Origin of the sequence: Bacillus sp. B1-b2, from assembly GCF_009183415.1 — a bacterium.
GTDB lineage: Bacteria > Bacillota > Bacilli > Bacillales > Cytobacillaceae > Niallia.
In genome coordinates, this window is sequence record NZ_WEHU01000017.1 from 1 (window position 1) to 57,671 (window position 57,671).

The 57,671-nt window shown below is 33.2% G+C and carries 63 protein-coding genes and 4 pseudogenes; 26 read left to right on the plus strand and 41 right to left on the minus strand.

Going from position 1 to position 57,671, the window contains the following annotated elements; genetic code table 11:
- Positions 1-186: 186 nt before the first annotated feature.
- On the plus strand, positions 187-594 hold the full coding sequence (locus F9279_RS15920; protein WP_264298256.1) for an MEDS domain-containing protein: 408 nt from the start codon (positions 187-189) through the stop codon (positions 592-594).
- A 163-nt stretch (positions 595-757) separates the two neighbouring features.
- On the opposite strand, the gene F9279_RS15925 is transcribed toward F9279_RS15920, so the two are convergent.
- From F9279_RS15925 to F9279_RS15970, 12 genes are all read right to left on the minus strand, one after another.
- Positions 758-1,321, minus strand: a complete 564-nt coding sequence (locus F9279_RS15925; protein ID WP_226793593.1) for a nucleotidyltransferase family protein — start codon at positions 1,319-1,321, stop codon at positions 758-760.
- 72 nt (positions 1,322-1,393) lie between these two features.
- Entirely contained in the window at positions 1,394-2,113 is a 720-nt protein-coding gene (locus F9279_RS15930; protein ID WP_152114809.1) for an alpha/beta hydrolase family protein, read from the minus strand.
- 90 nt (positions 2,114-2,203) lie between these two features.
- Entirely contained in the window at positions 2,204-3,055 is an 852-nt protein-coding gene (locus F9279_RS15935; RefSeq protein ID WP_193224599.1) for a DUF2785 domain-containing protein, read from the minus strand.
- Positions 3,056-3,086: 31 nt separating this feature from the next.
- On the minus strand, positions 3,087-3,236 hold the full coding sequence (locus tag F9279_RS25250) for a hypothetical protein (protein WP_193224600.1): 150 nt from the start codon (positions 3,234-3,236) through the stop codon (positions 3,087-3,089).
- Positions 3,233-3,778 carry a GNAT family N-acetyltransferase gene (locus F9279_RS15940; protein ID WP_226793596.1) on the minus strand — a complete coding sequence of 182 codons (546 nt, stop codon included), beginning with the start codon at positions 3,776-3,778 and terminating at the stop codon, positions 3,233-3,235. Before F9279_RS15940 ends, F9279_RS25250 begins: the two co-directional genes overlap by 4 nt.
- A 38-nt stretch (positions 3,779-3,816) precedes the next feature.
- A complete protein-coding gene (locus tag F9279_RS15945; RefSeq protein WP_413463216.1) occupies positions 3,817-4,545 on the minus strand; it encodes a GH25 family lysozyme in 729 nt (242 codons plus the stop codon).
- Positions 4,546-4,574: 29 nt separating this feature from the next.
- Positions 4,575-4,970 (minus strand): GNAT family N-acetyltransferase, encoded by a 396-nt coding sequence (locus F9279_RS15950; RefSeq protein ID WP_226793599.1) that lies wholly within the window; start codon positions 4,968-4,970, stop codon positions 4,575-4,577.
- Entirely contained in the window at positions 4,957-5,100 is a 144-nt protein-coding gene (locus F9279_RS25255) for a hypothetical protein (RefSeq protein ID WP_193224601.1), read from the minus strand. Before F9279_RS25255 ends, F9279_RS15950 begins: the two co-directional genes overlap by 14 nt.
- A 21-nt stretch (positions 5,101-5,121) precedes the next feature.
- A complete protein-coding gene (locus F9279_RS15955) occupies positions 5,122-5,517 on the minus strand; it encodes an NUDIX hydrolase (protein WP_152114817.1) in 396 nt (131 codons plus the stop codon).
- 43 nt (positions 5,518-5,560) lie between these two features.
- On the minus strand, positions 5,561-6,037 hold the full coding sequence (locus tag F9279_RS15960) for a GNAT family N-acetyltransferase (protein ID WP_152114819.1): 477 nt from the start codon (positions 6,035-6,037) through the stop codon (positions 5,561-5,563).
- 168 nt (positions 6,038-6,205) lie between these two features.
- Positions 6,206-7,207 (minus strand): Gfo/Idh/MocA family protein, encoded by a 1,002-nt coding sequence (locus tag F9279_RS15965; RefSeq protein WP_152114821.1) that lies wholly within the window; start codon positions 7,205-7,207, stop codon positions 6,206-6,208.
- Between the two features lies 1 nt (position 7,208).
- A complete protein-coding gene (locus F9279_RS15970) occupies positions 7,209-8,225 on the minus strand; it encodes an oxidoreductase (RefSeq protein WP_152114823.1) in 1,017 nt (338 codons plus the stop codon).
- 178 nt (positions 8,226-8,403) lie between these two features.
- On the opposite strand from F9279_RS15970, the gene F9279_RS15975 reads away from it, so the two are divergent.
- On the plus strand, positions 8,404-9,246 hold the full coding sequence (locus tag F9279_RS15975) for a MurR/RpiR family transcriptional regulator (protein WP_226793602.1): 843 nt from the start codon (positions 8,404-8,406) through the stop codon (positions 9,244-9,246).
- 92 nt (positions 9,247-9,338) lie between these two features.
- Here the strand turns inward: F9279_RS15975 and F9279_RS15980 are convergent, their stop codons facing one another.
- Together F9279_RS15980 and F9279_RS15985 are read right to left on the minus strand one after the other, a co-directional pair.
- Positions 9,339-10,019 carry a hypothetical protein gene (locus tag F9279_RS15980; protein ID WP_152114826.1) on the minus strand — a complete coding sequence of 227 codons (681 nt, stop codon included), beginning with the start codon at positions 10,017-10,019 and terminating at the stop codon, positions 9,339-9,341.
- Positions 9,991-10,530 (minus strand): RNA polymerase sigma factor, encoded by a 540-nt coding sequence (locus F9279_RS15985; protein WP_152114828.1) that lies wholly within the window; start codon positions 10,528-10,530, stop codon positions 9,991-9,993. Before F9279_RS15985 ends, F9279_RS15980 begins: the two co-directional genes overlap by 29 nt.
- A gap of 211 nt (positions 10,531-10,741) precedes the next feature.
- On the opposite strand from F9279_RS15985, the gene F9279_RS15990 reads away from it, so the two are divergent.
- A complete protein-coding gene (locus F9279_RS15990; RefSeq protein WP_152114830.1) occupies positions 10,742-11,275 on the plus strand; it encodes an RNA polymerase sigma factor in 534 nt (177 codons plus the stop codon).
- The gene (spoIIP, locus tag F9279_RS15995) at positions 11,265-12,173 is read left to right on the plus strand and encodes a stage II sporulation protein P (RefSeq protein ID WP_152114832.1); all 909 of its coding nucleotides are present in this window, start codon (positions 11,265-11,267) and stop codon (positions 12,171-12,173) included. The genes F9279_RS15990 and spoIIP overlap by 11 nt, the downstream gene beginning before the upstream one ends.
- Before the next feature lie 48 nt (positions 12,174-12,221).
- Here the strand turns inward: spoIIP and F9279_RS16000 are convergent, their stop codons facing one another.
- From F9279_RS16000 to F9279_RS16015, 4 genes are all read right to left on the minus strand, one after another.
- Positions 12,222-12,848, minus strand: coding sequence for a histidine phosphatase family protein (locus F9279_RS16000; RefSeq protein ID WP_152114834.1), 627 nt, complete (start codon positions 12,846-12,848; stop codon positions 12,222-12,224).
- 136 nt (positions 12,849-12,984) lie between these two features.
- Positions 12,985-13,491 carry a short-chain dehydrogenase gene (locus tag F9279_RS16005; RefSeq protein ID WP_152114836.1) on the minus strand — a complete coding sequence of 169 codons (507 nt, stop codon included), beginning with the start codon at positions 13,489-13,491 and terminating at the stop codon, positions 12,985-12,987.
- Between the two features lie 21 nt (positions 13,492-13,512).
- The gene (locus F9279_RS16010) at positions 13,513-13,998 is read right to left on the minus strand and encodes a GNAT family N-acetyltransferase (RefSeq protein ID WP_226793605.1); all 486 of its coding nucleotides are present in this window, start codon (positions 13,996-13,998) and stop codon (positions 13,513-13,515) included.
- Positions 13,999-14,079: 81 nt separating this feature from the next.
- Positions 14,080-15,102: a serine hydrolase domain-containing protein gene (locus F9279_RS16015; protein ID WP_226793607.1), complete on the minus strand. Its 1,023-nt coding sequence runs from the start codon at positions 15,100-15,102 to the stop codon at positions 14,080-14,082.
- Positions 15,103-15,241: 139 nt separating this feature from the next.
- On the opposite strand from F9279_RS16015, the gene F9279_RS16020 reads away from it, so the two are divergent.
- The 4 genes and pseudogenes from F9279_RS16020 (at position 15,242) to F9279_RS16035 (ending at position 18,498) form a co-directional block, all read left to right on the plus strand.
- The gene (locus tag F9279_RS16020; protein ID WP_152114842.1) at positions 15,242-15,991 is read left to right on the plus strand and encodes a YqcI/YcgG family protein; all 750 of its coding nucleotides are present in this window, start codon (positions 15,242-15,244) and stop codon (positions 15,989-15,991) included.
- A gap of 112 nt (positions 15,992-16,103) precedes the next feature.
- On the plus strand, positions 16,104-16,991 hold the full coding sequence (locus F9279_RS16025; RefSeq protein WP_152114844.1) for a ribokinase: 888 nt from the start codon (positions 16,104-16,106) through the stop codon (positions 16,989-16,991).
- Between the two features lie 184 nt (positions 16,992-17,175).
- Positions 17,176-17,343 (plus strand): annotated as a pseudogene (locus tag F9279_RS16030) (PspC domain-containing protein); the annotation flags it as partial.
- A 261-nt stretch (positions 17,344-17,604) separates the two neighbouring features.
- Positions 17,605-18,498: a glycine betaine ABC transporter substrate-binding protein gene (locus tag F9279_RS16035; protein ID WP_152114848.1), complete on the plus strand. Its 894-nt coding sequence runs from the start codon at positions 17,605-17,607 to the stop codon at positions 18,496-18,498.
- A gap of 125 nt (positions 18,499-18,623) precedes the next feature.
- Here the strand turns inward: F9279_RS16035 and F9279_RS16040 are convergent, their stop codons facing one another.
- The gene (locus tag F9279_RS16040) at positions 18,624-19,547 is read right to left on the minus strand and encodes an iron-hydroxamate ABC transporter substrate-binding protein (protein WP_152114850.1); all 924 of its coding nucleotides are present in this window, start codon (positions 19,545-19,547) and stop codon (positions 18,624-18,626) included.
- Positions 19,548-19,901: 354 nt separating this feature from the next.
- On the opposite strand from F9279_RS16040, the gene F9279_RS16045 reads away from it, so the two are divergent.
- Positions 19,902-20,318 carry a hypothetical protein gene (locus F9279_RS16045; RefSeq protein ID WP_152114852.1) on the plus strand — a complete coding sequence of 139 codons (417 nt, stop codon included), beginning with the start codon at positions 19,902-19,904 and terminating at the stop codon, positions 20,316-20,318.
- A 196-nt stretch (positions 20,319-20,514) separates the two neighbouring features.
- Here the strand turns inward: F9279_RS16045 and F9279_RS16050 are convergent, their stop codons facing one another.
- Together F9279_RS16050 and F9279_RS16055 are read right to left on the minus strand one after the other, a co-directional pair.
- Positions 20,515-20,760: a YqkE family protein gene (locus F9279_RS16050; RefSeq protein WP_152114854.1), complete on the minus strand. Its 246-nt coding sequence runs from the start codon at positions 20,758-20,760 to the stop codon at positions 20,515-20,517.
- A gap of 14 nt (positions 20,761-20,774) precedes the next feature.
- Positions 20,775-21,230, minus strand: a complete 456-nt coding sequence (locus F9279_RS16055; protein ID WP_152114856.1) for an OsmC family protein — start codon at positions 21,228-21,230, stop codon at positions 20,775-20,777.
- Positions 21,231-21,330: 100 nt separating this feature from the next.
- Between F9279_RS16055 and F9279_RS25980 the strand changes: the two genes are divergently transcribed.
- The gene (locus F9279_RS25980; RefSeq protein ID WP_264298257.1) at positions 21,331-21,462 is read left to right on the plus strand and encodes a hypothetical protein; all 132 of its coding nucleotides are present in this window, start codon (positions 21,331-21,333) and stop codon (positions 21,460-21,462) included.
- A gap of 202 nt (positions 21,463-21,664) precedes the next feature.
- Positions 21,665-22,576, plus strand: a complete 912-nt coding sequence (locus tag F9279_RS16060; RefSeq protein WP_152114859.1) for an alpha/beta hydrolase — start codon at positions 21,665-21,667, stop codon at positions 22,574-22,576.
- A gap of 65 nt (positions 22,577-22,641) precedes the next feature.
- Here the strand turns inward: F9279_RS16060 and F9279_RS26270 are convergent, their stop codons facing one another.
- The 5 genes and pseudogenes from F9279_RS26270 to F9279_RS16080 form a co-directional block, all read right to left on the minus strand.
- The gene (locus F9279_RS26270; protein ID WP_413463217.1) at positions 22,642-23,589 is read right to left on the minus strand and encodes a methyl-accepting chemotaxis protein; all 948 of its coding nucleotides are present in this window, start codon (positions 23,587-23,589) and stop codon (positions 22,642-22,644) included.
- Positions 23,590-24,354, minus strand: a pseudogene (locus F9279_RS26275) (MCP four helix bundle domain-containing protein); the annotation flags it as partial.
- A 143-nt stretch (positions 24,355-24,497) separates the two neighbouring features.
- Positions 24,498-25,010 carry a peptide-methionine (S)-S-oxide reductase MsrA gene (gene msrA / locus F9279_RS16070; RefSeq protein ID WP_152114862.1) on the minus strand — a complete coding sequence of 171 codons (513 nt, stop codon included), beginning with the start codon at positions 25,008-25,010 and terminating at the stop codon, positions 24,498-24,500.
- Positions 25,011-25,161: 151 nt separating this feature from the next.
- Positions 25,162-25,956 (minus strand): SDR family NAD(P)-dependent oxidoreductase, encoded by a 795-nt coding sequence (locus tag F9279_RS16075; RefSeq protein ID WP_152114864.1) that lies wholly within the window; start codon positions 25,954-25,956, stop codon positions 25,162-25,164.
- A 935-nt stretch (positions 25,957-26,891) separates the two neighbouring features.
- On the minus strand, positions 26,892-27,101 hold the full coding sequence (locus tag F9279_RS16080; protein WP_152114866.1) for a hypothetical protein: 210 nt from the start codon (positions 27,099-27,101) through the stop codon (positions 26,892-26,894).
- 230 nt (positions 27,102-27,331) lie between these two features.
- Between F9279_RS16080 and F9279_RS16085 the strand changes: the two genes are divergently transcribed.
- Genes F9279_RS16085 through mnhG form a run of 7 tightly spaced genes read left to right on the plus strand, consistent with a single transcriptional unit; the run spans position 27,332 to position 33,056 of the window.
- Positions 27,332-29,722: a Na+/H+ antiporter subunit A gene (locus F9279_RS16085; protein ID WP_152114868.1), complete on the plus strand. Its 2,391-nt coding sequence runs from the start codon at positions 27,332-27,334 to the stop codon at positions 29,720-29,722.
- Complete coding sequence (locus F9279_RS16090; RefSeq protein WP_152114870.1) at positions 29,709-30,134, plus strand: Na(+)/H(+) antiporter subunit B; 426 nt, start codon at positions 29,709-29,711, stop codon at positions 30,132-30,134. Before F9279_RS16085 ends, F9279_RS16090 begins: the two co-directional genes overlap by 14 nt.
- Positions 30,134-30,472 carry a Na(+)/H(+) antiporter subunit C gene (locus F9279_RS16095; RefSeq protein WP_152114873.1) on the plus strand — a complete coding sequence of 113 codons (339 nt, stop codon included), beginning with the start codon at positions 30,134-30,136 and terminating at the stop codon, positions 30,470-30,472. The genes F9279_RS16090 and F9279_RS16095 overlap by 1 nt, the downstream gene beginning before the upstream one ends.
- A complete protein-coding gene (locus F9279_RS16100; RefSeq protein WP_152114875.1) occupies positions 30,465-31,943 on the plus strand; it encodes a Na+/H+ antiporter subunit D in 1,479 nt (492 codons plus the stop codon). Before F9279_RS16095 ends, F9279_RS16100 begins: the two co-directional genes overlap by 8 nt.
- Before the next feature lie 6 nt (positions 31,944-31,949).
- On the plus strand, positions 31,950-32,426 hold the full coding sequence (locus F9279_RS16105; protein WP_152114877.1) for a Na+/H+ antiporter subunit E: 477 nt from the start codon (positions 31,950-31,952) through the stop codon (positions 32,424-32,426).
- Positions 32,426-32,713, plus strand: a complete 288-nt coding sequence (locus tag F9279_RS16110; protein WP_152114879.1) for a Na(+)/H(+) antiporter subunit F1 — start codon at positions 32,426-32,428, stop codon at positions 32,711-32,713. The genes F9279_RS16105 and F9279_RS16110 overlap by 1 nt, the downstream gene beginning before the upstream one ends.
- The gene (gene mnhG / locus F9279_RS16115; RefSeq protein WP_193224603.1) at positions 32,694-33,056 is read left to right on the plus strand and encodes a monovalent cation/H(+) antiporter subunit G; all 363 of its coding nucleotides are present in this window, start codon (positions 32,694-32,696) and stop codon (positions 33,054-33,056) included. The genes F9279_RS16110 and mnhG overlap by 20 nt, the downstream gene beginning before the upstream one ends.
- Positions 33,057-33,799: 743 nt before the next feature.
- Here the strand turns inward: mnhG and F9279_RS16120 are convergent.
- The 7 genes from F9279_RS16120 to F9279_RS16150 all read right to left on the minus strand — a co-directional run bounded on the left by F9279_RS16120 (position 33,800) and on the right by F9279_RS16150 (position 43,786).
- Positions 33,800-34,036, minus strand: coding sequence for a hypothetical protein (locus tag F9279_RS16120; protein WP_226793610.1), 237 nt, complete (start codon positions 34,034-34,036; stop codon positions 33,800-33,802).
- A 616-nt stretch (positions 34,037-34,652) separates the two neighbouring features.
- Entirely contained in the window at positions 34,653-36,203 is a 1,551-nt protein-coding gene (locus tag F9279_RS16125; RefSeq protein ID WP_152114883.1) for an ABC transporter ATP-binding protein, read from the minus strand.
- 17 nt (positions 36,204-36,220) lie between these two features.
- Positions 36,221-37,054: a nickel transporter permease gene (nikC, locus tag F9279_RS16130; RefSeq protein WP_152114885.1), complete on the minus strand. Its 834-nt coding sequence runs from the start codon at positions 37,052-37,054 to the stop codon at positions 36,221-36,223.
- Positions 37,051-37,989, minus strand: coding sequence for a nickel ABC transporter permease (gene nikB, locus F9279_RS16135; protein ID WP_152114887.1), 939 nt, complete (start codon positions 37,987-37,989; stop codon positions 37,051-37,053). The genes nikC and nikB overlap by 4 nt, the downstream gene beginning before the upstream one ends.
- On the minus strand, positions 37,986-39,509 hold the full coding sequence (gene nikA, locus F9279_RS16140; RefSeq protein ID WP_193224604.1) for a nickel ABC transporter substrate-binding protein: 1,524 nt from the start codon (positions 39,507-39,509) through the stop codon (positions 37,986-37,988). The genes nikB and nikA overlap by 4 nt, the downstream gene beginning before the upstream one ends.
- A gap of 63 nt (positions 39,510-39,572) precedes the next feature.
- Positions 39,573-41,192, minus strand: coding sequence for a hypothetical protein (locus F9279_RS16145; RefSeq protein WP_152114889.1), 1,620 nt, complete (start codon positions 41,190-41,192; stop codon positions 39,573-39,575).
- 11 nt (positions 41,193-41,203) lie between these two features.
- Entirely contained in the window at positions 41,204-43,786 is a 2,583-nt protein-coding gene (locus F9279_RS16150) for a heavy metal translocating P-type ATPase (RefSeq protein ID WP_152114891.1), read from the minus strand.
- Positions 43,787-44,486: 700 nt separating this feature from the next.
- On the opposite strand from F9279_RS16150, the gene F9279_RS16155 reads away from it, so the two are divergent.
- From F9279_RS16155 to F9279_RS16175, 5 genes are all read left to right on the plus strand, one after another.
- Complete coding sequence (locus F9279_RS16155; RefSeq protein ID WP_152114893.1) at positions 44,487-45,053, plus strand: DeoR family transcriptional regulator; 567 nt, start codon at positions 44,487-44,489, stop codon at positions 45,051-45,053.
- 759 nt (positions 45,054-45,812) lie between these two features.
- Positions 45,813-46,361: an MEDS domain-containing protein gene (locus F9279_RS16160; RefSeq protein WP_152114895.1), complete on the plus strand. Its 549-nt coding sequence runs from the start codon at positions 45,813-45,815 to the stop codon at positions 46,359-46,361.
- A gap of 330 nt (positions 46,362-46,691) precedes the next feature.
- Positions 46,692-47,723, plus strand: coding sequence for a fatty acid desaturase (locus tag F9279_RS16165; RefSeq protein WP_152114897.1), 1,032 nt, complete (start codon positions 46,692-46,694; stop codon positions 47,721-47,723).
- A 219-nt stretch (positions 47,724-47,942) separates the two neighbouring features.
- A complete protein-coding gene (locus F9279_RS16170; protein ID WP_152114899.1) occupies positions 47,943-49,076 on the plus strand; it encodes a sensor histidine kinase in 1,134 nt (377 codons plus the stop codon).
- On the plus strand, positions 49,073-49,672 hold the full coding sequence (locus tag F9279_RS16175; RefSeq protein WP_152114901.1) for a response regulator transcription factor: 600 nt from the start codon (positions 49,073-49,075) through the stop codon (positions 49,670-49,672). The genes F9279_RS16170 and F9279_RS16175 overlap by 4 nt, the downstream gene beginning before the upstream one ends.
- A 206-nt stretch (positions 49,673-49,878) precedes the next feature.
- Here the strand turns inward: F9279_RS16175 and F9279_RS16180 are convergent.
- Positions 49,879-50,037: pseudogene (locus F9279_RS16180) on the minus strand (winged helix-turn-helix transcriptional regulator); the annotation flags it as partial.
- Here F9279_RS16180 and F9279_RS16185 point away from each other — a divergent pair.
- Positions 50,034-50,499: pseudogene (locus F9279_RS16185) on the plus strand (hypothetical protein); the annotation flags it as partial. The pseudogenes F9279_RS16180 and F9279_RS16185 sit on opposite strands and share 4 nt — an antisense overlap.
- Before the next feature lie 282 nt (positions 50,500-50,781).
- Here the strand turns inward: F9279_RS16185 and F9279_RS16190 are convergent.
- The 5 genes from F9279_RS16190 to F9279_RS16210 all read right to left on the minus strand — a co-directional run bounded on the left by F9279_RS16190 (position 50,782) and on the right by F9279_RS16210 (position 53,994).
- On the minus strand, positions 50,782-51,144 hold the full coding sequence (locus F9279_RS16190; protein ID WP_152114903.1) for a hypothetical protein: 363 nt from the start codon (positions 51,142-51,144) through the stop codon (positions 50,782-50,784).
- Between the two features lie 476 nt (positions 51,145-51,620).
- On the minus strand, positions 51,621-52,343 hold the full coding sequence (locus F9279_RS16195; protein ID WP_152114905.1) for a DUF2812 domain-containing protein: 723 nt from the start codon (positions 52,341-52,343) through the stop codon (positions 51,621-51,623).
- Positions 52,343-52,657: a PadR family transcriptional regulator gene (locus F9279_RS16200; RefSeq protein WP_152114907.1), complete on the minus strand. Its 315-nt coding sequence runs from the start codon at positions 52,655-52,657 to the stop codon at positions 52,343-52,345. Before F9279_RS16200 ends, F9279_RS16195 begins: the two co-directional genes overlap by 1 nt.
- 327 nt (positions 52,658-52,984) lie before the next feature.
- A complete protein-coding gene (locus F9279_RS16205; RefSeq protein WP_152114909.1) occupies positions 52,985-53,347 on the minus strand; it encodes a VOC family protein in 363 nt (120 codons plus the stop codon).
- A 122-nt stretch (positions 53,348-53,469) separates the two neighbouring features.
- Entirely contained in the window at positions 53,470-53,994 is a 525-nt protein-coding gene (locus F9279_RS16210; RefSeq protein WP_152114911.1) for a ClbS/DfsB family four-helix bundle protein, read from the minus strand.
- Between the two features lie 231 nt (positions 53,995-54,225).
- Between F9279_RS16210 and F9279_RS25260 the strand changes: the two genes are divergently transcribed.
- Complete coding sequence (locus F9279_RS25260) at positions 54,226-54,366, plus strand: hypothetical protein (protein ID WP_193224605.1); 141 nt, start codon at positions 54,226-54,228, stop codon at positions 54,364-54,366.
- An 88-nt stretch (positions 54,367-54,454) separates the two neighbouring features.
- Here F9279_RS25260 and F9279_RS16215 read toward each other — a convergent pair whose 3' ends face one another.
- Positions 54,455-55,627, minus strand: a complete 1,173-nt coding sequence (locus F9279_RS16215; protein ID WP_152114913.1) for an MFS transporter — start codon at positions 55,625-55,627, stop codon at positions 54,455-54,457.
- A 154-nt stretch (positions 55,628-55,781) separates the two neighbouring features.
- Positions 55,782-56,045 carry an HPr family phosphocarrier protein gene (locus F9279_RS16220; protein ID WP_193224606.1) on the minus strand — a complete coding sequence of 88 codons (264 nt, stop codon included), beginning with the start codon at positions 56,043-56,045 and terminating at the stop codon, positions 55,782-55,784.
- Between the two features lie 324 nt (positions 56,046-56,369).
- Between F9279_RS16220 and F9279_RS16225 the strand changes: the two genes are divergently transcribed.
- On the plus strand, positions 56,370-57,272 hold the full coding sequence (locus tag F9279_RS16225) for a LysR family transcriptional regulator (protein WP_152114916.1): 903 nt from the start codon (positions 56,370-56,372) through the stop codon (positions 57,270-57,272).
- Positions 57,273-57,671 lie beyond the last annotated feature (399 nt).

Sequence of the window (57,671 nt, forward strand, 5' to 3'; positions counted from 1 at the left end):
AACTATACCAAACGGATAGGTGTTTTTTCATGTGTTTTTATTGTGTCAATGATCGTACTTGAATGACATCAGCAACTACTGCTTGTTGAACTTATCCCACATTTTTCGATGCGAAAGTTGAGTAAATTAATTAAAGACAAACGAAATATTCATCTATTATACTCTTATTTTAGCAGGGCAGATTACTTGACGCAGTTACTCTCCTACATTAAGGAAGGAATAGAAGCAGAAGAATATATTATCCTTGTTGAAAATGAAAAGAATTACGCTCTTATCAATCAAGAGTTGGAACATCTGTTTTCCGTTAAGCAAAGAGAGTACTTACATTTCGTTAATAGCCTTGATTTTTATTTCTCAAGTGGAAGCTATCACCCACCTGCCATAACAGAATATTTCAACAAAGTCTTCCAACCATACATAACGAAGCAATTAACGGTTCGTTCTTGGGCACATGTGGAATGGGCGACTTTTAGCAGTCCTTATTATTTGGTAGAGGATTTTGAGAATATAGTCGATAAAGCCGTAAATGAGCTCCAGTTCCCCTTAGTATGTGCCTATTCAGGTGATAAAATGCCTGGCACTTACAAAACATAATAGAAAGAACTCATCCTTATTTATTAAAAGGGAATGAGCTAGCATTTTCTAATAAGTATAAAGACTTTTAAACGAGTCTATTAGTTTACTAGCTGTTCCATTTTTATTGAACAGCTTCTTTGGTATTATTAAATCTTTTCAAGCATTACTTACCTATATGCAATCAATTAATATGAAATACTGTTAGTTTACTCCACGTTGATTTCCAATTCTTCTTTATAAGCCGTTCTTGGTATATTTTCATTCGTTCCTTATCCTCGATAAAAAAAGGAGTCGGTTTTACCTCTAATTGTATTAAATCCCTTATCCCACATGGAGCAGCTACTATTAAATTGTTCTGTTCATCTAATTTCACGCCTAAAGCTGTAGCGGTTTCAGGAAATTTTGATATAGCATCGACAGAAGAGGCAAAGGGAAACGTCTTGTTCTTCATATGCATTCTTGCTTGATTTTTTACAGACCATGGAATACTAGGCATTCTATATGCTAGCATTCTTTCGAATTTCTTTTCCTCCACTTCACTTAAATTTTCAGGATTAAAATAAATGACATCAATATCTGGTAACTTTGTTCTTTCGCTATAATAGTGTAAGGTGTCCCATACTTTAGAGCGAACGAATCCTGCACAAATCCACCAATCAGGTAAATTCAATGATTTTGCTGTTCTCAAGATATCCATCATCCACTGATCTTCTTTAATGAGAGAAATAATTTGATCTTTATTCATTATTACAACAGTCCTCTCTTTCACCATGATAGATTTGAAATAACTAGAATAACTAATAATTTTTCATTAAAATTACAAACAATTCGAGTTCAACCAAATCACCATTGCAATTATCATTTCTTCAGTAAAACGATGATTTACATTTTCAAAGATGCGAAATTCTATGTTAGTGCGCTTCTCTGTTTCTATTAGATAGTTATAATAATCAATTTGTCCTTCTATAGGCATGAAAGTATCGTTCTCTCCATGTAGGAGAAGGATTGGATTTTTATTAATATGGTTTTCTTTTGGATCATAGTTTCTTAATCTCTCTTCTTCCATTAAAGGTAGTTTTTCACGTTTATCACGTAACCGATATATTTCTTCAGTCACTACAAAGGACCCTGAACCATTGACATTAACCAGACCCTTAATTAGAGGTTCCTTAGCAAAAATACTGGTTGCTATAAGTCCACCCATGGAACTCCCTATTACAATGGTATCTTCTAACTTAATAGGCAGGACATTGAGAAAATCATGAAATTCATCCACTGTTATCATAATTGTTTGCCAAAAATATTCTTGAGATACTTGCTTTTCAAAATAATGAACAAATGGTTCTCTTGTGTCATGATATATAATTCCTGGTACAATAACTGTATACCCTTCATTTACTATTAATTGGGCTAAATCACTATATCCTTTGGCAGAACCTCCCCATCCATGGTAAATGATCACTATCTTTTCTCTAGAAATACCTATTTCTGGTTCTTGTATATAGTAACGATATTTGCCACTCTCTCTACTTTCCATTATTACACCTCTAAACACCCTTACTAACATCTCGATTGCAGAATAAACTAGACTTGTATCTCGGTAATTTTTTGTAAGTAAGTTTTTCACCTATTTTATCATTAACAAAACGTTATTAATCACTGGTTGAAGACTCTTAAAATTTGAATCACTCACAACAAAGTAAAAGGTCCTTAAGAAATTCTTACAGTTTGCTACTAAGTACCAATAGTTTTGTTCGGGTAGCTTCTTCTTCCTTTGAGACAGCTCATTAGTCATGCTTTCTAGTAATTCTAATATTATATTTACACTTAACCCTCTTTGTAACATCTCTAATATAGGAATTAGCATTCTCTCTTCTTCATCATGATGATAAACATCATCACTCACAAAAATTTTCGCCCAGATTACAGATACTATTTCCTTATAATATGTACTATCTAATTTTTTATTTTTAATAAGTTCATAAAATGTATCTGATACATGTGCAATACTATGTGCCCACCCTTTATGTGGGACAAATCCTCTTACATCCTTCTCTTGTCTTATATATTTTATTAAACTATCTTTTACTTCGTTGATTTTCCTTACTGAAAGAAAATCATTCTTATTATCCTGAAACAAGATAAGCGCAATTAATAAAGTTGTGAAAGCTCTAGTGAATACAGAATCTGTATCACTTTCCCCTATTCCGTTATATAGAAATTTATTACTTAAACATTCTTCTAGTAGTTCTTCTAAAACAGAAACACTAAGTTTATTTTCCAATATCAAGTTACTAAAAGTGCCATAAATAAGTGTGTCTCTTAATCCACTATCAGACGAACCTATATTTTTCATCATCGAATATAGTATTAGTTCTTGGTCAACTCGTTGCCAAGAAAGTTGTTTTGTATGTAATTTCATTAACTGTAATTTAAGTTCTTCTTCCTTTAGCCTAATGAAATCACCATTGTATGTCATATTATTCATCCTTTTGTTTATTCTTCTTGTCTTATTTCACAAATACAATTATTACTTCTTTACCATACTCCTTAGAAATAGCTTTTCTCGCTTCTTCAGAAGTTCGTGCTGTTACCGGAATTCTTTTCTTTTTTCCCTCTGTTTCTAGTTCCACTGTAAAGCATTTTGCTCCACATCTCATGTACGATAGCCTCCATGCCCATCTAATAGTAATGCCATATAGTAGCTATCTACGTATTTACCATCGATATAAATAGAATGTCGTTTTATCCCCTCTATCTCAAAGCCCATTCTTTTATATAAACCTACTGCGGATTCATTATCCACTCGTACCGTTAATTCTAATCTACTAATCCATTGTTCTTCCGCCCATTTTATTAATGCTTCAAACAGAGCTTTTCCTATTCCTCTCCCCTGACATGCTTCGATTATTCCAACCACTATATAGGCAATATGTTGTACTCTTCTTGGCTGATTTCCTATCGCTATTAAATAACCAACCAAATTCTCCTCTACTTCTGCTACTAAAATTTCCGATTTCTTATCCTTTTGAAAAGACTCTATCCTATTTTTCTGTTGCTCTAATGTGATAATGCGCTCTCCTGATTCCCAAAGCATATATTCTGATTCATGCTCTACTTGCTGTACTAATTTTGAAAAGCAATCTGCATCGTTTAACCTTATTTTTCTTATTGCTATATTGGAAATATCGATTGTAATCAACCTCTTTTGCTAATTTTAGAATAGATCTTATTTCGCTATTATCTCCCATAAAGAATAAATTCTTCTAAACTTCCATGAAACACATTGACATCAATGAATTCTTCTTCTCCATTGTATCCTTCTAACTTCTCTTTGTCGGTGTATTGCCAGAAAGTCCAATCTCTTTGGTCTGGTAAGGTAGGTTTTGTCCATACATCACGTATCCAAATATCAGTATCCTCAAATTCTTCCTTTATATATAAATCATATGCTTTATTAGTAGTGTAGAGGATTACTCGTTTTCCATAATGCTTTTCTAGAATATCAATCATATCTTGAAGTTCTTTTCTAACATCCTCTTTACTAGGTAGATTTTTTTCCTTATCACCATAAAACTCTACATCAATAACAGGTGGTAAGGTATCTGCCTCTTTCGGAACAGTATCAATAAAATTCTCTGCTTGTGTTGTACCTGCACTGTCATAACTAAAAAAATGATAAGCACCAATTCTTATTTTCGTTGTTTTCGCATTGTTCCAATTGCTAGTAAAATAGGAATCAACAAAGCTACTTCCCTCTGTTGCTTTTATAAAAGCAAATTGAATATTCTGCGTCTCTATCTGTTTCCAATTAATTTCTCCTTGATAAGAAGATACATCTACACCCTTTACTTCGTAATCTCTGGAAAAGAAAGAATTCGGTATAATCATTCCCTGCAAAATCAAAATTCCTATACTTGCGATGAATAGAAAGAAAAGAAAAAAGGAGATTAACCATTTTTTCTTTATAGGCTTTTTTCTACCCATTTGTTTTCCTCCTATTCATTCATCTTGTGCATGACAAACTGGGATTTCATTTTCTTAAAATCATTATGTTCATAAAATGGGATGTACTCTTCTTCACAAAATAAACTAATAATATCAATGTTCGAAAGCTCTTCTAGCAATTTAGCTACTAGGTTTTTACCAAATCCTTCTTTTTGGAAGGAACGATGGATAATGACATCCTCAATGTAAGCTCGAAATACTCCATCTGTCACAGCTCTTGCAAAACCTACCAATTCATCATTCTCCCATGCCCCAACATAGACTCCATGTTGTAATATTAAACTTATTTCTTCCTCTCTTCTTTCTTCCCACCAGCCTATACTCTTATAAATTCTCATTACGTCTATTGCAGCAATCACTCTTTCCGAATTGCTAAGTATTTTCAAATGTAATGTTTCCCCCAGGACCTCCATGAAGAATAATAAGTGGAAGAGTTCTTTGGATACTCCCTTCTATTTTAACCCAATGTTTAATACTGTTATGCTCAATCATATATTCACCATCTAAAAGCTTCATGGACACTCACTCCTTCTACTCCTATTCATTAAAATAATCCACTATTTTTAAGGCAACTTCTCTTGGTTTTACATCAAGCTCATTAAGTGATTCTACTTCTACCCACATTGGAATATACCTTCCTCTTTCTTTGCTTTTTCTGTATTCTTCTCCATCACCTGTACCAAAGACTCCCCCGATAATTACTGCCAAAAAGTAATACTGTGTACCACTATTTTGCAGTACTGTTAAACATTCTTTTATCCTAACCATTACTCCTAATTCTTCTAATGCTTCTCGCTTAGAACCATCTTCCGGTGTCTCTCCATTCTCTATTCCACCACCAGGGAAAACATAATAGATAGTGTTTTTTACTATTCTTTTTATTAATGCCACCTTATTGTTTTCTATAATCACTACTGAACCTCTGTCTCGCATCCTACTCCAACTCCTTCCTTCTAAAAAATGGAAAGATTACTAGTTAAATAGATTTACTCATTTTAATAAAAGTAACAGGATGTCCAAAAAAATCTCCTTCTGTTTCTCCTACTTTTACAAAGCCTTCCTTCTCATAAAAGCTAATACTTGAATTCTGTTTATAAACAGATAAAGAAAGTGTTTTTGGTCTTTCATAACAACTTAAACCATATTTGATAAGGGCTCTCCCAATGCCTTTTCTATGATGAGATGGATGAATATAGAGTGATTCTAAATACACCTCTTCTTTTGAACGGTCTCCAGAAAAGAAAGCATATCCTACAATTCTCTGTTCTATTTCTACAACTAGATTGAGATAATGTTGAAACCTATTATCCATTTCAGCATCTGAGTAGGCATCTGTTAACACCTTATCTTGTATATCTAGTGGAATAAAGTCGCTATATGTATGTCTCCATGTATCATGAGCAATAGATCTAATGGTATTTGTATCTGTTACTTGCATATGTCTTATTTGCATTATTATTGATCTCCTAACCTATATCATTTGTTACTATTTTACAGAATTCTGAAATAAATGATAATAAAACCCAATAAATTCTTTATAATTTTTTGAAAACTATTTATTTTAATCTATTTTTCCAAAAAAAAGCGTAGTCTACTCTGATAGTAAACTACGTGTCTCACCTTATATTTTGTTAAAACTATCATCTGCAGGGAACTTTATTCCAACACTTCTTCTAGCAATGGTCATAATGTCCATTACCTTGAGACTATGCTTAAGGTTATACCTCATCTTCTCTTGATTTTTTTCTCTAATTATTTGTTCAAATTCCAAAAATTCTTCATACATTCTGTGTTTGTGTGTGTTTATGTGAACTTCTTCTTCCATTTTAAGTCTATCTTTATAAGTAAATGATGAAATACTACTAACAGGACCATTAACATAGATTGTTCCATTTTCACCTTGAATGGTAGCAGAAGAAGGACCATTGCTATCTTTTGCACCAATACAAACTGCTTTAAACTGGCCATAATCAAGAATTAAAATACCCGATGTATCAATGCCATTTGTTAGATTCGGATAATAAGCTATATCATTCGGTTCTCCAAAGAGCCCAACAACAAAATGAATATTATAACTATTAATATCCATTAATGCCCCACCTGACATTTTTGGATCAAATGCGGGCAATATAGTTCCTTCTTTAAAAGCAGAATACCGAGAAGAATATTGAGAATAATTTGCTTCTATAATTTTTATTTCTCCCAGATTATCTAGTCTATTTTTTATTTGAAGGTAGTTTTCTCTATATTGATTCGTTATTGCTTCTAGTAAATAAAGCTCCTTACTTTGTGCAATATCAGCTAATATCTTTAATTCTTCAATGTTAGATGTAAAGGGTTTTTCACAAATTACATGCTTCCCCGCTTCTAAAGCTTGTTTAGCATAAGAAAAATGCAAATGATTTGGTAATGCTATATAAACGGTATCTAGTTTGGAACTAGCTAGCATTTCTTGATAATCTACATAAATATGCTTAATGTGATAGTTTACTTGAAGTTTTTCTAGGTGTTCTTTTTTATTCGTTCTTCCAAAAATGGCTACTAATTCTATTTCTGGCATACTGTTAAGAACAGGTAGAACATCCTGCACAATCATACCAGAACCAACTATGCCTAACTTCATGTTACTTACATCCCTTCATACCCTCTTCTAAAATTTCCATCTGTATCAAAGTCTCTTCATCTTTTATTAATTTTTCTTTTCCATTAATGATTGTTTCATAGATTGCGTCGTAAACTCTACCATAATCGCCTACTTCTGATACCACTTTTTCTTCATGATAATTGCCTGATTCATCTAAGTAAGTTAAGGTTCCATAATGTTCAGGAAGATCTATTCCAAATCCCTCTTTACCAGGCATATAAAACAGCTTTAGATGTTCTTCTTGACGATCCTTTGTATCTTTTACAAAAACACCTTTTTTTCCATAAAGTACAAAGCTTGGTCTTTCCTTTAAGCGAAAATAACTTGATTTGATTGAAACCTTCAATTGGTTATAATAAAAATCTAAATCAAAATAATCATTCATTCGCCCAGTCCCTAATAATTGGCGTACATCGTAATGTACCTGATCAGGTTTTCCGAAATAGGAAATTACTTGATCAACTGTATGTGTACCATGTCCATACAGATAGCTAAGATTAAAGGTATAGTTTTTAACCGATTCTGGTACTTCCGGTCTAAAGTAGTCATAATGCATTTCTACCTCTAATAACTCCCCTAGTTTTCCACTTTCTATTACTTTTTGTGCAGTAAGAAAATCTGAATCAAAACGACGATTTTGATAGCATTGTACTATCAAATTTCTTTCTTTTGCATATGCAAAGATTTCTTCTGCTTCCTGTTTCGTCATCATAAAAGGCTTCTCCACTAAGACGTTTTTTCCATGATCCAAAGCTAGCTTTGTTAAAGGAAAGTGAGATTCATGTGAAGTTGCAACGACAATTAATTGAATGTCTGCATCGTTAAGTATTTCTTCTATGTCCGTAGTATAATAGATATGGTCGTGTTTCTGCCATGTATCATGTGATGGATTTCTACGATATATGGTTTTTACGTTTATATTTTCTCTTTGTAGCACAAAAGGTAAATGATATCTGTTTGTACTTTTTCCATTCCCAATATAGCCAATTGTAAGCATGTAGATCACTCCTATAATGTTTAATAGCCTCATTATAAGTTGCATGTATAGAGAATGTCATGTAAGACCTTTCATTTCTGTCATTTAGGTTAAAAAGTTCAGCAGAGAACAGAAAAAGAATATACTTCTGAACTAAAAGTTCAATCGGAAGGAGAAGATGGATTTGTTATTAAAAAAGATGGCCAGTAGAACAGACTTCACTGCTTCTGAGAACACAATTGCTCAGTACATATTGAATAATACAAACAAAATGGAAAAAATGACGATACAAGAGCTTGCTCGAGAAACATTCACATCTAATGCTTCCATTATTCGTTTCGCGCAAAAAATGGGGATGGAGGGTTTTAAGGATTTTAAGATTAGGCTAGTTCAGTCCATTGAGCAAAGAAAGCTTGTTTTATCTGACATTAATCCAAATATACCATTTGAAGACGATGCATCTATTATGAAAATTGGACAAGACATGATGCATTTGGCGGAGCAAGCTATTAAAGAAAGCTATCAATTACTAAATGAAGCGTCATTATTTCAAATGACAAAGTATCTATATCAAGCGGAGCGAATTTTTTTGTATGCAGCTGGGGATTCTCAAATCCGTGCAGAGAGCTTTCAAAATAAACTCGGGAAAATAAATAAATATGCCATATTGGCTACTGCTCGAGATGAGTTTGCTACAAATACTGCTAATTTAACATCAATGGATTGTGCTTTGTTTATTACCTATGAAGCTAAATCAAAAAATGATTGGATCGCTGCAAACATATTAAAAGAAAAAAATGTACCGATTCTATTACTAACAGCATTTCCTGAAAGTGAGCTAGCTAAGTATTCTGATGTCATGTTAACAGTACCATTACTTGAAACACAGAAAATAGAAAAAATAGCTACTTTCTCCTCTCAAATCGCCCTTGACTATCTTTTAAATGTACTTTTTTCTACTTTGTATCAAATTGATTATACAGCTAACCGCAATCATCAGCTAAAAAACGCAGAATTACTTAAGCGTTTCCTAGACCAATAGCTAAATAATCCCTTAGATATACTTCATCAAGTCTAAGGGATTATTTAGTTTTCTGTCACTCTAATACAAGCTATCAATTAAATACTCCGTTATCACATAAATTTAATTTCATTCGCAAATTGTAGTAAAATTTCTCTTCCTTGCTCACCAGATATAATATACAAGAATTTCTCGCCTTCCATGATTATTTTTCTCTCTTCTCCACTCTTTAACATTACTGAATGAAAGGATGAAATAACCCATTCTTGTTCCACTGTTTCATTAAGAAAAGCTTTTTTTAGATCCACTTCAAGGTCGTTTATACGTGTTTCTATCTTAATCTGGCTTCCGTCTTGTAAAGTATAGATGGCACCACCTAGAAGAATATCTTTTTCTTTTGTTACAAATACCTCTGGTTCACCACTTGTATTAAGAGTATGTAGTTTTCGCGGAACAATAGCTTCCCTTGATAAGAAAACAGACTCCTTATTCTCTACTAACTGCTGATTTTCCACCGTTATGGCTGTTATTAAATCCGTTTCAGATAAGGTCTGTACAAATTCATTTTCTTTTTCCTGCAAAATGTCTCCATTGAGAAAAAGGACTAATCCTATTGTAAAGATACCTACGAAAGCAAAAAAAGGAAAAATGGAGAAATGTCTGTCTGTTGTATTCTTTGTTCTTATACTAACTAGCAGTCTCTCTTTTGTTACAGCTTTCTTTTTTGCTTCCCAAACTATATCACTATCTAATTGCAGCAACTCTTTATCTAGGTGATTTAAAGATTTCTCCATTCAATAATACCTCCTTTTTTAATTGCTTCTCCAAAGCAGCTAGAGCTCTAAAGAGAGTGGATTTCACTTTACTTTCTGTCCATCCTAATATCGCTGCAGTTTCTTGTATAGAAAACTCTTTTAACTTTCTTAGAATAATAACGACTCTATAATCGGTTTTTAAAGAACTTATTGCTTGATATAATTCATAGGAACTCTCCTTAATAAGTACATATTCCTCTGGTATCTCTTTGACTTCCTTTAAATGAAGGAGTATTTCTTTAAAAAGGATAATTGGTTTCCTCTTTCTGATATAGTCAATGGTTACATTATGTGCAATTCGAAATAACCATGTCTTCTCACTAGAAGCTCCTTTAAATGATGCTTGCTTCTCGTAAGCTTTCAAAAAAGTTTCATGCGTTAAGTCCTCTGCTTGCTGATAATCACGAACCATCAGTAAAATATACTTAAAAATGGATTCACTATATCTTTCATAACAAGTCAGAATAAAGTTATCATTGTCTTGGTTCACTTTGTCACCTCCATTTCGTTGAAAAGCTCTATATAGACGGTTGAACGAAAGAAAAGTTTTACATTTGTTTCATTTTTTTTCAAAAAAAAATAACAGTTTTTCATATTCGCATAGTCTATGGATGAGATTTTCATTTTAACTTATATTAGTTGTAACTTTTTAAAGAACTCAAACGATTAATAATGGAACAGAACATTAAGGGGGGAGATTATTGGCTAATCGTAAGCTTGAAGAGAGAGTAATAGAAATTTATCAAACGCACTATTCAGATGTCTACCGATTTTTAATTTGTTTTACTGGTAACTCTAATGATGCAGAAGATTTAACGCAAGAAGTGTTTATTCGTGTTTTAAATCACCTTTCTAAGCATACTTCTGGAAGCTTAAAAACGTGGATTTTTTCCATTGCGAAGCATACGGCTATTGATCATTATCGTAGGAAAAGGTTTACCTCTATTTTTAAAGAAAGCTTTTTTAAACAAATACCCTCTAATGAATTAGATCCCAATGCGGAAATAGAAATGGATGAGTTCAAGAAAGGTATTCATCAAGCTATCTCAAAACTTAAGCCAGATTTTCGTGCTGTAGTCATTTTACGAGGAATAAATGAATTTACGATAAAAGAAACAGCTGACATACTTCATTGGAGTGAGTCAAAAGTAAAGGTAGATTATCATAGAGCATTAAAAATCCTACGGAAAAAATTAAATATAGACACAGAGGAGGTAATCAGAAATGCGAATTGACCAAGATTTATTTCACCATATAAAAGAGTCCTCATTTATGAATCCACGAGATGAGTTTGTGAAAGAAACAGAAATTATGCTTAGAAAAGCAGCAAGAAAACAGAATCGCAGAAAAAAATTAAAGCTTGCCTCCATTGCTTCAAGTGGACTTCTTGTATGCATACTCACTTTGTTTTGGATTTTCTCTTTTAACGGTAAACAATTTATCTATAACACTGTCTCTTCTTACCACTCTAACCAATCACAGATTTTAACAACTACATTGGATCCACAAGTGTATATTTATCATTCGCATAATTATGAATCATTTCTATCAGAAACAAACTCCACTTCTCCGAGAAATGCATCACATCCTACGAAGAACATTACACTAGTTGGAGAAAGGCTGAAAGAGACATTAGCAAAAAAAGATATCCAAGCACAACATGAAACGAAAGATATTAATGCCATACTGCTCGAAAGAGGTTTGAGTTTTCAAGATTCTTATAGCGTTACTAAAGAATTACTTGAAAACAATTTAGAGAAGTATCCTAATATAAGGATGACCTTTGATATTCATAGAGATTCTGATACTAGATCTCATACTACTGTACAAATAGAAGATACTGACTATGCAAAAATTCACTTCGTTATATCAGAGTTAAACCCTAATTATCAGCAGAATTTAACATTCGCACAAACATTACATGAGAAACTGCAGAAAAAATATCCAGGCATATCAAAGGTAATTCTAACAAACAGTACAAATACTACTAAAAGTACTTATAATCAAGACGTATTTAACCAAGCTGTGTTAATCAATATTGGGGGATATGACAATACTTTGGAAGAAGAGTATAGATCGGTAGATGCACTAGCTGAGGTTATAGATGAAATATTGAAAGAAGAAATAAAATAACTATAGTAATAAGAAGAGTAAGCAGAAGAAGCTTACTCTTTTCCACGTTTAGTTTTGAAAAATGCCCTTATCCCGATGACTTAAATCTCCTTCTAACACAATTTCATACTGATTATTTTTTTTTGTAATAATAGTCAAACTAGTATCATGAATAAATGGAGGTTCCCACAACCTATCCATTGGAAGTTGTTTAAAGTAGGCTAGTATTGTTTTAATCGTTATAGAATGTGTAACAATAAGAACATTACCTGAATCATGATTCTTTATAATATCTTTCAAAGCTAATTCTACTCTTTTTCTTACATTAAAAAAATCTTCTCCCATTATTGGCTGATATAAATGAGGTGTGTTCCAAAAAGAGTAAATTTTTTCTGGAAAATTCTCTTCGATGTATGTAATAGTTTTCCCTTCCCAATCTCCCATATTAATTTCTCTTAAGTTTTCTTTAAGAGTAATAGGTACATCCCACTTTCCTCTTATTATTTCTGCGGTTTTCACGCTCCTATTACTTGTACTTGAATAGATGGCATCAAATTCAATATCTCTAAGGCTTTTTGCTAATAATGACGCATTATTAACACCAGTTAGCGTTAGCTCCGAGTCACTCCAACCCTGCATTCTTTTTTCTGTATTCCAAGAAGTTTCTCCGTGTCTTGTTATGTATAAAGTGAGCATGTTTCTCTCCTATCCTATACTCTACATTGGGTTGTGAGAATTCATTTAATTATATTTTATTAATATCGGTGATTACAGCTACTAATTACTTTATAAAGGCTTCTTATCGAGTGGTTCTACAACCCCGATTATTTTTTTATCTTTTTTTTTCGATAATAGCTTTTATTATTCCTTCTGATATTTCCGCCTCTGATAACCATCTAGAATGATTTCTATCTATTTTAAATCCCAGCTGGACTTGATGATAGGTACCATTAAAAAATCCTTCGATTGCTTTTTTTACTTTTTCTAATTTCGCGTTACTTCCTAGTATATGAAACAATTGGACATCTAAACTATATGCTGACAACTCCTCTAACAAAATCTTTATGGCCTGTTTAGCATAAGAGTGAATCCAAATTACTGCAGTATGTATTTCCCCATTTTTTTCAAGTGTCGACTTTAATGCCTCTCTGAAACTACTATTGTCTGTGTAATCTACTAATAGGGGAGTCAGACGACTATCCTGTTCCACAGCTTCTACTAGTTTATCCATTTGTAACGGTTTTCTCGCAACTACTGAAACACGAAAACCTTGTTCTACTAACCATTTTGATACTTCAAATAACATACCAGTTCCGCCAATAACTAAGGTATGCTTCATTCTAGATCCTCCCCAAGAAAATTACATTATTACTTCATTTATATCTTTATGATAAACAAATTGCTCCCCTTTTTTCCCCATTATTCTAATCCCTTTATCTACAAATCCGCATTTTTTATAAACATGCTGTGCGATGGTATTTTTATGGTTTACCGCTAACACAATTTCTTTTTTATCGGAATAGTGTTTTTTCACAAAAGCGGAAAGTTGATTCAAGGAAGATTGAGCAATGCCTTTCCCTTGATAATTTGTATCAACAGAGTATGCTCGAAGTAAGATAGCCTCTTCATTTTCACTAAAACCCTTTACTCCCCCCCCGCACTGAAGAATAAAAAACCCTGCTAACTCTTCTCTATATAAGATAACTATAGGTATCTTAGTTTCATCTTCTTCACATGCCTTCACAGCTTCTACTGGAGTGGATGTATACACACTTTGTTGGGGTGATAGATTGTAAGAAAAAATACTCTGCTTATATTCCTCTGTATATAATTTAAGTTGAACCATATCCTTGTCTGTAAACATATCCTATAACCGTACCTTTCTTTGTATATAGATGTTTTCTGCATTATTTGTAATGGGGAAGATTTAAAATGTTTTTTTATAATCTCTGTAAATCTCTCCAATTATCCCTTCCATTTGATGAACACCTAAATCAGAGTTTGTCATAATGACCAACCCTTTTTCTAAATAGGGAAAGATAACCATCATACATTGAAATCCTTTCCCCCATCCTAAAGAAGAAATTTCCATCTCTTTTTCTTCTCCATCTAAGAAGACACCAAGACCAGCCCAATGATAGATACCTTGTTGGTGGATTAAGTCTTTAGCATTTTTTGAAGAGATACCTAGTTTACTCTTACCTTTTATAGCAGTTATTAATTCTATTACCAACAATGAAAGATCAGAAGGTGTACTCCATAACCCACAAGCTGCTGAATAAGGATAAATAGTAGTATTTTTATCTACTACATTCCCTTTTTTATCATGACCACAAGTAATATTTTCATCTGGTAGTAAACCGAGATAATGACTATTTTTCATTTCTAAGGGGTCTAACACATACTGTCTCATTACTTTATCAAATGATTCGCCCATCGTATCTTCTATTAACTGCTGAATGATACAATATCCTGCATCACAATAATGAAATTGACTACCTGGTTCATAGGTAACTTCTATTTTATGAGAACAATATTCTGTTTTTCCATTTAATAAGTCCTTCATGGAAGGAATCCCCTTCTCTAAGGAGTATTCTGTAAAACTATGTAAAGGATCTTTTATACCTGACTGATGAGACAGAAGATTCCTTAGAGTTACTTCCTTTTGGGATATAAATTCATTTTTGGGTATCTTCCAATTTTTCAGTTTATTATTAACACTCTCGTCTAATTGAAGAAACTTCTTCTCTACTAATACAAGGATCAGCATAGCCGTAACAAACTTACTCATAGAGCATGAATTAAATATAGTTGTAGCTTCCACTTTCTTATGGGTATTTTTTTCAAGATATCCATAACAGGCAGTCTTCTGCAAATTATCACCTTGAACAAAGGCCATACTTAAACCAGCAACTCCACTCTTCCTCACTTTCTCTTCTAAGGTTACCATCATTATCCTCCTTTTTAATTATCTTACCAAATACAGAACGTATATTCTAGAAAAATATAGATGTTTGCCTATTTTTCCTTCATCTAATAACTAATAAGCTTGTACTAGAATACAATGCATTGAACTGAGAGGTGATTATATGCTTGGTTTATATAAAGATAGTTTAGATAATCGAAAGAATCTAAATGATCAGGAAAGATTGCTAATAGAAGAATTCGAAAAAAAAATGACAGATAACAAAAAACCTTTCCCTTGTATACCAGCTACAATTGGATTTTCTATGAATCATTTAAGATATGGATTTATTGGTGATCCAACAGAAGAGAAAACGACTTTAGAGCTTGTTGATATCTTAAAGGAATTTACTATATATTCAAGAGATTACGGAAAATATACTTCTTTGATTGTTTTTTATCAAATTCCGAATGAACTAATGAGTGTTTCTAAAGTGGAAGACTATGAGCAACTATTTTGGGAGCAACTAAGCAGACTATCTTCCGTAGATGAAATGGATTGGGTAGGTGACATTCCGACAGACCCAGAAGATCCATTATGGGAATTCTGCTTTCACAGGGAGAAGTATTTTATGTATTGTGCAACTCCTTCCCATCAAGCAAGAAAAAGTCGTCATTTCCAAACAATGATGCTTGCTATTACTCCAAGATGGGTATTAATTGAGTTTAATAAAAAAGAATCATTTGCCAAAAATATTAAAAAGCAGATACGAAAAAGAGTTTCTAATTACGACTCCATAGATATACATCCTGACCTTAACACATACGGAGCAGAAGAAAACTTTGAATGGAAACAATATTTCTTAAGAGATGATGATTCTACTATTTCTAAATGTCCTTACAATCGTTTTCTTCATTTGTTAAAAAGGAGCTAATCGTTTAAACCCTAAGACTATGTCTTTGGGTTTTTGTATATGCTGTGCTCTTAAATCTAGTAATAAATAAGGTATAATAAATTGTATATATACATAGAAGGAGCGACTTACAATGAAATTTCTTAACTTTGGCTCATTAAATATAGATAAAGTATATTCTGTCCCTCATTTTGTTTCTGGTGGCGAAACGCTATCATCAACTTCTCTAGAAGAATTTCCTGGTGGGAAGGGATTGAATCAATCCCTTGCATTTGCTAAAGCAGGAGCAAATGTTCACCATGCAGGAAAAATTGGAAAAGATGGGCTATTTCTAAAGGATTTAATGCAATCTCAAGGAGTTAACGTCAAACAAGTAACGGAAGATGGCTCCTCAACTGGGCATGCAATCATTCAAGTTTCAACTAGTGGTGAAAATTGTATTTTATTATATGGTGGAGCAAATCAAGAAATAACTAAAGAACAAATCGACTCTACATTAGCGGAATGTCAAACAGAAGATGTTATTGTCCTTCAAAATGAAATGAATCATTTAGAATATATGTTGGATACTGCAGCTAGAAAAGAGTTAACTATTGCACTTAATCCCTCACCAATTAATCCAGCAATACTAAAACTAGATTATCACAAAATTCATTACTTAATTCTAAATGAAATAGAAGCTAAAGCAATTAGCGGTGAAGAGAAACTAGAGAATATTTTCACTTCCCTACTAAACCTTAATCCACAATTAAAAATTGTACTAACTCTAGGAACTAAAGGAGTCATCTATAAGGACTCCACACAAGAAGTAAAACAAGATGCATTTCCGGTACATGCAGTTGATACTACTGCTGCTGGAGATACCTTTCTTGGATATTTCTTAAGCATAATAACGAAATATTCTGATGTAGAGAAGGCATTAAAGGTTGCATCCAAAGCATCTTCTATTGCTGTTACAAGAAAAGGAGCAGCTTCTTCTATTCCTTCTTTAGCGGAAGTTTTGACTGAGCTCGGAATATGACTATATAAGAATACTATCTCTTAGTTAAAAATATATTATCAATCGTAAGGACATAGATGCTTATTTAAACTATGATGAACGACTAAGAATTTAGATGAAAAAAATATCATAAAGGAGTTTCTATGAAAACCAATGATATGAAAAGAAAAATATTTAAGGAGGGGTTAATTGGAGAAAACTAACAAAATCGTCAAATGATAGATCCTTGAATGGAGTATGTGGAGGTATAGCTGATTTTTTTCATATATCACCTTTTGCAGTTATGTTAATATTTATCCTAACTGCTTCTGTTTCAATATGGATATATATCATTCTTACTTGGACATTAGATGAAGGACCTACTTTAATGTAGTGAACAAACTATTCAAACACCTAAATACAGGTGTTTTTTTAAAAAAAACCCTTCTCCCCACATTATATAGTAATTTTCTCCTATCTACCCTAAGCATTCTGGAGGAATACAGAGGAATATTAAATATTCTGTATAAATTGTATATATAGTTTTTTCTGTACAATATTTACGGATAATAATGATGGATTATGAGCTTTGTCATTCCCTGTATATATCGTTACACTTTATTTATCACTACTTTTGAAGGGGGAATTTTGCAAAGTGCTAAAAAAATTAATTGGTTTGACAACAGGATTAGCATTAACATTGGGTTTAGCAGCGTGTGGAAGTGAGGAAACAGGAGCAAGTGAATCTGTTGGAGATTCGGTAGATTATGAGATTATAGGTATTGATCCAGGTTCTGGTTTAATGAATGCTACTCTAAATAAAGTCTTACCTGGATATGGTCTTGATGACAAGTGGGATGTTATAGAAGGATCCGATACGGCGATGACTGCGGAATTATCTAAAGCTATTAAAGATGAAGAACCTATAATCGTAACTGGATGGGTTCCACATTGGATGTGGAATGAGTTTGACTTAAAGATGCTTAAAGACCCTAAGAAATTATATGGTGGAGAGGAACAAATACATACTCTTGTTCGAAAAGACTTTGAAGAGGAAATGCCAGAAGCATATAAGTTCTTTGATCAATTTGAGTGGTCACCAGACGACATGCAGGATGTGATGGTGAGAATTCAAGGTGGTACTTCTGAAGAAAAGGCTGCGGAAGAATGGGTGTCCGAAAACACGGAATTAGTAGACACTTGGCTAGAAGGGGTTTCTCCAGGCAATGGGGAAGAAATCAAAATACCTTATGTTGCATGGTCTGATGCAACAGCAAGTAGTAATGTTGTTAAATATGTATTAGAAAATGAATTAAACTATAAAGTGAACTTGATGCTAGTTGAACCAGGTGTTATGTGGGCAGCTATTGCGGAAGGAAGTGGAGATGCTATGGTTACTGCTGCTCTTCCAACTACTCATGAAGCATATTACAAACAATTTGAAGGAGACTTTGTTGACTTAGGACCAAACTTTACAGGTCTACAAAATGGTCTAGTAGTTCCAGCTTATATGGACATTGATTCTATTGAGGATTTAATGGAGGAATAGTATAGTTACTCTTCAGCTTATCAGTAATAATTTTTTTAAGTATTATGCTTAACTATCAAATACATTATAAACAAACAAGAACACCTTAAACATTGGGTGTTCTTGTTTCATAGAATAAAACATTCTTACTTCATAAAGTTTTCTTTAAAGAAATTCAATTGGAATTCCAATGATAGTGGATCATTGAATAAGAAACTATTACCATCTGCTTCAAAAACATGGTTATTCTTCACTGCTTCCATTGATTTAAAGGTATCTGTTTCTTGATATGAACTATCTTGATCACTATATTTACTGATAATTAAGTAATCACCTACAAACTCAGGTAATACTTCTTGTGAAAGCGTATAATATCCATCTTTAGCTGTCATTTCTTTCACTTTTTCTTGCATATTTAATCCCATAGCTTGATAAAGTACCTCTGTACCTCTTCCCCAGCTATCGCCCATTACGTACATACTTTTATCATAGCTTTCCATTACAGTAACAGTTGCATCTTCTCCAATTTTAGCTTTGATTTCGTCGCCAGTAGATTTAGCTTCTTCTTTAAAGTTATCAATCCAGCTTTGTGCTTCTTTTTCTTTATTTAATAGTTTACCAATCTCTAAATGCTGTGTTAAATAATCTAATGTTCCATAAGTATATGTAACAGTTGGAGCAATCTCTTTTAACTTGTCTACATTCTTCGTGCTTTCTGAACCAATAATCAAGTCTGGTTCTAACTCAATAATCTTTTCTAAATCTTCATCTGATACTACTTCCACGTCTTTTAATTTTTCTTCATATATCGGACTGCTTTTCGCCCAAGTATCTACTCCAACCACATTTACGCCTAATGCTAGCACATCGCCTGCATTACTAAGTGCTACTACTCTTTGTGGATCTGCTGGAACTTCAACTGGTCCGCTTTCTGATTCATATGTAATGGTTTCTTTCTTGTCTTCTTTCGTAGCTTCTTCTCCTGAACTACTATTTGATGATGCATTTCCGCAAGCACTAACAAGAGCTAGTACAAGTATAAGTAATACTGGCATAAATAATTTCTTCATGATGTATTCCCCTTATCTTTGATAATGATTATCAATTTCACTTCCAAATTTTAATCTGTAAGTAGAATTCTGTCAATAGCTAAATTTCACCCTATCATAATTAAACAAACAGATATAATCTAATAAACTATATAAAATACTATGAGAATATAGTGAGTCACAGTTTATCTTTTTGCTTCTTCCCCCTTTCAATTAGTGTCCCTACTGCATCCCTTTTTCTTTAAGTAATTGTTAAAGTATACCGTTGTTTTGCGATATATGTTTATCTGTTTTCAAAGGAATTAAAAGCATAAGAATAGAATATGTCAAAGGTAGAAGGAATGTCTTAATATCTCCTAAGGAGGTTATTGTATTATGTGGTTAATTAGAAGCAACTTAATGATCATATTAATAAATACCATTTTTATTTTCTTAATCCAATTTTTATTTCTTTCATTAGTACACGCAAAATTATCCGTTTTAACTTATCAAATAACCTTCATTTTATTTATTTTTGTACCGATAAATATAGTTATTTGGTACAGTAAAATGAATGTTGGCTTTTATCAACATTGGTTATGCATATATGTAGGATTTCTTTGTTCCTCTGTTCTTTTCTATGTTATAAAAGCTATATTAGTAGATAAACCCAGTGATTTCCCACCAAGCGAACCTTACTTTGATTTATTTCTAACTGTTTTTATCTACGGATTATTACAACTATTGATTTTTATTTTCTTAAATGGTGTTGCCTATATAATTTATAAATTCACACATAAGAATCAGACTTAAATGTGAAATTCTAAATCTTAGTGTCTCTGTCTCTTGAAATGCATCTTTTAAGCAGAAAAATCAGCTAGTATGGTTACAAATGATTTTCGAATATCATTGTTTTAATCAATACCAACCAAAAACTTTAATACAGCATTTATTTCCATTCAAAATAGAAAAGAGACATTAACCTATGTTAATACCTCTTTTGTTCTATCTATTTAAAACTTTTCCAATTCATCGGATTTTCATTTAATAATTCTTCAAAGCTTTTGTTCTTTTCTTTTTGTCTTTTTTCTTCTCTTTTACGCTCTTCCTCCGCTTTTACCTTTACCTCTTCTTGTTCTTTTAATTCTTGCTTTTTCTCTTTTAATTGTTTTGTTAATTGTTCATTTAATAAGTCTCCAAGTGTAACTGGCTTGTCTTGTTGTTCCTTTTTAACTGGTTTGCGTTGTTTCGCCATGAATGATGCCTCCGTTAGCTGAATTGTTCTTTTTGAATATCCTCTTCTAATTCTACTTCCACATTACCTTGTATTGCTCTTGTAATCATACAGCCTGTCTCTGCTTTCTTAGCCAGCTTTTCCGCAAGCTCTATATCCTTTTCTGTAGCATCATGATTTAAAATAATGGTTGGTTTGTGGATGATCTTTTTGTAGGTAAACACTCCATTTGTTACATCTACAATTGCCTCAGAGTCCAAAGTTAAACTAACTTTCTGTAACTTACTTCTTTCCATCATAGCTGCAAGAGTAATAATATAACACGTCGCTGCTGCTCCTAATAACATTTCATCAGGATTGGTGCCTACTCCAGGTCCATCCATTTCAGTAGGTATAGATATTTTTGTTTTTAAATTTCCGCTTTCAATTGTACCTATATCATTACGATTTCCAGGCCAATCTGCCTTTAAATAAAAATGATGTTCTGCCATATAAAGACCCCTTTTTCTTGTGCTCTATGTATAATAACATATTTTTTTACTCATGTTATTAGAGAAAAAGGATCCATATCCAAAGTAGGAGGAATTAATAATGAGTAACAAAAAAGACAAGGGTTATAGCCAAGCAGGGAAACCTAATGCTGATACAGTTAAGCAAACAATTTCTAAAGAAGAATTAGAAAATGCCATTCATCCAACAAATAGACAAAATTCAAAACAATAAGCTTTTTTACCACACCTTTTATTTGGTGTGGATTTTTCTTTTTAAGAGGAACCATCTCCTCCTTTCTGCATATTATTTTTTATTATTCCCTTACTCATTTTTTTCGAATTAAAGGAACTGTCTATTTTGTTTCTTAAGGATTAAGTGATACACTTTATATTATCTTGTTGGTAAATATTATGGAATAAATGGAGGTATCAGTTTGAATAAGTTATTTCGATATCTTTTCTCTCTCATACTTTTTATTACATCCATTGGTGTATATTGCTCCAATCGATTAATGTACATGAAGAAAAAAGATGAACATTTTATTATTAATAGAGAAACAGAAGCTGGAAGGTTTGACCCTATCTCCTATGAGAATTTAGAGAAACAAGAAATTACCATTCCCTCGCCATTTGGTTATGATTTAAAAGCCATACTAGTCGAGCCGTTTAAAACAAACAAATATATTATCATTTCTCATGGTGTTACAGAAAATAAAACTAGTTCTGTTAAATACCTCAATATGTTTCTAGAACGAGGATTTAATGGCATCATTTATGATCATAGAAGACATGGTGAATCTGGTGGTAAAACAACCAGCTTCGGATTTTATGAAAAGTATGACTTAAAACAAATTGTTGATTGGTTAAGAAAGGAAAAAGGAGAAGATATCCTTCTGGGTATGCATGGTGAATCAATGGGTGCTGCTACGATGATTCTGTATGCAGGTGGAATAGAAGATGTAGCAGATTTCTATATTGCAGATTGTCCTTTCTCCGACTTCAAGGAACAGGTAGATTATCTTGTTAAGCATGAAATAAAACTACCAGGAAAAATCTTTATTCCCATTGCCGACATCTTTTTACGAGCTAGAGCACGCTATTCTATTAAAGACGTGTCTCCCATCTCTGTTATAGATAAAATTAAAAGTCCTATGTTGTTTATACATAGTGAAAAAGACGATTTTATCCTTCCACAAATGACACAAAAACTGTTTGACAAGAAAAACGGACCTAAAAAGCTTTTTTATGCCACAGAAGGATTCCATGCTCAAAGCTATAATGAAAATAAAGAAATTTATGAACAAGTAATAGATGATTTTCTAAAAGAATTTGTCCAAATAGTATAAAACTTAGCATGCAAACGAAAAGAGACAAGGAGCTTTACTTGTCTCTTTTCCTTCATTAATAACACTTATATTTTAAATTGCTTAATTTTTTCTTGTAAATCATTAGCAAGCTGTGATAGAGATGAGGAGGAAGCAGCGATTTCTTCCATAGATGCCACTTGTTCTTCTGTCGCAGCCGATACATTTTCTGTACTTGCTGCTGATTCACTAGCCATACTATTAACCTCCATTATAGAGGTATTTATTACCTTTGTGTTATCTTTTAATTGATTAAGTGCGTAGAAAACCTCTTCAAATAATGTTACAAGCTCATGAACAGATTCCTCAATCATTTTAAATGATTCTCCAGTATCTTGAACAATTGAAATTCCTGTTTTCACATCACTTGCTGCTGTAACCATGGATTTTGTTGTGTTTTTCGTATCAGCTTGTATTTGATTAATTAAATTCGTAATCTCTTCTGCTGAATGTGCTGATTGCTCTGCAAGCTTTCTCACTTCATCTGCCACAACAGCAAATCCTTTTCCTTGCTCTCCTGCTCGAGCTGCTTCGATTGCTGCATTTAATGCTAATAAATTTGTTTGAGAAGAAATATCTGTGATTACTTTTGTGATATCTCCAATTTCATTTATTCGCGTTTCTAGAATATGAATCGATTGAGATAGATTGTTTACATTGGTATTAATGGACTGCATTTGTTTTGTCACTTCGACAATATTCTCTGTTCCTTTAGAGGAATGAATAGAAGTTTTCTCAGCAGTATCTGAAACCTTTTGTGCATGAACATTAATACTTTCTGTGCTATTGTTAATATTTTGCACTCCTTGGGCACTAGAAGCCATTAATTGCATTTGAGATTCTGAGCTAACTGCTAGCTCTTGAATCGTCTCTGAAATATGCTCACTTGCTCGACTACTTTCTTCAGAACTTGCACTTAATTCTTCTGAAGATGCAGCTAAGTGCTGAGAAGTTTCTGTTAATGTCTCAATTAACCCTTTCATTCCCTCTGCCATTGTATTATAGCTAGTAGAAAGAGAGCCTACTTCATCTTTTCCTTTAAAGCTAGAACGTTCACTAAAGTCTCCACTACTTGCCTTTTGCATTAGATCTTTTAAGACATTAATTGGTTTTACAATCATATTTGCTATAGACATACCAATGACCGCTGCTAGTATTAATGCCAGTAGTATAATGCCAGCCATCATATACATCCCTAATTGGTAACTATTCTCATTCTCTTCTGAAATATTTTTTGCAACCAATTGATTGGAACTTTGTAATTCATTTAATGATTCATTAATTACATCTACCTTACTATTAAGACTTGTAGTGTATAAATTATAAGCAGTATCATTAAAATTATTATTAGCTAAATCAATAACTTGTTTTTGGAGTTTTTGGTAGCTCTCTAACATATCCTTATAGGAAAGAAAGGCTTCCTCTTCTTTCTTTGACATATCTAATGAATCTAATTTTTTTATATACATTTCTGTTTCTTCTTCATTGACCTGTAATAAATCGAGTAACACTTTATTCCGTTTTTCATCCTCAGTTACCATTAATTCAATAAGGTAACTATCACTTAGTGCGCTATTATTTTGTACTTTTGCAATCCATGTATTTGGTATCAATCTATCTTCATACATAGCTTTAGTACTCTGTGACATTATTTTCATTCCGTTCATACCAGATACTCCTACGACTATTAACCCAATTGCACTGCAGATAATAATCATGAGTATTTTTGTTGATATCTTGATGTTCTGCAAAAATTTCATTTCCTATCTTTATCCCCTTCATCAAAAAAATCAATTACGTTCTTTATATCGACACAATATGACAAGAGTTAAGAAATTTTCCAACAAAATCCTATTGCAAAATAAAAAGTACAAGCTTACAAAGCTTGTACTTTATTACTCATTCACCAATTCTCTTTTATAAACTCATCACGACCAGATTTTTCTCGGTCTTCTTTATAGTGTTGTTTATTTTTCTTGTGATAGTCTTGATGATAGTCTTCTGCTGGATAGAATGTTGCTGCTGGTTCAATTATAGTAACAATCGGCTTCTTGAACTTACCACTATCAGCCATTGCTTGTCTGGATTCTTCTGCAAGTACCTTTTGTTTATCATTATGATAGAAAATAGCTGTTCGATATTGAGGACCTCTATCATGGAATTGTCCATCTGGATCTGTTGGATCTATCTGTTGCCAGAAAAGCTCTAATAATCTTTCATATGGGAAAATTTTAGAATCAAATGTAATTTCAACTACTTCAAAATGTCCAGTAGTTCCTGTTTTTACTTGTTCATATGTAGGATTCTCTATATGCCCACCAGCGTAACCTGAAACAATTCCACCAATGCCTGGTAATTCTTCAAAAGGAGAAACCATACACCAAAAACATCCACCTGCAAATGTTGCTTTTTCCATTTTCTCAACTCCTAATATCAATAAATAATATGAAATACTCTCTTTTAACCATTATACGGCTTAATCGTATCCCTTTAGATTAAATCAGTATATGACACATTGCAATAAGATTCTCTCTAATTAAAATAGTCAGGAAAGTTTTTACAAGTTTTCACTTCTTGTTAAGCATTCCTCCGACTAGCTTATCAGCAAGTGTAGGAAACAATTGATAAAGAACACTACCAAGATTCATCCAGCCTGGGAGATTTAATTCACGTTTTGGATTAACCATTAATTTTGTCACCTTTTTAGCAACATCATCTGAAGAAAGCATGAATTTCTCTACATTCTTTACATAGTTTCCTGACTGATCAGCAATATCAAAAAAATTCGTCTGGATAGGTCCAGGATTAACGGCAGAAATATGTATATTGGTTTTCGCTACTTCTAATCGTAAACTATTAGTATATCCTAATACTGCATGTTTAGTGGCAGAGTATGCACTAGATTTTGGGGTAGCTAACTTACCAGCTTGTGAGGCGATATTAATTATATGGCCTTTATTTTTTTCTAGCATAGAAGGTAACACTTCTTGTGTACAAGCAATTAGACCCATCACATTTACTTGAAACATTCTTTCAATTTCGTCATAACTAGCTTTATGTGCCAATTCAAATATACCAAAGCCTGCATTATTTAATAATACATCAATAAAGCCTACTTCTTCATAAATTAACGTAAACACTCTTCTTACTTCACTTGAATCACTCACATCTAAAGAATAATATCGTGCATCTATCTCATATTGTTGTTTTAATTTATCACATAGATTTGCCAATTTTTCTGAAGATCGAGCTAAAAGGATTGGTCTTGCTCCTTCTTTGGCCACCTCAACCGCTATCTTCTCTCCAATACCTGAAGAAGCTCCTGTAATAACGATGTTTTTTCCCATTAATTTATTCATCATACACCTCATAGAACTCTTAATTAACTATGCATTTCTCTTAATCTTCTTACTTTTAACATACTATGAGGAAAATAACAACTAGAAGTAACTTTCAAGAACAATAACGGCCATTTTTCATCTTATTTGCTTCCACTTCTATTAAGTTTTATCCTATATAATGGAAGCATCTATTTTAGGGCTATGTCTAAACAAATAAAGGTAAAATCAAACAGATGAAAGAATTATAGATACAATGATGGCCCTATATCCTTACAAGTAAAAGTAGCATACTGCAAGCTCTCATTCACTAGAAAGAAAGCAACAGTACAATGGAGTATAAGGGGACATACATAGTGGTGATTTAAAATAACATTAAAAAATATAAAGTTGAACCCCAAATTAGAAGACATATGGAGAGCAACCTGCTGCTGAAGAGAATTGATCCTTGTTTTTTCTTGCAATCCCAATTCTACATTTTAGATATATTATCTATTTCTATAGTTCTCCGCAATGTGCACTAATTTAATTCCTTGAAGACATTCTAACATTTTCCCTCTGCATTCTTTCATTTCTGCTTGAATCATACATTCATATCTATGAACAAAATCACACTCAAACATAGAAAAAGTGCCTTCTATCGCATAAATAATCTCTAAAAGAAAAATCCCTCTCTTTGTCTAGATAAATAATAACCACCTTACGCACCATAAACAGTTTCAATGATTCTAGCTTTAGCTAGCTAGCTTGGTAAATATTTTAGAAAGCCAATTTTCTATTCTATAATTCCAACTTATACACGAAGCTAGTTCATGTATGTTCTTCTTAAAAATTGATAAATTATCTTTTAAATACTTATTTGTCAGAAAAAATGGGTAATCAATATAGGTACAACATTCCATTATTGTATACATAATCAGTCGTATTTATGGAACCTTAATTATGATGAAGAAAGCATACTATTCTTTTTCTGAAACCTTTCTAATATACTCTCTCGGTTGAAATGGCACCATTGTTTCTTCTAATTGAATGGAAGCATCTGATTCGATTTGTAATAGTTCATCTAGTGTATAAAAGCTTCTTTTATGGAAATGACTCCATATAAAGCCAAAAGATATGGAAAGTAGCATGATAGAAATAGCGATGCTGATTTTTATTCCATGTTTCATTATAACTTCACCTCACGTATAGTGTGAGCATAAAATGAGCGAAAGTTACCTGTTAAATGAAAAAAATTTTTCGATACATTTTGATCGCTTTCTTCCTATTTAATAGAAATGCTCAAAGCTTTAATTCTCTACATTTTCCTATGTGCATACAATCTTTTTTTGCGTTATACTTTTACATATTCACCATAATCATGTCTTTTTACCTAATCATTTAAGGAGGTTATTTTATTTTGTCTATACTTCATTGGGTAGTACTAGCACCATTTTTATATGCCATTATTATTCCTATTTTATTTACATACATGAAAAGAGTACATACTGGATGGTTTATCCTTCCTCTTCCTTTTCTTTTATTCATTTATTTTTGTAGTAAAATTCCAACGACATCACAACTACAAACAGACGTCTTTACCTTAACGTGGATCCCTTCTATTGGCATTGATTTTTCCTTAATGCTTGATGGACTTGGCATGTTGTTTTCTCTATTAATTACAGGAATAGGAACACTTGTTATACTATATTCCATTTTCTATTTAGATAAGGCAAAAGAAAAACTAAATCAATTTTATGTGTACCTATTACTCTTTATGGGAGCCATGCTTGGAATTGTATTATCGGATAACCTTATTGTTCTATATATGTTCTGGGAAATAACCAGTATCTCTTCATTTCTTCTAATAGGTTTTTGGAATAACAGAAGGAATTCTCGAAATGGTGCTATAAAATCCATGGTTATTACGGTCTTTGGGGGATTGTCGTTATTAGCAGGAATCATTCTGCTCTATTTGATGACTGGAACCTTCCAAATTTCTGAAATAATTGCTTCTGTTCAACAAAATTCTATTATGACAGATCCGTTATTTATTTTAGCTATGATATGTGTCTTACTTGGAGCATTCACTAAATCTGCTCAATTTCCGTTTCATATCTGGTTACCAGATGCAATGGAAGCACCTACACCAGTTAGTGCTTATTTACATTCTGCCACTATGGTTAAGGCAGGAATCTACCTGGTTGCTCGTTTAAGTCCGGTCTTTGCAGTGTCTGGTTACTGGCTTTGGTTGGTATCTATAGTAGGTATAGTTACATTAATTTATGGATCATTCTTTGCTATTAAACAAACAGACTTAAAAGGAATCCTTGCCTATTCTACTATCAGTCAACTTGGGATGATTATGTCGCTCTTAGGAATTGGTGCAGCAGGTGTTCATTATGAAAGTGAAACTACTTACTATATTGCAACTGCAGCTGCTGTTTTTCATTTATTAAATCATGCTACATTCAAAGGTAGTTTATTTATGGTAGTTGGCATAATTGATCATGAGACAGGTACAAGAGATATTCGACGTTTAAGTGGATTAATGCAAGTAATGCCTATAACATTCACCATTAGTATTATTGGTGCCTTTTCCATGGCAGGCTTACCTCCATTCAATGGCTTTCTTAGCAAGGAAATGTTCTTTGCGAGCATGCTAAACATTTTAGAGTTTAATTTATTTAACATGCAAACTTGGGGATTATTATTGCCTATTATCGCTTGGATAGGGAGTATCTTTACTTTTGTTTATAGTATGATTCTTGTTTTTAAACCCTTTGCTGGTGCTTTTAAGCCTGAAAAGCTTGCTACAAAGCCACATGAAGCACCAATAGGCATGTTAATTTCTCCGATCATTTTAGTTTCATTAGTGATTGTAATTGGTTTGTTCCCTGATTTAGTAGCTAACACTATTCTATCTCCTGCTATTTCATCTATATATGGGGGAGGTTCTTATGATCTCCATATCTATCATTGGCATGGTTTCCAGCCTGAATTATTTATGACAATTGGAGTAATACTAGCTGGTATTTTACTTTATAAAACGAGAGAGAAATGGACAACAATTTATCGTGTTTTTCCAACTATCTTAAATCGTTTATATGATATCTTACGATTTAAGACAGAAGGAAGCTTTAATTCATTAACTAACCGATATATGGTAGGCTCACTTCGAACCTATTTAATTTATATTTTCTCGTTTTTTGTTTTTATCCTTTTATTAACAATGATTCTAAAGGATGGGTTTACATCTGACTTATCTAACTTAGCACCAATTGGAGCTTATGAAATTGGTCTATCTTTTGTGCTAATTATCGCAACCATTTCTATTCTCTTTGCAAAATCAAGATTAACCTCCATCATTTTATTAGGTGCCGTAGGTTATACTGTTTCTCTTTTTTATGTTGTTTTTCGAGCACCAGATCTTGCATTAACACAATTGGTAATTGAAACTGTATCTGTCGCGTTATTTTTACTATGCTTTTATCATTTACCTAAAAATGCACGAAAAAAAGAAAGCATACCTTTTAAATTATCGAATGCAATTGTCTCTATTTTAGTAGGTCTTGTTGTCATGCTTATTGCTATCTCTTCCTACAGTAATAAACTTTTTGGATCTATTGCTGAATTCTATGTGGAGAATACGTATAAAAAGGCAGCTGGAGAGAACATGGTTAACGTTATATTAGTAGACTTTAGAGGATTTGATACACTTTTTGAAATAGCCGTTCTTGCCATTGCTTCTATTGGTATATTTACCATGATTAAACTTCGCATGGGAGGTAAGAAAAGTGAAAATAAATAATTTAGTTCTTCAAACTGTTACTAAAATAATCGTTTTTCTTATTTTTCTTTATTCAGTAGACCTATTCTTTGCAGGGCACTATACGCCTGGGGGTGGGTTTGTAGGTGGATTAATGACGAGTGGAGCTATCGTGCTATTGCTATTAGCCTATGATTTAAAAACAGTTAGAAAAATCTTTCCTGTTAACTTTATTTATGTTACTGCGTTAGGATTGTTCATTAGTTTTTCTACAGGAATGATTGGTATTTTTGCTGATAAGCCCTTTTTAACTCATTTTTTTCATAAGCATGTGCATCTACCTATTATAGGAGAGACATCCTTACATACAGCTGCTTTATTTGATTTAGGTGTTTTTCTAGTAGTAGTCGGCGTTACCATGACCATTATTCAAACGATTGGAGAGGATGACTAATGGAATTATTAATGGCCATTATAATTGGTATCTTATTCATGTGTGCTACCTATTTAATATTATCAAAGAGTATATTACGTATCATTATAGGGACTGGGTTACTGAGTCATGGAGTTCATTTACTTGTACTAACAATGGGTGGTCTCAAAGGCGGCGCTGCTCCCTTACTTGGTCAGCATGCAACTAGCTATACAGATCCCTTGCCGCAAGCCTTAATTCTTACTGCCATTGTCATAAGCTTTGGTGTTACTTCCTTTTTGCTAGTTCTAGCCTATCGAACTTATCAAGAATTAGGAACCGATAATCTGGAGAAATTGAGAGGAAAGAAGCATGACTAATTTGATTTTATTTCCCATACTAATTCCTTTATTTACTGGAATTATATTAATCTTCTTTCACAAAAGAATACATTTGCAACGGGGTATTTCCTTATTAAGTATTTTCAGTTCCTTATATGTCACTTTTATCATGATACATACCATTAAAGAAGAAGGTATTCAAACAGTTAATTTGGGCAATTGGGAAGCTCCATTTGGAATTACGATTGTTTCTGATATGCTTAGTGCTCTTTTGGTTTTGACAACCAATATCGTAGCCCTTTGTTGTGTTTTCTTTTCTTTTAGAGGACTTGATAAAGAAAGAGAAGAATCCTACTATTACCCTATTGTTCAATTTTTATTAGTTGGTGTTACAGGAGCTTTTTCAACAGGTGATATTTTTAATTTATTTGTCTTTTTTGAAGTAATGCTTATGTCATCTTATGTATTACTAGTAATCGGAAATTCAAAGATTCAATTACGAGAAACGGTAAAATATATTATTGTAAATGTGGTTGCATCTGGCTTGTTTGTTATAACCGTTGCCTACTTATATTCTGTAGTTGGCACATTAAATATGGCTCATATTTCAGAACGAATTAGTGAGTTGAATCAACCAGGCATACTAACCGTAATAGCCGTTCTTTTTTTAATTGTATTTGGATTAAAGGGTGCTATCTTCCCTTTATTCTTCTGGCTTCCAGGCTCTTATTATGCTGCACCTATTCCAATACTCGCATTATTTGGTGCCTTACTAACAAAGGTTGGAGTTTATTCAATTACAAGAACCTATTCCCTATTCTTCTATGAAGATACTTATGCCTTTACTCTGTTAGCCATTCTATCCTTAATCACAATCGTTTTAGGTGTAATTGGCGCTTTAGCCTATAATGACTTAAAGAAAATAATTATTTACAACATTATAACAGCCATTGGAGTCATCTTGTTCGCTGTTTCTGTCTTTAATGAAACCTCTTTAAACGGAGCAATCTTTTATTTGCTTCACGATATGATTGTTAAAGGTGCTTTATTCTTATTGATTGGGATTATGATTTATCTAACAGGAACTAGCAACTTAAATTCTATGAGCGGGTTAATGAAAAGATATCCATTTCTCGCTTGGATTTTCTTTATTGCCGTGATATCACTAGCAGGTATACCACCTCTAAGTGGATTTGTAGGAAAATTACTCATTATCCAAGGTGGATTTTTAGATAAAAATTATCTTGGCAGTTTTATTGTTGTTATGTCAAGCCTACTTGTCTTATTATCTGGCATTAAAATTTTTGTAAAAGGTTTTTGGGGAGATGAATCTCCAAATCTTACAGAAGAGAAACGAAAAATTAACATTCAGCTACTGCCTTGTATTTTGTTAATTACATTGTCTGTACTAATAGGGCTAGGCTCAGAAGTCATGTACTCTTATATTTCTATCGCAGCAGAGACATTACTTCATCCAGAAAACTATATACATGCCGTCTTAAAGGAGTGATGAATAATGGCATTTCAATTATTATTAAATTTTCTTATAAGCTTTATTTGGATGTTTTTAAAAAGTTCATTTGCTCCTGATACATTTCTAATAGGATATATAATAGGATTATTATTAATTTTTGTGACTAGAAGATTCTTTCCAACAAAATTTTATTTGATTCAATTGCTAGCTATTTTAAAATTATTATGGATTTTCATTAAAGAATTAATCATAGCAAATGTTGCTGTACTGAAAATTATACTTCAACCAAAATTAGCAGTAACACCAGGAATTTTCGCTATGAAAACTGTTTTAACAAAAGATTGGGAGATTACTGTCCTTTGTAATCTTATAACACTGACACCAGGTACTCTTGTATTGGATATATCAGAAGATAATTCTACTCTCTATATCCATGCAATGGATATTAGTGATAAAGAAGCAACCATTACTAGCATTAGAAATAGCTTTGAAAAAGCAATACTAGAGGTGAGTAACTAATGTTCCAATTAATCATGAACGCTTCGCTATTGATTGTTTCTATATCCACAATTATTTTTATATACCGTGTTATTAAAGGACCTACCACTCCTGATCGCGTAGTTGCTTTAGATGCAATAGGTATTAACTTAGTTGCTATTACGGCTATTCTTTCTGTTGTCTTAAATACTTCTGCATTTTTAGAAGTTATTTTGCTTATAGGAATTTTAGCTTTTATTGGCACTATAGCTTTCTCTAAATATCTGGAGAAAGGAGTTATTATCGATCATGATAACGACAATAATTAGTATTATTACAGCTGTACTCATATTTGCAGGAGCTCTGTTAACGTTAGTGGCTAGTATCGGGGTGCTTAGACTTCCAGATGTTTATACAAGAAGTCATGCAGCCTCAAAATCAGCAACGTTAGGGATTATGTTTATCCTGCTAGGAGCTTGTCTTTACTTTTTTCAAAAAGAAGGTATTTTTAACTCTCGATTAATCCTTGCTATTGCCTTCATATTTTTAACATCACCTGTTGCTGGACAGCTTATTATTCGTTCGGCCTATAATAGAAATATTCCAATGACAGACATGACCATTCGGGATGATTTAAAAACAGCAAAAATGAAATCCACAGATTTAGAATAACAATAAAAGATACCACCATTGACGTGGTATCTTTTCATACTGTTGAAAAACAAAATGGACTATGAATAAATTTGGTAGGTCATTAACGGTCTGAATAAGGGATGAATTCCGTGGGGATCGGAGCTTTAGCCGGTGGTCTGCAGGGTCTCGAGACTGTCTCGCAGAACCCACAGGACTGAGTCTCCCCACTGAAACCATAGAACATTTGTGTAACATTCTAGTTGTCCAATTTAAGTTCGTTTTTGCCTATTCAGTCGTCTTACAAGAATTATCAAAAATAAGCGGAAATTTACGGCTAATGGCAAATATAATGGTAAATTCCTTGCTAATAAGCGTATATTTCCTCTTATGTAAGGAAAAGTAGTCTGATTTTATGTTTTTTAAGGAAATAAGCGGAAATCTACGCCTATTTCAGCTGTTTTTCATGGAAGTAACGAAAATAAGCGTATATTTCCGCCTATTTTCTAAAAGTTTATAAAAATATTTCTGTGGTGCAAAGATCCCTCTACTATTTCACCTATTCCATTCCCATCTTTGAGTAGATGAAATACATAAAAAAATCCTTGTTTCCCATAGGTGATTCAAGGAATTTTCATCTCTATTTTCGCTTACGATTCCTTGATAGTATAATGCTATTAAATTTGTTGTGTATCCATTGCATAATCTTTTTTCAACTTTGTGAAAAGATACCACCATTGACGTGGTATCTTTTGTTTTCTTCGCAAAAATCATTATACTTTTCCTCACCTGTCAAAGATAAAAACATATAAGGAACCAAATATATTAAAACCTGCAACGCTAAAAAGTATATAGGAAAACGATTTCTCTTTTTCTCTCTGTACTGTAAGAGCCATCATTAGAAACATCATTCCTAAAAAGAAATACGTTAGAGTTAAAAATGTATGATTATCCGTTAACATGGTATATAGAGCAAATAGTGCGGTCATTATACCAAAAACTATTCTAAGAGTTTTCAACAAGTAATTCCTCCTTACAGTCATCTTTGAGTTTCGTTCATTATTGAAATCTACTTATTGTCACTAGCCATGTATACTTAAAGTTGAATACAAAAAAAGAGCCTGTTACCAAAGGGTATTAATCCCCCTTGGTGACAGACTCCTCCGTGTTCAAACGAATTTTGATTATTTTAAACTTAACATAATAAGTTATATTATTCAACTAAGAGCTTGGTGTAAGCTTTTAAATTTGGATGCATGGTATTTAAAAGATTTATAAACTCTTGTTGGACAGAAATTATTAGAAAATCATAAAGAAGGACAAATGAACTTCCCTTCCTTCTTTATATGATAGACTATCATTATAAGCTCAAAACGGAATATTCATTTAATTATTATGTTCTTCAGAATAGGAAAATGGATTGTTAGAATCTATATGTAAAGTTATGTTGCAAGAAAGAATATTTTGCACGTTGAATGGAGCGAAAGGGGTGAGACTTCTGTGGGATAGTTAAGATCCCACATGTGGAACGTCGAGCAGGCTTAGAGCCCGCCCCGAGGAAAGTGAACCTAGTCAGCAGAAATCAATCTCCTCCATTATCAGATTAACAGCTTCTTAAGCTAATGAGTTAATCTAAAACTAAATAAATTCCACATCATAAATACATCCTTCTTCCAATCTTACTATTCGATGGGTCAAATTTTTCAAAGAGTTATAATCATGTGAAATAATTAAAGAGCTATACCCTATTTTCCGTTGAAGATCTTTTAATAACTTAATAATCTGAGCTTGTACAATCATATCAAGACTTGCTGTTGGCTCATCTAAGATTAAAAACTTAGGTTCCGTGCTAACCGCTCTCGCAATACTAATTCGTTGCTTCTGTCCTCCACTCAGCTGATTAGGATAACGATAAAGTAGCTCTGGGGATAATTCAACCTGCTCCATTAAATCTTTGGCTATATCCTCTCTTTTATTACGATACACTCTTTTTTGAGCAAAAGTTCTCTTCCTTACATCAAGAGGTTCCATTAAGGAGTCTATTATTCTTAATTGACTATTTAAAGCAAGACCAGGTTGTTGAAATACAGCTTGAAGACTTCCTTCCATTTCTGCTTCCTTCAAGCTTTTCCTTACCTTTCGAGTTTTAAAGTATATCTCCCCTGCATCATAGGACTCTAATTGCATAATACATTTAGCAAAGGTACTTTTACCGCAACCACTAGATCCTATCAATCCCACACTTTCTCCTTCCTTAATTTCTAAGGAGACACCATTTAATATGGGTATATTAGATTCATACTTTTTTTGCAAATGACGAACTTCTAGAAATATCGGCGAGTTAGTTTGTTGGATAGGGATATTAAAAATGTCTACTTCTTCATCTAATCTTTCTTTATTATCCCCATCTATCCCTTTACTGAGTAATTTCTCAGCATTTAACAGGTCCTGTGTATAAGGGTGAGATGCATGATTTAACAGTTTCTCTGTTGATCCAGTTTCTACAATTCTCCCTTTATACATAACAGCAATTTCATCAGCAAACTGACGAGCAATGGAAAGATCATGTGTCGTTAGTATAATGGAACACCCATAACCCTCTTTTAGTTGCTTCAATAAATGCAGAATTTGCATCGAATTCTTAGGATCAAGTGCTGTTGTGGGTTCATCTGCAATGATTAGTTTAGGTTTAAGCATAATAGCAGCTGCAATAGATACACGCTGCAGCTGACCACCACTCAGTTGAAAGGTATATTTATTTTTAACTAAATCATAAGAGATATCTACTTCATTTAAAGCTTTTGTAATAGCTAATTCCCGTTTTTTTTGGTCTAATTTAAAATGAGCTTCAAGAGCCTCATGTAGTTGCTTGTCTAATGTAATATGGGGACTGAACACACTAGCATAATTTTGAAAAACGTATGCTATATTCTTTCCACGAAATGACTGTAATACCTTTTCTGATAAAGAGTCGAGTCTAGAGCCGTTTAAGCTTATTTCTCCTTGTTTAACTTGAACATATGGAGGAAGTAAACCACCTATAGCAAGACCAGTTAGCGTTTTTCCACTTCCACTTTCCCCAATTAAGGCCAAACACTTAGACTCTCCAACACTTAAACTTATATCTTGTACAAGTGTTTCATTACCTGTACCTATGTAGAGACCCTTAACATGTAAACCTTTCTCCATACTTTTTCCCCTTTTCACTATGTTCTAGTACTGTAGCCGATCCTAGATTGTACACGGTCCCCCATTAAGTTCGCCATTGTTACTGTTAGCATAATTGCTAGTCCTGGTAAAATCATTAAATAAGGAGATTGTTGAAAATATAATTTCCCTTCGTTTAACATACTTCCCCATTCCGCTTCAGGTGGCTGTATACCAAGACCTAAATAGGAGAAGGATGCAATCATTAAGATAACCTTGCCCATATCTAATGGCATTAATACTAAAACGTGTCGCATTGCATGAGGAAGAAGATGCTTTCGAATCAAACGAAAGGTACCAACACCATTTAGTTTTGCAATTGCTATGTAATCTTTGTTTTTCTCCATACGTATTGCATTTCTAACTATTCTTGCATAGGAAATCCATTTTACAGCCATAATGGCAATCATAAGATTCACTATATGAGGTCCTAGAATCCCAGTTAATACGATAGCTACTAAAAAATCTGGAAAAGCTAAAAAGGCATCTGCAAGGCGCATAAAGAGTCTATCAATCCGACCTCCTATATATCCAGACAAGAGTCCTATCGGTACACCTATTGCAATGATTCCCAATAAAACAAGCAAGCTTGTACCAAGTGTTATTCTTCCACCTGTCAATAATCTAGTTAACAAATCTCTCCCTAATCCATCCGTTCCCAACCAATTGTTTATGGAGGGAGCTTGTAGTTTTGCAGCCATATCTACTTGATAAGGATCATGTGGAAGAAATAAAGGGGAAAAAAGCAATCCAATTATCAATACAATGAATAAAAATCCTGACCATCCAATCCAGTAATGGGTTCGTTTAAGAATTTGGTTTATGTGTCTCATCGTTTACCTCCTCTTAACCGAATTTCCGGTACTAGGCGCATCTGAATAATATCCATCATAAGATTACAAACGGTAATCATAAGTGCTAAAAATACCATATATCCTTGTAAAATGGGATAGTCTCTATTTTGAATAGCATCTATTGCTAGTTTTCCCATTCCTGGATAAGCAAATAGAACCTCTATTACTACAGTTCCTCCTAGCAAACTTCCTATACTAACCCCAAACATTCCTAACACAGGAGACAAAGCGTCTCTTAGAGCATGTCTTATAATGACACGTAATGGAGCGACTCCTCTTGCTTTAGCTCCTTGTACAAAGTCTTGTTGAAGACTTGTTAGCATACTAGAACGAACAACTCTTACGTAAACAGCTGCCATAGTGAGGCCCAAGGTAAGGGAAGGTAGAATTAAATGCTTAGCACCCCCTATCCCCATAGAGGGAAGCCAACCAGTTTTTACTGAAAAGACATCAATCAAAATAATCCCTAGCCAAAAGCTAGGAATTGACGTACCTAAAATAGCCAAACTACGGCTGATTTTGTCCAAAAAACGATGACTATTTAAAGCTGATATTATTCCAATTGGGATAGCAATAGCGATCATGATAAGTATTGATGTACCTGTTAACAATAAAGTTGCTGGCATTCTGCTAAACAACTCTTCTACAACAGGTCTATGAGTCATATATGATTGTCCTAAATCTAGATGAAATAGACCAGTAAGCCAATCAAAATATTGTTCCCATATAGGCCGGTCTAACCCCATTGCTTGTCTCTGTGCATCAATCGTCGCTTGATCTAAGGCTACATCTTCTGCATGTAACACCTTTCGCACGGCATCTCCTGGAGCAAGTTTCATTAGAACAAAGCTTACAAAAGATAGGAACAATATAAAAAACACTAATTCCGTTATTCGACGGCCAATTCGCCTCATTTACCTTGCACATCCAATTTATTTGTTAGCATATAGTATTCACTTTTACTTGTATTCCAATTACTAATTCGTTTATTATAGGCTACTACTACATTTGGGTGAACTAAATAGGAATAATAAGTCTTATTATCAATATACAGTAATGCTTGTTTAATTAATTCTGTTCTTTCACTTTCCTCTATTGTTCTATCTAATTCTTCAATAATGGCTGTTAATTCAGGATCATTCACTTTACTGAAGTTAAGTGACCCATTAGGCTTAAAGCTTACATTTAAGAAATAGCTTGCATCTCCTCTAGGTGAAATTAAAGGACTGTACATGCCTAAATCCCAATTATCTTGATTGATTAAATAGTCTTCATAGTTTTCTAAGACTTCAATGGAAATATTTATCCCTATTTCTTTTGCTTGTGATTGAAGCACTTGAGCGAACACAGTAAATTCTACCCGAGAGTTATAAATAACTAGCTTTAAATCAACATTCTTCCCGTCTTTTGTTACTTTTCCATTATTCACATCATAACCAGCTTTTCTAAACCACTCTAAAGCAGCTTCTTGCCCTGTATCTTTAGAAGGATAGTCAGGAGTAAATGCAAAATTAGGTAAAAATGGACCTTCCGCAATTTTTGCTTGTCCTAGCATTATATTATTCATTAATTCTTCTCGATTAACTAATGCATCAAATGCTTTACGAACAGACTCATTTTTAAATATTTCATGCTCCGTATTATATATCAATTCATGTGTTCTCACGCCTACAACAGACTCTACTTGATAGTTTTCATCTTTCTCTAAATCAGCTAGACTTGACATTGGTGGACGATAAACAATATCTGCTCCGCCAGACTTTAATGCAGATAAACGAGCATTTTCATCTTCATTGAATTCGAAAAAGGCTCTTTCTAATTTAGCCGCTCCATCCCAATAATCATTATATCTCTTAACCTCAAGAGAGCTTCCTGCAATAAAAGACTCTACTTTAAATGGGCCTGTCCCTATTGGTTTTTTTTCTGGATCTTGCGCTGTCACTTCTATGATAGATGCATTCGGATGAACCAATTCAGATGGAAATTGAGGGAAAGGTTGTTTGGTAACAATAGTTAAATCCTGACCCTTTGCTTCCATATGGTCGATATTTAAAACTTGTTCCACCCCTGGGTTTACTCCCATTGCTCTTTCTAATGATGCTTTAACAGCCTCAGCTGTTAGTGGTTTTCCGTTCTGAAAAGTAACATTTTCTCTTATATGAAACAACCAATTTTGCCCGTCTACACTTTCCCATTTATCTGCAAGCCAAGGCTCGATTGTCAGGTCTTCATCATTAAACTTAACTAGCGTTTCCGTCACTCCTGCACGAAGCGGTGTATAATCTAAATTGGGATCTATTGTTTGGCTAACAAAATTAAATAAAAAATGAAGCTCTTTGGAATCCTCTTTATTCTCAGATTCACTAGAACAAGCTGCTAGAATGAAGATAATACAGCTTATAAAAAGCAATGAAATTAATTTTGTTCTTCGCATTCACTTTACCCCCCTTTGTAATCGTACTGTTTTCATTCCCACGACTGATGCTTTTTCAATGAATTAATGGTGAAAGCTTCCTGTCATAGAATTGTATTTATAAGTCTCTAATTCTTCCCCATTTTTATCTAACACTTTCGCTTGATAAGACTCAGAATAATTCACATTACTTGTTTCTACATGGAAAAACACTTTGTTTTCATTAACAGGAATCACTAGTTCATTTCCTTTAAAATCCATTATCACTTCTGTTGCTTCAGGTGTCTTTCCTACATATCCAAAGGACAAATAAGCATATTGTTTTCCATCCTTTAGCCAGTAACCTTCCTCTAATTTCCTCGTTGTAATAGCTGCTGATTGTTGTCCCCACATAGCATCTTCAATAACAAGTCCACTTAAAGGAGTCCGTTTGTAGCCACCATCAACTACTTCTAGCTTCTCAATCCCTAAATCTTCCTGATTTACTGCATAAACAAGGTACAGATCATTACCTTCTTCTGATTGATATAGTAGTTCAATATCCTGTCCTTTTTCGTAGCTTGCGGCAATTGCTGTTTCTACCTTTGGGAATACGGTATTATCCACCAGTATGTCACCAGGCTGCACCGAAAACATAGACCCAACATATACAACTGCAATAAATAAAAGACTAGTTACTAGACCTCCAGTAATGTATCTAGTAAATAAGAGAATGACTATACTTACTAGAAGTAACATTCCTCCTAGATATATGATTAAAAATACCATTGGGCTTGCATCAAATTGTATGACTTGATAATTGGATAATTTACTGCCAATTAATAGTTGAATAATTGGACTTAAGGAGACATCCTCTAATGTACGAAGCACCTCTTGTGGTGGTCGTACATTCATTAATATACTAGTTAGTAGTAAGAGAAACCAACCAGTTAAAGCTTGGAAACGTAACGATTGTTTTGCTACATCTTTTTTAAGATCCACTTTCTCTGTATATAGTAGTAAATAATTTCTTAAAACTAACAGAAGAAGCATGGCAGTCAGCAGGTGGATGATAAATACAATTTGTCCATAATTAAGCATCCAGCTTTGTACATAGTCTGGCACAGATAACACAGCCATTATGATGGTACTAAGAACGAAAAGACCTAATGAAACTCCACCCATTTTATATATTTTCTTCTTAAATGCAAGAATAGATTCATCTCTAGCCTGCAATTTCCCCAAGCTACTGCTTAAGGCGATTAAGATACTCAAGGATACAATATATACGGAAGGTGCAAGAAAACCAAGCCAACCACTGTATTCCATTAATTGATTATTCAGTTGCAAAATAATGATGGTTAGTATTCCTTCCCCTAAAGGAAGCATTACCTTGATATATTTATGTCCCTCTAATCTCTGAAGTAGCAGAGAAGACAATATATAAAGGGTAACCAACATAAGAAAGGATCTTCCTTCTTCAGAAACAAACAATGCATTCTCTACTGCACTAAAAAAACTAATACCATATTCCTTTTTATTTGAAAATATTTCTAAAGCAAAAGGTATTCCTAAAAGAACGGGAATGAATAAGCGTAAAGAAGGTAGCTTATTCATTATTCCTTTTGTTTCATCACTCTCTTTCGTAAAACTACTAAAAACAGCCTGAATGATTTGTAACACGGAAAATGAAATGATAATAAAATAAATTAGTATAGATAACATAATGAACCTCTTTATGGTTTATAGAATTGGAGACGCAATGCATTCATAACGACAGAAACAGAACTAAATGCCATGGCTGCTCCTGCAATTTCCGGTGCCAATAGTCCCATTGCAGCAAAAGGAATACCAACTACATTATAAATTAATGCCCAAAACAGATTTTGTTTAATATTACGCATGGTTTGTTTGGAAATATCTAATGCAGTTGTAATTTTATTTAAGGAGTTACTTAACAAGGTAATATCAGATGATTCAATCGCAAAATCAGAACCAGAACCAATTGCAATACCCGTGTCTGCCGCAGCTAATGCTGGAGCATCGTTAACTCCATCTCCGACCATTGCTACAACTGCTCCTTCCGCTTTCAGTTTTTCAATTTCTTCGTATTTCTGTTGAGGTAGAACATTTGAACGATAACTGTCAGCTCCTACCTGTTCAGCAATAGATCTAGCCGCTTCCTCACTATCACCTGTCAGCATAATAATTCGATGACCTGCTGCTTTTAATTGTTTAATTGTATCAACAGCATCTTCTCGGATAGTATCAGCTATACATAAATATCCAGCTAACATACCATCTATTGAAACGTAAAAGACGGTGAAGCCTTTTTGTTGTTCCTGAATAGAACTGCTTTGAATTTCTTCATTCATCACAATATTATTTTTTGTCATTAAAGCATAATTTCCAATAAAAACCTGTTTTTTCTCCACTAAAGCTTGCAGCCCATAACCTGGTAAATTCACTACCTGGCTAACTGGAATAGGTGAAATTCCTTTTTCTTGTAACCCGTTCACTACTGCTTCTGCTATTGGGTGATGCATATGAAGTTCTGCACTTAACACCACTTCCAACCAATCTTCTTCCCTATTCTCTTTTGAACGCTCATACTTAACAAGTGTTGGCTCTCCCTTTGTTAGGGTACCAGTTTTATCAAAGACGATTGTATCTACTTTACGTGCTAACTCTAGATGTTCTCCACCTTTGAATAATACACCTAGTTCAGCAGCTCGGCCTGTACCTGCCATAATAGAGACAGGCGTCGCAAGTCCTAAAGCACAAGGACAAGAGATAACTAATACGGCAATAAGAATATGAATGGCTTGTGTAATATCACCAGGTGAAATGACCGTTAACCAAGTAATACTAGCTGCAAGAGCAGATATAATAACTATCGGTATAAAGTATCCTGATATTTTATCGGCAAACCTCTGCACAGGAGCTTTAGATAGCTGTGCTTCTTCCACAATCCTAATAATTTGATCAATAATATTTCCTTCTGCTGGTGGATCCACCTTCATCTTAAAGGTTGCATTTTGGTTCATTGTTCCACTGTATACTCTATCTCCGGATTGCTTCTCTGAAGGAATACTTTCACCGTTAATAACAGCCTCATTAATAAAAGAACTACCTTCTACGATATAGCCATCAATTGGAATTTTTTCACCAGCTTTTACTAAGACAATCTCGCCTTTTTGTAAATCTGAAACCTGTACAGTAACATATTCCTCTCCTCTTATTACTGTTGCATCCTTTACCTGAGTACTTAATAATTTTTTCATGGCTGAATTAGAACGTTTTTTAGCTCTTGATTCTAATGTTTTACCTACTAAGATCAAGGTAATTAGAACCGCACTAGTTTCAAAATATAAGTCTGGCATTTCTGCATCATGCTCGTTAATTCTTATTAAAGAGCCGTAGTATGTTAACAGATAGATAAATGTAACAATTCCTATAATTGGTAGATCCTTACGAAGATCTTTCTTTTCACTTTTAAGATATAAGAATAGAAAGCTTACAAATACAACCATCATTATTATTATTTCTATGTCTGCTAACCTAACATGATTGGCATAGGAATTTAAAGAAGCATATGCTAAATAAACACTATAAAAATAGGCTGCAGATGTTCCTAATGCAACTAAAAGATCCATATTGGTTCCACCGCTTCTAACGGCACGGTAAGCATTTTGATAAAATCTTGCTCCTATTGCAAATTGCACAGGTGTTGCTAATGCTAACTGAAACCATGGATTCATAAATAATTCTGGAACCCATAGGAAATCTAAAAAGGCGAAATGATCTGCCATTGCCCAAAACAGCGGAAAAGATAGAAGAATAGCTACCCACATATGTGTTGTCATCATATCAGACCCTTGTTGGTCTTTATCTTCTACCTTAATTTCCTGCCGAATCTGGTAGCCTAAGTCATGAACAATCTTATTAATAGTATTTTGATCCACTAGATCTGGATAATATTCTAACGCTGCCTTTTCCAGAGTCAGACTAACGGCAATATTTTTGATACCTTCAGTTTTTCCTAATCTTTTCTCAATTCTAGTTGAGCAAGCTGCACATGTCATACCATCAATATAAAATTCCGCTTTTTCTGCTGCAACATGAAACCCTAGCTTCTCTACTCTTTGTTCAATATCTAGCATCCTTACTTGTGTTTCATCAAAATAAACACTTGCTGTATTAGAGGCTAGATTAACTTGGGCTTTTTGTATTCCTTCCATCTTCCCAACACTTTTTTCAATTCTAGCGCTGCATGCACCACAAGACATGCCTTCTACATTAAATTTCACTTGTTTCATTTAGCATTTCAGCCCCAAACTTTTCTAAAAATTAAATTTCTACATAATAGAAATTAGTATTATCTAAAATCAAATCTTCCATAGATGCTAACTATGTTTATTAAATATTTTACGCAAACTTACATATAAAAAAGGACCAACTAATACATTCCAAGTTAATAGGTAGCATTAACTTTAGGCACTATTAAAAAATTTAATAAACCTAATGTGACCTAGGCAATTAAACGTTCCAATTTACTATAGTCTTTTTAACTAGTTTGTAAAAGAATCTCGCTCAAAATCGAGATAAATAAGCATAAAATGATGTAAACTCAATTATGATAATCCCTATTATTGACAATACAAGGGATATAACGGAAACGAAATCATACTTATTTATTCATAACTTCCTTAATATCTTTTTTCTTTTCCTAACCAACATTGAGCAGTATCTTCAAAACAAATTGACCTATCTGTACTAGATTTGAAACTTACTTATAAGTTATTACTATTTGTATAGTGAATAAATCTTTAACATTATGTACAATTAACATACTAACAAAATTCATCTCTATTTAGCTATATAAATGTGTCTATTTTGTGACAAATTGTTAATTTTAACATCATTTTCACATCGACATTATGTAAAGCTTGCCAAATTTAATTAAATAAAATACGCTATAGATACTTATTAATGTGACGAAATGGAAGTGAATAGTACGTGTCAACAATTGAGAGACAAAGGCAGATTTTAGTATGGATACAAGAAGAGGAGGTCTTAAAAGTTTCCGAAATTAGTAGAAGATTAAATGTTTCCGAAATGACTATCTATCGAGATTTGAAGCCTTTACTAGAACAAAAAAAAATAGTAAAAACCTCAAATGGAATTGCCATCATTAAAGAGGAAAATCCACTTTCTAATCTATGCTCGTATTGTTATAAAAGTGTTAATTCGAGATCGGCTGTTCACCTCATCAAGAAAAATCTACAAATTGAACAGACCTGTTGTATTCATTGTGGGCTCCTTAGATTTCAAGATATTCAAACAGAAGTTTCCCAGATTATCTGCCGAGATTATCTACATGATACAACCATAAGTGCTAAATCTGGCTATTTTTTGATTGATCCCGATCTACACACTAATTGTTGTAAACCACAAGTCATTACCTTTCAATCCATGATAGAAGCAACTAAATTTCAAAAGGGGTTCGGTGGAGAAATTTATGATTTCCAGTCTATTAACGATATTTTAAAATCTCATATGCAAAATGACCATTCTTGCCACTGAGCAATTCTATTAAAAACTCTTGTGCAGTAAAAGTACATTTTTAGCGGATAAGCTGCAAAAACCTTTATATCATTTACAACACTTTAAACAAAAAAGGCCGATTATCCCTCTCCGCCCTCCATTCCAAGTGAGAGGGCAATTGTCATAAGAGATAAAATTAACACTATTACATGAAACCAGACTAAGTCATTTTTGTATTTTTCATATATTATTAAAGTTAAATATCTAGACGTGAAATGCTCCCCTTTTCAGAGGAGCATTTCACGTAAATCAACATTCAATCCTGTCATAATTGGATATGCCTATTTGAAAGTTTAGAAACGGAAAAGGTGTTTTACCTCTTCAAGTGTACTTATATTCATCTTCCTTTTTCTTCTTCTCTAAGTGTAAAAAGTGCATTACAGTAATTATGTTCTTATCTTCCATGAAAGTAAGTACTTTACTACTTTTTTTATGATAATTTTCGCTAAAAAAGGTTTGAATCTATAAAATGTGAAAAGTTCTCCACTTTAAGAACTTCCACTACCACTGCAACTATGGAAGGCATACACTCAAATATAATATAATCACCATTGTTCAACGACAAAATTTAATTCCAACTTTGCAAATCTGATATTATTGGAATACACGCACCTATAGGAATTTACAGAAGAATAAAACTCCTTTATTATTAAGGACAATACCTCGAGTCTATTCACATATTCTAAAGAGTCACTCATGATACAATATTCATCTACTTAAAGTTAGAGGAGCTGTTTAATGAAAGATATTACTAGATTATTTTCGCAAAAATCACATATTTTTTACTCATTCGAGGTTATAGAACAATACATAGAGGATGCAATTTTTTTTGCGATTCACGGTATAAAAAAAGGAGAATACATATTATTCATTGAGAACGATCGACTATTTCCCCTAATATACAAGAAATTAGAGTTAAAGTTAGATAAATACGAATTAGAAAAAATTCACCATATCAATAGTTTAGATTTTTATTTTTTTAATGACGATTTTCATACTCCAACCATTATAAAATATTTCTCTAATTATCTATCACCTTTTTTGACCAACAATAAGCTAATCAGAACCTGGGCTCATGTCGAGTGGGGAAATGCGAAAGAAATCATAAAGAAAATTGAGGAATTTGAAATGGAAGCTGATAGATTTGTTTCAGAAGAGAAATTATTATCAGTCTGTGCTTATGACAAAGGCAGATTGTCCAATGAAATGATCAACTCACTAATGAAAAGCCATCAATATTATATGACCGATTATGAAATTCATCCTACCTATCAGAAACTACATTAATTAATAAAAGTTTTAAAAGGGGAACAAGATGTTTCTCCTTTTTTCATTTATTACTCTTACATTTATTGAAATGATCTCTATATTTTTTTTCCTATCTATCCTTTAATCTAGTTCCATACTGCCCACCATATTTGGAAAGGTAACCACCTACCTTAGTCGATATCCTTTTTTTCATTCTGACTTCCCTTCCCCTCTTTTTTACCAATTTTCCTAAGTGGACATATCTCTATATGACAACTGTCATATATCGAACATGACATGTATGTCTGCCCATATATTTGGTTTATATTTATACTATAGATATCCATTAATAGAAGGGAACTTAATATCATGAATATAAAAAACTTAAAACAATTACGAACTGCTGTAGCCCCCTTTGAGAAATCCACTGTAAAAGCAAGTGTTTGGCAGCTTGCTAACACTATACTCCCCTTTGTTTTACTGTGGTTTGCAGCTTACAAAAGCTTAAGTGTTTCGTACATTTTAACCTTTGTATTTTCAATAGCAGCAGCAGGATTTTTAGTAAGGATTTTTATCATTTTTCATGATTGCTGCCACTTTTCTTTCTTTAAGAACCGTAAAGCCAATAAAATTTTAGGAACTATCACAGGGATCTTAACATTATTCCCCTATAGCAAATGGCAGCATAGCCATTCTATTCATCATGCCACAAGTAGTAACCTGGATAAGCGAGGAATCGGCGATTTATGGATGATGACGATAGAGGAGTATGAAAATGCTTCATCGATGGTAAAGGTTCAATATCGCTTGTATCGTAACCCATTCATTATGTTTATATTAGGACCTATTTATGAATTCCTTTTAGCTAATCGCTTCAATCGTAAAGGAGCTAAATGGAAGGAAAGACTCAATACTTACGTAACTAATATTTCTATTATATTATTAGCAGTACTTCTTGGAACAACGCTTGGATGGGATTCTTTCTTACTCGTACAGCTGCCGATTTTCCTTATATCCGGATCTGTTGGAGTATGGCTATTTTATGTGCAGCATACCTTTGAAGACACATACTTCGAGGAAGATAAAGATTGGGATTATGTCAAGGCTGCTGTTGAAGGAAGCTCCTTCTATCACCTTCCAAAATGGATGCAATGGTTAACTGGCAACATTGGCTACCATCATGTGCATCATTTAAGTCCTAGGGTTCCTAATTACAACTTAGAACTTGTCCATAATCAGACGGAGCCACTGCAAAATGTTCCAACCATAACCCTGGCAAGCAGCCTTCGTTCTTTAAAATTTCGTTTGTGGGACGAAAAAGACAAAAAATTTATCAGTTTTTATGAATGGAAAAAACAAAAGAAATCCCTAGCTATGTCTACCGAATCAGAAATGCACTAAAGTGAAACACCAACAGTGGAGGTTTTTTTCTCCCTCCACTGTTTATTAATGGACTTTTACAGGCATCCGCCCTTCACCTAAAGTCCTTATTTCAATCATAAAAACAGGCAGGTATCTCTTTCTTTAAGCGAATAGCGGAGCAGCAGTTATCCAATAATTATTGCTTGATTATGTTAATATAGAGGAATAACAGCTAATAAATTACGAGGTTAGAAACTAATGATAAAAAAGCTAGAGGTTTTAAAAAAAAGCACCGGCATATCTCCTTATATTTGGACATTGCTTACTATTTTGCCATTTTACTTTATATTCCACGCCTCTTCAGCAGTTGATGTGATAGCAGGTATCATCCTGACCATTTCATTTTTTCTATTTTACAGAATAGCTTATCTTTCAAAAGGCTGGACAATATATTTATGGCCATCCCTTTTGATCGGGATATCCACTATTGCCATCTATGCTTACAGCTATGTATATTTTTCCTTTTTTCTTTCGTATTTTATCGGCAATATAAAAAAACAGGTTCCCTTTTTTATTCTTTACTTTATACATTTGGCGGTGACAACATTCGTCATTTACTTCAAAATTATCATCGGGGATTCCTTGCTATTAAAGCAACTTCCCTTTGTACTGATTATCTGGTTCGGAGTTATTTTATTGCCTTTAACTATTCAAAACCGCAAACAAAAAGATCAACTTCAAGAAAAACTGGAAGATGCCAATAAACGTATTTCTGATTTAGTAAAACTAGAAGAAAGACAAAGAATTGCCCGAGACCTTCATGATACACTTGGTCAAAAACTATCCCTTATTGGCTTAAAAAGTGATTTAGCAAGAAAATTAGTCTATAAAGACCCAGAACAAGCTCGTTTGGAACTGAAAGATATTCAACATACTTCTAGAACAGCACTAAATGAAGTCAGAAAAATGGTCTCAGAAATGCGCGGTATAAAATTAAAAGACGAGCTAATACTCGTAAAAACAGTATTAGAAGCAGCTGAAATTACTCTGACTTGCAATATAGCTTCCAATCTAAAAGTTTCTTCGATTGCAGAAAACATTATAAGTATGTGTCTAAAAGAGGCTGTTACAAATGTGGTTCGACATAGTCATGCTACCTCTTGCTACATTAGCATCAGACAAAACAAACAAGAAACAATTATGGAAATCCAAGATAATGGAACCACCTCTTATAATGAAGAAGATTCCCACAACGGAAACGGATTAGCAGGGATGAAAGAAAGATTGGATTTTATCAATGGTACAATGGAGATTTCTGCAGAGGAAGGAACCTTATTAAAAATAGTCGTTCCACATGATGGAAAAATGATAGAAAGGGAGGACTTATTATGATTCGGATAGTTATTGCCGAAGACCAGCGCCTTCTTTTAGGAGCATTGGGTGCCTTGCTTGATCTAGAAGAGGATATCACGGTTGTCGGCAAAGCAAACAATGGAGAAGAAGCCATACAGTTAGTCAAAGAAAAAAATCCTGATATTTGTATAATGGATATAGAAATGCCTGCTAAAACAGGGTTGGAAGCAGCTGAGGACCTCATGAACCATCCATGCAAGGTCATTATATTAACTACCTTTGCCAGATCTGGCTATTTCCAGCGTGCATTAAAAGCGGGTGTATCAGCCTATTTACTTAAGGATAGTCCAAGCGATGATTTGGCCAAAAGCATCCGCAGTGTGATGGAAGGCAAAAGAATTTATGCACCAGAATTGGTTGATGATGTATACAAAGAAGAAAACCCTCTTACAGACCGAGAAAAAGAAGTACTTATTCTAGTTGCAAATGGCAAAAACACAAAAGAAATCGCCCAAGAGCTATCCATTAAAACTGGCACCGTGCGAAACTATATCAGTATGATACTAGAAAAACTAGAAGTAAAAAATCGAATAGAAGCCATCACCAGATTTAAGGAAAAAGGATGGTTTAAATAGAAAAGGACTGGCCAGTCCTTTCTATATTTTTGTTGGAGCTTTTTAACCAAAGCAATCCTTGTAATAGCTGCCTCTATCCGTTTTCTAAAACTCTTTACACTGCAAAGGTAAAATATAAATAATTATTTAAGAATGCCCTCCTTCTTCATTAAAAACTTATAAAATAAATATTTATTCATTTTAATCCTCTTCCTATTCTAACATCTCTATTTTTTATTTATAATTTCACTACCCCAAACTTGCATTACTTCTATTACAAGTATAAAAGTAAGGCCATTTTCTGTTAAGGAATACTCTACTTTTGGTGATACAACTTAATATACTTCTCTATGTACTAACTCGTCTTCTTCCAGCTCTCTAAGCTCTTAGCTATAAAAAACAAGGATTAGAGGTTCGAATAACAGATTTTGAAAATCATGAAGCCTTACTTACGGCATTCTCAGGAATAGATCGATTTATTCATCATATCAACATTTGGTGATTTAGAAACAGTTATGAGTCAGCATACAAATGCAATAGTAGCAAATGGTCATGAAAATAAGATATATGAATTATCTGGTACAAATTTAACACAACAACAGTTTGTTGATACGTTAAGCGAAGAATTAAATAAAAGCATTCCTTTCTTAGAAGTGGACGATACTTCTTATGAAGAAATGCTAAAAGCTACTGGAGTGCCAGACTCCTATCTTCCAATGTTAATCATGACTCAAAAAAGCATACGTGAAGGTGGGCTAGAATCCAAAAATACAGATCTAGATTTCTTATTAGAACGTCCAGCTACATCATTAAACCAAGCACTTTTTAACTTACTATACTTGAAATAATTTCTCAACTAAATAGAAAGATGTCAATTCTCATTAAAATGTTCGCATATGTAAAGTGCTGATAAATTAATTAGGAATGGAAATTTTCTTTTTATTCCTAACAAACTAATTGGTTTTTACATTTATTAACTACTTCTCTCTGCATATAGAAAAAGAACCTCTTCTCATACTCTAGTAACACATGATGAAGAAACAAATTCATTTCTTAGAACAAAGGCAGAGAGAGCAATCATTCTGTCTGTTTTTCTCGATTACCATTTGACAAAATAAGAAATTCGCACCTTAAATGAAACATTCTTTTAATCTTAAAACTAACTTTTTATAATTAATATAAAAGTCTATGATTGGAATAACAGCAAAATTTGAGGATACTTGTGGATTTGCAAATATGCATTCATCATAAATGAGATAAACATGGAATGTCTTTTGTGACACCCTCCTACTTTCCTTTAATAGATTTACTATGTCTTTATATAATCTATGACTGAGCTCATCAACAGACCTTTCTACCACAAAACCACCTGCAAAGCTTTCCCACCAAGTTAAGTAACTTGTATATACTTCATTAAAACTAGTGAAATCTCCTTCCTCCTCATTATAGAGTTTGTTATAGAAAGTCTCTTTTTCTCTGTAAAATAATTTCAAGTCATTACCATCATATAATGAAATTTGATTAGAAATATCATCCCATAATATTTGGAATTCTAATTTAAATCTTTTTTAAAAGTAATCCTTGAGGATAAATATGGAAACCTTAATTTAACATCTTTTTGACTTTGATTTATGTATATATTTTGTAGATATATCAAGAAGTTTAATGAAATGGACCTATTAGTAATCATTACTAATCCGTTATCCACGTATAAATACCTCCTTTTTCTTTCTATAAATAAAATACTTACTATATGATAAGACAAAAATCCTTTTTTATTGTTCATTATTTCTTAGAATAGTATTTTTCTAATTCGATCATACTATATTGTTAAATAGTTACATAGCTCATATGCTTACATAAAATAAAGGGGTTTCCATTAGTTTGGAACACCCTCTGCAAAAAGTATAAGCATGATTAGATTTAATATATCTTTTATCTTTTCTTTAACTTTCTATTCTTTCCAATCTTAAGCTCTCTTCCCTATCCTATAGTAAAGAGACATAACTCCCCAAATAATAGCTGGACTAATCAAACCACCAATCAACATACAAGCTATGATTACAGCCGATCTACTAAGTCCATCAACAACTAATAAAATGAAGACTGTCATTAAAACAAAGAAGAGTAGGGGTAAATATTTTATTAGCTTAACTAAGCCTCCTTTTCCTTCCGCCCTCCATTTATTACCATATATTGTAATCACGGTCATAATGGATGGAAGAAATAGAGCAGTTGAAATGAAAGCAATAATAGCTAGTGTAATTTGTAAAGTACCTGTGCTTATAAATGTTCCTAACCATAATAGAACTGTTAGAAATAATAATGAAATGGTCGGCCATTTTAAGGAACTTCCTAAATTATGATGCTTTTCCAATGTCGTCTCACGATCACTGTAAATAGGCTTTGTGCCAGGTAATGCACGAAATAAATGAATATTATCTTCTGTTGAAATATGTTCCCATCCTGAAAAAGAAAAATACTCCATATACTCCTGCATTTCATCCTTCCTTAAAGGGCGATAATCAACACTATAAATATATTCTTTACTATCACCTTTTTTAAGAATATAACCCATGAACTTAAATTCACTAACATGCCATCCTTTTAATGAGTAGTTGCGTAATTTTTCCATGTCCTTTTCTTCTGCAAAGGCTAATCCACCAGACGTAATATACTTTGTATGTGTCATTATTCTCCCTCCTCTAGACCTACTTCTGCTAAACGAATCATTAATTTTCTAAGTTTGACATCAGCTTCCAAAACCTCTTTACCTTTCTGAGTAAGAAGATACGTTTTTCGTCTTGGATCTGATTCATCATATAGATATATCCATTCTTGTTTTAATAGTTTCTTGATGATGGTATACATAGAAGCAGGCCCTATAGTAATTATGCCTTCTGTCCTTTCTTCAATAAGAGTCATTATCGCGTATCCGTGCCTTGGTTTTGTTAAAGCAGCCATAATGTAGAACATGGAATCTGTTAATTGTTCATTTGTTTTCAATAAACCACCTCTATATCATATGATGATATATCAATAAATGATATAAGTTTATTTTAATATATCAGTTTATGATACATATGTCTATAGATATGTATCATAAACTGATATAAATAGAGCATAAAAGTTTGGGAAAGACTTTAATCAAGCAGTTATTGAATAGTTCTTAAACAATTATTTTTCTAAGACTCAAGACAGAGACTTCTCTTTCCTTTTAATGTCTTGTGTCTTGTAATTCAAAAATAAATTTAAATGCAACAATCTTTCCAAAGAATTCATCTCAAAATAAAAAAGACAACACCATGGATTGAGTATTGTCTCATAAATTATCTAGTACATTCGTTTCTTTTTTTCAATAAGACCTATACAAATGCCAGTCGGATCTATCAAGTAGGAAAGATAAAATTCATTAAATTCCATTTTTTCTCTCAGTATCATTGCTCCGTTGTTTTTAGCTGTCACTAGAACTTCATCCATGCAATCCACTTCCACTTGTATCCTTGTTCCATGTGGATAGTCACTTGGACCTTTTGCAATCCCTCCATCTATTCCATACTGGGTTATCTCTCCAGTAGAAACAGACCTATAATCCCATTTGGGTTCAGAGATTTCCCAATTAAAAACTTTCGAATAGAATTCAGCAGCTTTCTCGGGCTCTGGACTATTTAGCTCAAATCCAATTACTCGTGCCATACTTTCTCTCCTCTCTGAATTAATAAGCTGACAAAAGATATAGTGATGGACGTACATAGGCAGTTATGTCTTTAGGAAATATGTATCATCTAAATGGTTATCCTCCAAAAGGTTCTCTAACATTATTTAGCCTTCATTAATTCTTCTTTCTTTAATGAATTTGCAATAACTTCACATTTTTTTATTGCCCATATATAATGTTTGGAAGTGTTCGCAGCAAAATAACTGTATAAATTACTTGTTTTTGTCCACTTATAATATTTTTTTGTGGTAATTTCCTCTTCATTATGTGAATTTATTAAATTCATAATTCTTGCATGACTTAACTTTAATTTCTTTAACGCTTGGTTAAGCGTTACATCTTGATAGTTTTCCCATATTTGTCTATTTAGTAGTTTTATATTGCTCCACTTATAACCAGGTGCTGGCATAAAAGGTGTGTCCCCATCCATTCCTTCTCTATACCATCTTTCAAGCATGGCATGCCACTCATAAAGATGCATAATAATATCACGAAAATTCTTATCTCTGTCTTGTGTTTCAATAGAAATATTTCTCATCCGACTAGGTACAGATTCAATTATTATAAACAATGCTTGAAAATTCCTTTCACTTTCTATCAACAATAGTTCTTTTTCGCTTTTCACAATTGTTATAATCTCCCATTCATTTTTCTATATAGTAACATATGCACAAGAAGTATTGTATAATTTTTCCGAAAAATGGATACTTCTTTCTTCCAAAGAAACTAAGCTAATACTGACCACTTTTTCTTTTAAAAGTCAAAAACGATTGTTTAAGAGAAGTATCTCCAAAGAAGAAAATTATCTGTATTGGAAACTTCGATTTTACCAATCCTAATAATGGAGGTGTTATTAATGACAAATCAAAATCCTATTGAGTATACTGGGAAGGTGCTAGATAAACGTAATGACCTTACTGGTCCTGATGATGCAGGCAAAGCATTATATCCGAATCTACCCAAGCATGTATCTATTCAAGAACCGAAACGTAAATAAGACTCTGACCCCTAATTGGTATTGTGATTCCAAGTAGGGGTCAGAGTACATTTTTCAGGTTGTTGTGGAAACAAACATTATTGAAACGTTACTTAGTGGATAATCTTATATAAAAAAATTTGAGATTTCTTAGTAAAATGGTTACCAAACTTAATACCAATGATAAAATGCCCACCAGTACAATATATTTAGTACCAAATGTTGATAGAAATACCCCACCTATTGCTGATCCTACTGTTGTTCCTATATTACAAGAAGAAATAAATAATCCATTAGCAAAGTCTGGTGCTTCTGGAGCGGAATCCATAATTACATATTGATTAATATTAGCCATTATTCCTCCAGCTAATATTCCCCAAATAAAAGTTATAATTACCATAGGGAAACTATGCTGTCCTGTAAAAAACAAAATGATATATAGGACAACCAATACTAAGGGGAAAGAAACTATAGCTTTAAGAGGACTATATGTCAGTAACCTTCCTGCTAGAAGATTTCCAATAATATTTGCCCCACCAAAAATAAATAAGGTTAAGCTGATTATATTCGGAGGCATACCTGTAACCGTTTGTAAATATTCCGCAATATAACTATAAACACCAAATACAGCTGAATTTAATAGAATACAAGTCACAATGGAGAGCCACATAATTGGTTTTTTTAACACTGAAAATTGGCTGCTATAAGAAAGTCTTGCTTCTACTGGCATTGAGGGAACATAAATCCATGTAGCAATGAAAACAATTCCGTTTACAATAGCAAAGAAGGCCATCGCCATTTCATATGAAATAGCACTATCAATAAAACTTGCAATGGGTATACCAGCTACCATACCTGCTGAGATACCTATAAAAACTTTAGAAACAGCTTTTGGTGCTTCTTCTTTCCTTACAGATGTTGCAGCTACTGTAAAAGCCATGGAGCAATATATTGGATGAAAAAAACCTAGAATAATACGAATTAGGAGTAGAAGAGTGAAGTTGAGCGTAAAAATAGATATAATGTTACCTATAACAAAGACACCTAGTACGACTAACATGACCTTCTTACGATTAAATCCCGAAAACAATAATGGCAATGTTGGACCAGATATGGCGATAGTAAGAGCAAAGAAACTCACCAGCAACCCTGCCTTCGATACACTAATATTAAAATGTTCTGCAATGGAAGGCAATAAACCGATAACCCCCATTTCGGTATTTAATATACCAAAAACTCCAACAGTCATAATATAAATCAATAATTTACTTCTTTTCTCCATAAAGTACCTCCTACATGATGAAAGTTAACCCTCAAGATGTATAATTTATATTAGGTTCACGAGCTTAGTGGAAGAAGGATATATTGCTACGCTATAAATTAAGAGCGTACTACTAAAACTTCTATTTCTTTATAAAGCATGTAAAAGAAGCCTACTAGATTGCTATTTTATTTAAAAGTAAAGCTTTTAAATAATCGCTAGCCACTTCTTCATCACGCCCATTAACTATTAAGCTGATTTCCTCACTACTATTAATATTTAAATTCAACACTTCCAAAGCTTCTTTACCGTCTGCCAATCTACCATTTTTAGTTAGAAATACAGTACTACTAAAAGAACATGCTTTTTGAACAAATTTTATGGTATTTCTTGCTTGAAGCCCCTGAGGTAGCTTAACGGTTAACTTTACGATCAACATATTATCCACCTTCTTACTGCAATGATTTGTTTCCATTTGTCATTATCGTAAAAATAGAAGGAAAATTCACTATTAATAAACATACATGTATGTAGCTATCCAACTTTTTTATTAATAGATCATTTCCTTTACCATTTGACTTTGCGCCCTAATAATGACAATAATTTTACTTACTTTACAGCTAAACTTCCTTTCATTATGTTGTTTTAAATCTTTGACTTTATTCTATCGATACATTCGCCATATAACAATTACTTATATCAAATAACTAGATATACCTTGTAGGCATAGGCTATACTAATAAGGCATGAAGGAGGAATGATTATGGAACTTAGAGTTTTGAGATACTTTCTTGCTGTTGCAAGAGAAGGAAGTATAACTGGGGCAGCTGAGCTATTACATGTAACACAGCCAACCTTGTCTAGACAGCTAAAAGACTTAGAGCTAGAATTAGGCAAAAAACTTTTTATTCGCAGTAGTCACAGCATCATTCTTACTGAGGAAGGCATACTCTTGAGAAAAAGAGCAGAAGAAATTGTTCATATGGTAGGAAAATTAGAGGCTGAATTTACTAATATGGAAGAAACAATAAGCGGAGATGTGTACATTGGTAGTGGAGAAACAGAAGCCATGAAACTGATTGCAAGAATAGTGAGAAAATTACAGTTAAGCTATCCGAATATAAAGTTTCATCTATATAGTGGAAACGAAGAAGATGTGACGGATCGGCTTAATAAAGGCCTACTAGATTTTGGTATTTTAATACAACCAGCCGATTTATCAAAATACAATTATATAAATATTCCTGCTAAAGATTTATGGGGTGTTGTAATGAGAAAGGATAGTTCTCTTGCTTCTAATGAAACGATTCAGGCAGCAGATTTGCTTCATGTCCCACTCATCTGTTCAAGACAGGCTATGCAACAATCCTATTCTAAAAATGAATTTGCCGATTGGTTTGGGGAAGATTTTGATAAACTAAATGTGATAACTACCTACAACCTTGCCTTTAATGCTGCAATTATGGTGGAAGAAGGCATTGGTTATGCTATAACCCTTGATAAGCTAGTGAATACATCTAATGATAGTAATCTTTGTTTTAGACCCCTAGAGCCAAGATTAGAATCAGAATTAAATATAGTATGGAAAAAACATCATGTCTTATCGACTACTGCTGAACTATTTTTAAATGAAATACGGAATAGCTTTTTGAATGTAGATGTATAGGCATTATTGTTCACAGTTAATTGTAGATAAAAATCTACTAATCCCTTACTAGATAAACTGTACCGGACGAGAATCAAAAACTTGGAAGCTATCTTGGGTATCGCACTAAGCCGTGATCTGCATTTTAGCCTGCTGTGTCTCATCTGTCTCGCAGATTAGGGCACTGAAAAAGTGGTTATATGTATAAATAATTACCAATTCGAGTTTAGTAACCAATACTTCCTAGTTTGGAGAGGCATCCGGTCGACTACTACGTGATTAGCGAGAAAGTCTGAGACGCTCGCACCGTGGAACGTGGATCATCTGCATAAAAATACTTTTTGATCTTTCTAAATTACTTTTTCTATAAGCCGAGTTACTTCATCTACGTAACTCTTTAACATATAATATGACTATATT

Excerpts from the sequence above, each read along its gene's own strand:
- F9279_RS16000 (WP_152114834.1), bottom strand. The coding sequence starts at position 12,848 with ATGCTCACTTTATACATAACAAGACACGGAGAAACTTCTTGGAATACA.
- msrA (WP_152114862.1), bottom strand. The coding sequence starts at position 25,010 with ATGGAAAAAGCAACATTTGCAGGTGGATGTTTTTGGTGTATGGTTTCT.
- F9279_RS16105 (WP_152114877.1), top strand. The coding sequence starts at position 31,950 with ATGGCATTTCAATTATTATTAAATTTTCTTATAAGCTTTATTTGGATG.
- F9279_RS25255 (WP_193224601.1), bottom strand. The coding sequence starts at position 5,100 with ATGAAGCTTTTAGATGGTGAATATATGATTGAGCATAACAGTATTAAA.
- F9279_RS16220 (WP_193224606.1), bottom strand. The coding sequence starts at position 56,045 with ATGTTGATCGTAAAGTTAACCGTTAAGCTACCTCAGGGGCTTCAAGCA.
- F9279_RS15965 (WP_152114821.1), bottom strand. The coding sequence starts at position 7,207 with ATGAAGTTAGGCATAGTTGGTTCTGGTATGATTGTGCAGGATGTTCTA.
- F9279_RS15925 (WP_226793593.1), bottom strand. The coding sequence starts at position 1,321 with ATGAATAAAGATCAAATTATTTCTCTCATTAAAGAAGATCAGTGGATG.
- F9279_RS15960 (WP_152114819.1), bottom strand. The coding sequence starts at position 6,037 with ATGCAAATAAGACATATGCAAGTAACAGATACAAATACCATTAGATCT.
- F9279_RS16015 (WP_226793607.1), bottom strand. The coding sequence starts at position 15,102 with ATGGTAACCTTAGAAGAGAAAGTGAGGAAGAGTGGAGTTGCTGGTTTA.
- F9279_RS15935 (WP_193224599.1), bottom strand. The coding sequence starts at position 3,055 with ATGACATACAATGGTGATTTCATTAGGCTAAAGGAAGAAGAACTTAAA.
- F9279_RS16045 (WP_152114852.1), top strand. The coding sequence starts at position 19,902 with ATGTGGTTAATTAGAAGCAACTTAATGATCATATTAATAAATACCATT.
- F9279_RS16170 (WP_152114899.1), top strand. The coding sequence starts at position 47,943 with ATGATAAAAAAGCTAGAGGTTTTAAAAAAAAGCACCGGCATATCTCCT.
- F9279_RS16075 (WP_152114864.1), bottom strand. The coding sequence starts at position 25,956 with ATGATGAATAAATTAATGGGAAAAAACATCGTTATTACAGGAGCTTCT.
- F9279_RS16005 (WP_152114836.1), bottom strand. The coding sequence starts at position 13,491 with ATGAAGCATACCTTAGTTATTGGCGGAACTGGTATGTTATTTGAAGTA.
- F9279_RS15930 (WP_152114809.1), bottom strand. The coding sequence starts at position 2,113 with ATGGAAAGTAGAGAGAGTGGCAAATATCGTTACTATATACAAGAACCA.
- F9279_RS16160 (WP_152114895.1), top strand. The coding sequence starts at position 45,813 with ATGAAAGATATTACTAGATTATTTTCGCAAAAATCACATATTTTTTAC.
- F9279_RS16010 (WP_226793605.1), bottom strand. The coding sequence starts at position 13,998 with ATGGTTCAACTTAAATTATATACAGAGGAATATAAGCAGAGTATTTTT.
- mnhG (WP_193224603.1), top strand. The coding sequence starts at position 32,694 with ATGATAACGACAATAATTAGTATTATTACAGCTGTACTCATATTTGCA.
- F9279_RS16040 (WP_152114850.1), bottom strand. The coding sequence starts at position 19,547 with ATGAAGAAATTATTTATGCCAGTATTACTTATACTTGTACTAGCTCTT.
- nikA (WP_193224604.1), bottom strand. The coding sequence starts at position 39,509 with ATGCGAAGAACAAAATTAATTTCATTGCTTTTTATAAGCTGTATTATC.
- F9279_RS15975 (WP_226793602.1), top strand. The coding sequence starts at position 8,404 with ATGGCCAGTAGAACAGACTTCACTGCTTCTGAGAACACAATTGCTCAG.
- F9279_RS16095 (WP_152114873.1), top strand. The coding sequence starts at position 30,134 with ATGGAATTATTAATGGCCATTATAATTGGTATCTTATTCATGTGTGCT.
- F9279_RS26270 (WP_413463217.1), bottom strand. The coding sequence starts at position 23,589 with ATGGCAGAGGGAATGAAAGGGTTAATTGAGACATTAACAGAAACTTCT.
- F9279_RS16225 (WP_152114916.1), top strand. The coding sequence starts at position 56,370 with ATGGAACTTAGAGTTTTGAGATACTTTCTTGCTGTTGCAAGAGAAGGA.
- nikB (WP_152114887.1), bottom strand. The coding sequence starts at position 37,989 with ATGAGGCGAATTGGCCGTCGAATAACGGAATTAGTGTTTTTTATATTG.
- F9279_RS16195 (WP_152114905.1), bottom strand. The coding sequence starts at position 52,343 with ATGACACATACAAAGTATATTACGTCTGGTGGATTAGCCTTTGCAGAA.
- F9279_RS16050 (WP_152114854.1), bottom strand. The coding sequence starts at position 20,760 with ATGGCGAAACAACGCAAACCAGTTAAAAAGGAACAACAAGACAAGCCA.
- F9279_RS16165 (WP_152114897.1), top strand. The coding sequence starts at position 46,692 with ATGAATATAAAAAACTTAAAACAATTACGAACTGCTGTAGCCCCCTTT.
- spoIIP (WP_152114832.1), top strand. The coding sequence starts at position 11,265 with ATGCGAATTGACCAAGATTTATTTCACCATATAAAAGAGTCCTCATTT.
- F9279_RS16080 (WP_152114866.1), bottom strand. The coding sequence starts at position 27,101 with ATGAAACATGGAATAAAAATCAGCATCGCTATTTCTATCATGCTACTT.
- nikC (WP_152114885.1), bottom strand. The coding sequence starts at position 37,054 with ATGAGACACATAAACCAAATTCTTAAACGAACCCATTACTGGATTGGA.
- F9279_RS16025 (WP_152114844.1), top strand. The coding sequence starts at position 16,104 with ATGAAATTTCTTAACTTTGGCTCATTAAATATAGATAAAGTATATTCT.
- F9279_RS16145 (WP_152114889.1), bottom strand. The coding sequence starts at position 41,192 with ATGTTATCTATACTAATTTATTTTATTATCATTTCATTTTCCGTGTTA.
- F9279_RS16110 (WP_152114879.1), top strand. The coding sequence starts at position 32,426 with ATGTTCCAATTAATCATGAACGCTTCGCTATTGATTGTTTCTATATCC.
- F9279_RS16175 (WP_152114901.1), top strand. The coding sequence starts at position 49,073 with ATGATTCGGATAGTTATTGCCGAAGACCAGCGCCTTCTTTTAGGAGCA.
- F9279_RS25980 (WP_264298257.1), top strand. The coding sequence starts at position 21,331 with ATGAGTAACAAAAAAGACAAGGGTTATAGCCAAGCAGGGAAACCTAAT.
- F9279_RS16055 (WP_152114856.1), bottom strand. The coding sequence starts at position 21,230 with ATGGCAGAACATCATTTTTATTTAAAGGCAGATTGGCCTGGAAATCGT.
- F9279_RS15955 (WP_152114817.1), bottom strand. The coding sequence starts at position 5,517 with ATGCGAGACAGAGGTTCAGTAGTGATTATAGAAAACAATAAGGTGGCA.
- F9279_RS16125 (WP_152114883.1), bottom strand. The coding sequence starts at position 36,203 with ATGGAGAAAGGTTTACATGTTAAGGGTCTCTACATAGGTACAGGTAAT.
- F9279_RS16215 (WP_152114913.1), bottom strand. The coding sequence starts at position 55,627 with ATGGAGAAAAGAAGTAAATTATTGATTTATATTATGACTGTTGGAGTT.
- F9279_RS16100 (WP_152114875.1), top strand. The coding sequence starts at position 30,465 with ATGACTAATTTGATTTTATTTCCCATACTAATTCCTTTATTTACTGGA.
- F9279_RS25250 (WP_193224600.1), bottom strand. The coding sequence starts at position 3,236 with ATGAGATGTGGAGCAAAATGCTTTACAGTGGAACTAGAAACAGAGGGA.
- F9279_RS16020 (WP_152114842.1), top strand. The coding sequence starts at position 15,242 with ATGCTTGGTTTATATAAAGATAGTTTAGATAATCGAAAGAATCTAAAT.
- F9279_RS16150 (WP_152114891.1), bottom strand. The coding sequence starts at position 43,786 with ATGAAACAAGTGAAATTTAATGTAGAAGGCATGTCTTGTGGTGCATGC.
- F9279_RS25260 (WP_193224605.1), top strand. The coding sequence starts at position 54,226 with ATGACAAATCAAAATCCTATTGAGTATACTGGGAAGGTGCTAGATAAA.
- F9279_RS15970 (WP_152114823.1), bottom strand. The coding sequence starts at position 8,225 with ATGCTTACAATTGGCTATATTGGGAATGGAAAAAGTACAAACAGATAT.
- F9279_RS15980 (WP_152114826.1), bottom strand. The coding sequence starts at position 10,019 with ATGGAGAAATCTTTAAATCACCTAGATAAAGAGTTGCTGCAATTAGAT.
- F9279_RS16205 (WP_152114909.1), bottom strand. The coding sequence starts at position 53,347 with ATGGCACGAGTAATTGGATTTGAGCTAAATAGTCCAGAGCCCGAGAAA.